53 protein-coding genes and 1 pseudogene (2 of these 54 only partly in view) are annotated in these 56,545 nt (G+C 68.7%); 24 read left to right on the plus strand and 30 right to left on the minus strand.

Annotation, left to right across the window (positions count from 1 at the left end; translation table 11 throughout):
* The 6 genes from ACGFU7_RS19030 to ACGFU7_RS19055 form a co-directional block, all read right to left on the minus strand.
* Window positions 1-819 carry the beginning of a SpoIIE family protein phosphatase gene (locus ACGFU7_RS19030; RefSeq protein ID WP_393697282.1) on the minus strand. It extends 1,731 nt beyond the left edge of the window, so the window shows 819 of its 2,550 coding nt (coding positions 1-819); its start codon is at window positions 817-819; its stop codon lies beyond the left edge, outside the window.
* 193 nt (window positions 820-1,012) lie between these two features.
* Window positions 1,013-1,441: an ATP-binding protein gene (locus ACGFU7_RS19035; RefSeq protein WP_393697181.1), complete on the minus strand. Its 429-nt coding sequence runs from the start codon at window positions 1,439-1,441 to the stop codon at window positions 1,013-1,015.
* A gap of 280 nt (window positions 1,442-1,721) precedes the next feature.
* Window positions 1,722-2,126, minus strand: coding sequence for a (deoxy)nucleoside triphosphate pyrophosphohydrolase (locus tag ACGFU7_RS19040; protein ID WP_393697182.1), 405 nt, complete (start codon window positions 2,124-2,126; stop codon window positions 1,722-1,724).
* Between the two features lie 42 nt (window positions 2,127-2,168).
* Window positions 2,169-2,369: an SPOR domain-containing protein gene (locus ACGFU7_RS19045; RefSeq protein WP_393697183.1), complete on the minus strand. Its 201-nt coding sequence runs from the start codon at window positions 2,367-2,369 to the stop codon at window positions 2,169-2,171.
* A gap of 195 nt (window positions 2,370-2,564) precedes the next feature.
* Window positions 2,565-4,346, minus strand: coding sequence for a purine-cytosine permease family protein (locus tag ACGFU7_RS19050; RefSeq protein WP_393697184.1), 1,782 nt, complete (start codon window positions 4,344-4,346; stop codon window positions 2,565-2,567).
* Between the two features lie 159 nt (window positions 4,347-4,505).
* Window positions 4,506-5,258, minus strand: a complete 753-nt coding sequence (locus ACGFU7_RS19055) for a GntR family transcriptional regulator (RefSeq protein ID WP_393697185.1) — start codon at window positions 5,256-5,258, stop codon at window positions 4,506-4,508.
* A gap of 259 nt (window positions 5,259-5,517) precedes the next feature.
* On the opposite strand from ACGFU7_RS19055, the gene ACGFU7_RS19060 reads away from it, so the two are divergent.
* A complete protein-coding gene (locus tag ACGFU7_RS19060) occupies window positions 5,518-6,894 on the plus strand; it encodes a glycoside hydrolase family 18 protein (protein WP_393697186.1) in 1,377 nt (458 codons plus the stop codon).
* Between the two features lie 66 nt (window positions 6,895-6,960).
* Here ACGFU7_RS19060 and ACGFU7_RS19065 read toward each other — a convergent pair whose 3' ends face one another.
* Window positions 6,961-8,544 carry a S8 family serine peptidase gene (locus ACGFU7_RS19065; protein ID WP_393697187.1) on the minus strand — a complete coding sequence of 528 codons (1,584 nt, stop codon included), beginning with the start codon at window positions 8,542-8,544 and terminating at the stop codon, window positions 6,961-6,963.
* A 228-nt stretch (window positions 8,545-8,772) separates the two neighbouring features.
* On the opposite strand from ACGFU7_RS19065, the gene ACGFU7_RS19070 reads away from it, so the two are divergent.
* Window positions 8,773-9,870, plus strand: coding sequence for a threonine synthase (locus tag ACGFU7_RS19070; RefSeq protein WP_393697188.1), 1,098 nt, complete (start codon window positions 8,773-8,775; stop codon window positions 9,868-9,870).
* Window positions 9,871-9,948: 78 nt separating this feature from the next.
* A complete protein-coding gene (locus ACGFU7_RS19075) occupies window positions 9,949-12,579 on the plus strand; it encodes a discoidin domain-containing protein (protein ID WP_393697189.1) in 2,631 nt (876 codons plus the stop codon).
* On the opposite strand, the gene ACGFU7_RS19080 is transcribed toward ACGFU7_RS19075, so the two are convergent.
* Window positions 12,518-13,450 (minus strand): DMT family transporter, encoded by a 933-nt coding sequence (locus tag ACGFU7_RS19080; protein ID WP_393697190.1) that lies wholly within the window; start codon window positions 13,448-13,450, stop codon window positions 12,518-12,520. The genes ACGFU7_RS19075 and ACGFU7_RS19080 overlap by 62 nt on opposite strands.
* A gap of 38 nt (window positions 13,451-13,488) precedes the next feature.
* On the opposite strand from ACGFU7_RS19080, the gene ACGFU7_RS19085 reads away from it, so the two are divergent.
* Window positions 13,489-14,061, plus strand: coding sequence for a MarR family winged helix-turn-helix transcriptional regulator (locus ACGFU7_RS19085; RefSeq protein ID WP_393697191.1), 573 nt, complete (start codon window positions 13,489-13,491; stop codon window positions 14,059-14,061).
* On the opposite strand, the gene ACGFU7_RS19090 is transcribed toward ACGFU7_RS19085, so the two are convergent.
* The 4 genes from ACGFU7_RS19090 to ACGFU7_RS19105 form a co-directional block, all read right to left on the minus strand.
* Entirely contained in the window at window positions 14,046-14,546 is a 501-nt protein-coding gene (locus ACGFU7_RS19090) for a levansucrase (protein WP_393697192.1), read from the minus strand. The genes ACGFU7_RS19085 and ACGFU7_RS19090 overlap by 16 nt on opposite strands.
* A 112-nt stretch (window positions 14,547-14,658) precedes the next feature.
* Window positions 14,659-15,903 carry an IPT/TIG domain-containing protein gene (locus ACGFU7_RS19095; RefSeq protein ID WP_393697193.1) on the minus strand — a complete coding sequence of 415 codons (1,245 nt, stop codon included), beginning with the start codon at window positions 15,901-15,903 and terminating at the stop codon, window positions 14,659-14,661.
* Between the two features lie 307 nt (window positions 15,904-16,210).
* The gene (locus tag ACGFU7_RS19100) at window positions 16,211-16,957 is read right to left on the minus strand and encodes an IPT/TIG domain-containing protein (protein ID WP_393697194.1); all 747 of its coding nucleotides are present in this window, start codon (window positions 16,955-16,957) and stop codon (window positions 16,211-16,213) included.
* A 209-nt stretch (window positions 16,958-17,166) separates the two neighbouring features.
* Complete coding sequence (locus ACGFU7_RS19105) at window positions 17,167-17,304, minus strand: hypothetical protein (protein WP_393697195.1); 138 nt, start codon at window positions 17,302-17,304, stop codon at window positions 17,167-17,169.
* 785 nt (window positions 17,305-18,089) lie between these two features.
* Here ACGFU7_RS19105 and ACGFU7_RS19110 point away from each other — a divergent pair.
* Window positions 18,090-18,638, plus strand: coding sequence for a carbonic anhydrase (locus ACGFU7_RS19110; RefSeq protein WP_393697196.1), 549 nt, complete (start codon window positions 18,090-18,092; stop codon window positions 18,636-18,638).
* Between the two features lie 203 nt (window positions 18,639-18,841).
* On the opposite strand, the gene ACGFU7_RS19115 is transcribed toward ACGFU7_RS19110, so the two are convergent.
* A complete protein-coding gene (locus ACGFU7_RS19115) occupies window positions 18,842-19,483 on the minus strand; it encodes a ribonuclease H (RefSeq protein WP_393697197.1) in 642 nt (213 codons plus the stop codon).
* Between the two features lie 481 nt (window positions 19,484-19,964).
* Here ACGFU7_RS19115 and ACGFU7_RS19120 point away from each other — a divergent pair, with 481 nt between their 5' ends.
* The 3 genes from ACGFU7_RS19120 to ACGFU7_RS19130 all read left to right on the plus strand — a co-directional run bounded on the left by ACGFU7_RS19120 (window position 19,965) and on the right by ACGFU7_RS19130 (window position 23,244).
* Window positions 19,965-20,915, plus strand: coding sequence for a hypothetical protein (locus ACGFU7_RS19120; protein WP_393697198.1), 951 nt, complete (start codon window positions 19,965-19,967; stop codon window positions 20,913-20,915).
* 160 nt (window positions 20,916-21,075) lie between these two features.
* Window positions 21,076-22,611: an amino acid permease gene (locus ACGFU7_RS19125; RefSeq protein ID WP_393697199.1), complete on the plus strand. Its 1,536-nt coding sequence runs from the start codon at window positions 21,076-21,078 to the stop codon at window positions 22,609-22,611.
* Window positions 22,612-23,040: 429 nt separating this feature from the next.
* On the plus strand, window positions 23,041-23,244 hold the full coding sequence (locus tag ACGFU7_RS19130) for a hypothetical protein (RefSeq protein WP_393697288.1): 204 nt from the start codon (window positions 23,041-23,043) through the stop codon (window positions 23,242-23,244).
* A 41-nt stretch (window positions 23,245-23,285) separates the two neighbouring features.
* On the opposite strand, the gene ACGFU7_RS19135 is transcribed toward ACGFU7_RS19130, so the two are convergent.
* Together ACGFU7_RS19135 and ACGFU7_RS19140 are read right to left on the minus strand one after the other, a co-directional pair.
* Window positions 23,286-24,095, minus strand: a complete 810-nt coding sequence (locus ACGFU7_RS19135) for a DUF4253 domain-containing protein (RefSeq protein ID WP_393697200.1) — start codon at window positions 24,093-24,095, stop codon at window positions 23,286-23,288.
* Window positions 24,096-24,160: 65 nt separating this feature from the next.
* Window positions 24,161-24,358 (minus strand): hypothetical protein, encoded by a 198-nt coding sequence (locus ACGFU7_RS19140; protein WP_393697201.1) that lies wholly within the window; start codon window positions 24,356-24,358, stop codon window positions 24,161-24,163.
* Between the two features lie 118 nt (window positions 24,359-24,476).
* Between ACGFU7_RS19140 and ACGFU7_RS19145 the strand changes: the two genes are divergently transcribed.
* Both ACGFU7_RS19145 and ACGFU7_RS19150 read left to right on the plus strand, forming a co-directional pair.
* Window positions 24,477-24,956: a helix-turn-helix domain-containing protein gene (locus ACGFU7_RS19145; protein ID WP_393697283.1), complete on the plus strand. Its 480-nt coding sequence runs from the start codon at window positions 24,477-24,479 to the stop codon at window positions 24,954-24,956.
* A pseudogene (locus tag ACGFU7_RS19150) lies at window positions 24,932-25,339 on the plus strand (Tn3 family transposase); the annotation flags it as partial. The gene ACGFU7_RS19145 and the pseudogene ACGFU7_RS19150, both read left to right, overlap by 25 nt.
* A gap of 204 nt (window positions 25,340-25,543) precedes the next feature.
* On the opposite strand, the gene ACGFU7_RS19155 reads toward ACGFU7_RS19150, so the two are convergent.
* Window positions 25,544-26,122 carry a TetR/AcrR family transcriptional regulator gene (locus ACGFU7_RS19155; protein WP_393697202.1) on the minus strand — a complete coding sequence of 193 codons (579 nt, stop codon included), beginning with the start codon at window positions 26,120-26,122 and terminating at the stop codon, window positions 25,544-25,546.
* Between the two features lie 91 nt (window positions 26,123-26,213).
* On the opposite strand from ACGFU7_RS19155, the gene ACGFU7_RS19160 reads away from it, so the two are divergent.
* A complete protein-coding gene (locus tag ACGFU7_RS19160) occupies window positions 26,214-26,660 on the plus strand; it encodes an anthrone oxygenase family protein (RefSeq protein WP_393697203.1) in 447 nt (148 codons plus the stop codon).
* Window positions 26,661-26,831: 171 nt separating this feature from the next.
* Window positions 26,832-27,182: an antibiotic biosynthesis monooxygenase family protein gene (locus tag ACGFU7_RS19165; RefSeq protein ID WP_393697204.1), complete on the plus strand. Its 351-nt coding sequence runs from the start codon at window positions 26,832-26,834 to the stop codon at window positions 27,180-27,182.
* 1,178 nt (window positions 27,183-28,360) lie between these two features.
* On the opposite strand, the gene ACGFU7_RS19170 is transcribed toward ACGFU7_RS19165, so the two are convergent.
* Together ACGFU7_RS19170 and ACGFU7_RS19175 are read right to left on the minus strand one after the other, a co-directional pair.
* Window positions 28,361-28,615 (minus strand): Txe/YoeB family addiction module toxin, encoded by a 255-nt coding sequence (locus ACGFU7_RS19170; protein ID WP_393697205.1) that lies wholly within the window; start codon window positions 28,613-28,615, stop codon window positions 28,361-28,363.
* Complete coding sequence (locus ACGFU7_RS19175) at window positions 28,612-28,890, minus strand: type II toxin-antitoxin system prevent-host-death family antitoxin (RefSeq protein ID WP_365436867.1); 279 nt, start codon at window positions 28,888-28,890, stop codon at window positions 28,612-28,614. The genes ACGFU7_RS19170 and ACGFU7_RS19175 overlap by 4 nt, the downstream gene beginning before the upstream one ends.
* Window positions 28,891-29,296: 406 nt before the next feature.
* Here ACGFU7_RS19175 and ACGFU7_RS19180 point away from each other — a divergent pair, with 406 nt between their 5' ends.
* Complete coding sequence (locus ACGFU7_RS19180) at window positions 29,297-29,677, plus strand: CPCC family cysteine-rich protein (protein ID WP_207319597.1); 381 nt, start codon at window positions 29,297-29,299, stop codon at window positions 29,675-29,677.
* A gap of 199 nt (window positions 29,678-29,876) precedes the next feature.
* Here the strand turns inward: ACGFU7_RS19180 and ACGFU7_RS19185 are convergent, their stop codons facing one another.
* Complete coding sequence (locus ACGFU7_RS19185) at window positions 29,877-30,776, minus strand: LysR substrate-binding domain-containing protein (protein ID WP_266800506.1); 900 nt, start codon at window positions 30,774-30,776, stop codon at window positions 29,877-29,879.
* A 152-nt stretch (window positions 30,777-30,928) separates the two neighbouring features.
* Here ACGFU7_RS19185 and ACGFU7_RS19190 point away from each other — a divergent pair, with 152 nt between their 5' ends.
* Window positions 30,929-31,435: a hypothetical protein gene (locus tag ACGFU7_RS19190; protein ID WP_393697206.1), complete on the plus strand. Its 507-nt coding sequence runs from the start codon at window positions 30,929-30,931 to the stop codon at window positions 31,433-31,435.
* Window positions 31,428-33,095: a multicopper oxidase family protein gene (locus ACGFU7_RS19195; protein WP_266800510.1), complete on the plus strand. Its 1,668-nt coding sequence runs from the start codon at window positions 31,428-31,430 to the stop codon at window positions 33,093-33,095. The genes ACGFU7_RS19190 and ACGFU7_RS19195 overlap by 8 nt, the downstream gene beginning before the upstream one ends.
* Before the next feature lie 442 nt (window positions 33,096-33,537).
* On the opposite strand, the gene ACGFU7_RS19200 is transcribed toward ACGFU7_RS19195, so the two are convergent.
* The 3 genes from ACGFU7_RS19200 to ACGFU7_RS19210 all read right to left on the minus strand — a co-directional run bounded on the left by ACGFU7_RS19200 (window position 33,538) and on the right by ACGFU7_RS19210 (window position 36,039).
* Window positions 33,538-33,822: a hypothetical protein gene (locus tag ACGFU7_RS19200; protein ID WP_393697207.1), complete on the minus strand. Its 285-nt coding sequence runs from the start codon at window positions 33,820-33,822 to the stop codon at window positions 33,538-33,540.
* 323 nt (window positions 33,823-34,145) lie between these two features.
* Window positions 34,146-34,682 (minus strand): NUDIX domain-containing protein, encoded by a 537-nt coding sequence (locus ACGFU7_RS19205; RefSeq protein WP_393697208.1) that lies wholly within the window; start codon window positions 34,680-34,682, stop codon window positions 34,146-34,148.
* A gap of 1 nt (window position 34,683) precedes the next feature.
* Window positions 34,684-36,039 (minus strand): tetratricopeptide repeat protein, encoded by a 1,356-nt coding sequence (locus ACGFU7_RS19210; RefSeq protein WP_393697209.1) that lies wholly within the window; start codon window positions 36,037-36,039, stop codon window positions 34,684-34,686.
* Window positions 36,040-36,233: 194 nt separating this feature from the next.
* Here ACGFU7_RS19210 and ACGFU7_RS19215 point away from each other — a divergent pair, with 194 nt between their 5' ends.
* The 5 genes from ACGFU7_RS19215 to ACGFU7_RS19235 all read left to right on the plus strand — a co-directional run bounded on the left by ACGFU7_RS19215 (window position 36,234) and on the right by ACGFU7_RS19235 (window position 40,791).
* On the plus strand, window positions 36,234-36,983 hold the full coding sequence (locus tag ACGFU7_RS19215) for a hypothetical protein (protein WP_393697210.1): 750 nt from the start codon (window positions 36,234-36,236) through the stop codon (window positions 36,981-36,983).
* Window positions 36,984-37,064: 81 nt separating this feature from the next.
* Window positions 37,065-37,976, plus strand: coding sequence for an aminoglycoside phosphotransferase family protein (locus tag ACGFU7_RS19220; protein ID WP_393697211.1), 912 nt, complete (start codon window positions 37,065-37,067; stop codon window positions 37,974-37,976).
* Entirely contained in the window at window positions 37,977-38,669 is a 693-nt protein-coding gene (locus tag ACGFU7_RS19225) for a class I SAM-dependent methyltransferase (RefSeq protein ID WP_393697212.1), read from the plus strand.
* A gap of 15 nt (window positions 38,670-38,684) precedes the next feature.
* Window positions 38,685-39,230, plus strand: a complete 546-nt coding sequence (locus ACGFU7_RS19230; RefSeq protein ID WP_393697213.1) for an HAD domain-containing protein — start codon at window positions 38,685-38,687, stop codon at window positions 39,228-39,230.
* 130 nt (window positions 39,231-39,360) lie between these two features.
* Window positions 39,361-40,791: a hypothetical protein gene (locus ACGFU7_RS19235; RefSeq protein WP_393697214.1), complete on the plus strand. Its 1,431-nt coding sequence runs from the start codon at window positions 39,361-39,363 to the stop codon at window positions 40,789-40,791.
* A gap of 30 nt (window positions 40,792-40,821) precedes the next feature.
* Here the strand turns inward: ACGFU7_RS19235 and ACGFU7_RS19240 are convergent, their stop codons facing one another.
* From ACGFU7_RS19240 to ACGFU7_RS19255, 4 genes are all read right to left on the minus strand, one after another.
* The gene (locus tag ACGFU7_RS19240; RefSeq protein WP_393697215.1) at window positions 40,822-42,519 is read right to left on the minus strand and encodes a relaxase/mobilization nuclease domain-containing protein; all 1,698 of its coding nucleotides are present in this window, start codon (window positions 42,517-42,519) and stop codon (window positions 40,822-40,824) included.
* Window positions 42,509-43,078: a hypothetical protein gene (locus ACGFU7_RS19245; RefSeq protein WP_393697284.1), complete on the minus strand. Its 570-nt coding sequence runs from the start codon at window positions 43,076-43,078 to the stop codon at window positions 42,509-42,511. Before ACGFU7_RS19245 ends, ACGFU7_RS19240 begins: the two co-directional genes overlap by 11 nt.
* A gap of 313 nt (window positions 43,079-43,391) precedes the next feature.
* The gene (locus ACGFU7_RS19250) at window positions 43,392-44,849 is read right to left on the minus strand and encodes a DUF3631 domain-containing protein (RefSeq protein WP_393697216.1); all 1,458 of its coding nucleotides are present in this window, start codon (window positions 44,847-44,849) and stop codon (window positions 43,392-43,394) included.
* A gap of 148 nt (window positions 44,850-44,997) precedes the next feature.
* Window positions 44,998-45,192: a helix-turn-helix domain-containing protein gene (locus tag ACGFU7_RS19255; RefSeq protein ID WP_329147669.1), complete on the minus strand. Its 195-nt coding sequence runs from the start codon at window positions 45,190-45,192 to the stop codon at window positions 44,998-45,000.
* A gap of 120 nt (window positions 45,193-45,312) precedes the next feature.
* Between ACGFU7_RS19255 and ACGFU7_RS19260 the strand changes: the two genes are divergently transcribed.
* Together ACGFU7_RS19260 and ACGFU7_RS19265 are read left to right on the plus strand one after the other, a co-directional pair.
* The gene (locus ACGFU7_RS19260; protein WP_393697217.1) at window positions 45,313-45,813 is read left to right on the plus strand and encodes a helix-turn-helix transcriptional regulator; all 501 of its coding nucleotides are present in this window, start codon (window positions 45,313-45,315) and stop codon (window positions 45,811-45,813) included.
* A gap of 24 nt (window positions 45,814-45,837) precedes the next feature.
* Window positions 45,838-46,956 carry a tyrosine-type recombinase/integrase gene (locus ACGFU7_RS19265; RefSeq protein WP_393697218.1) on the plus strand — a complete coding sequence of 373 codons (1,119 nt, stop codon included), beginning with the start codon at window positions 45,838-45,840 and terminating at the stop codon, window positions 46,954-46,956.
* Between the two features lie 108 nt (window positions 46,957-47,064).
* Here ACGFU7_RS19265 and ACGFU7_RS19270 read toward each other — a convergent pair whose 3' ends face one another.
* Window positions 47,065-48,342, minus strand: coding sequence for a tyrosine-type recombinase/integrase (locus ACGFU7_RS19270; protein ID WP_393697219.1), 1,278 nt, complete (start codon window positions 48,340-48,342; stop codon window positions 47,065-47,067).
* 902 nt (window positions 48,343-49,244) lie between these two features.
* Between ACGFU7_RS19270 and ACGFU7_RS19275 the strand changes: the two genes are divergently transcribed.
* The gene (locus tag ACGFU7_RS19275; protein WP_393697220.1) at window positions 49,245-50,231 is read left to right on the plus strand and encodes an AAA family ATPase; all 987 of its coding nucleotides are present in this window, start codon (window positions 49,245-49,247) and stop codon (window positions 50,229-50,231) included.
* Window positions 50,224-52,866, plus strand: coding sequence for a S8 family peptidase (locus ACGFU7_RS19280; protein WP_393697221.1), 2,643 nt, complete (start codon window positions 50,224-50,226; stop codon window positions 52,864-52,866). The genes ACGFU7_RS19275 and ACGFU7_RS19280 overlap by 8 nt, the downstream gene beginning before the upstream one ends.
* A gap of 766 nt (window positions 52,867-53,632) precedes the next feature.
* On the opposite strand, the gene ACGFU7_RS19285 is transcribed toward ACGFU7_RS19280, so the two are convergent.
* From ACGFU7_RS19285 to ACGFU7_RS19295, 3 genes are all read right to left on the minus strand, one after another.
* Window positions 53,633-53,944 carry a hypothetical protein gene (locus tag ACGFU7_RS19285; RefSeq protein ID WP_364941182.1) on the minus strand — a complete coding sequence of 104 codons (312 nt, stop codon included), beginning with the start codon at window positions 53,942-53,944 and terminating at the stop codon, window positions 53,633-53,635.
* Window positions 53,945-54,143: 199 nt separating this feature from the next.
* A complete protein-coding gene (locus ACGFU7_RS19290) occupies window positions 54,144-55,550 on the minus strand; it encodes a salicylate synthase (protein WP_393697222.1) in 1,407 nt (468 codons plus the stop codon).
* A 64-nt stretch (window positions 55,551-55,614) separates the two neighbouring features.
* Window positions 55,615-56,545 carry the 3' portion of an ABC transporter ATP-binding protein gene (locus ACGFU7_RS19295; RefSeq protein ID WP_393697223.1) on the minus strand. It continues 827 nt past the right edge of the window, so the window shows 931 of its 1,758 coding nt (coding positions 828-1,758); its start codon lies beyond the right edge, outside the window; its stop codon occupies window positions 55,615-55,617.

Here is a 56,545-nt window from a genome sequence, read left to right on the forward strand (position 1 = left end):
GTCGAGGGAGTTGCCGATACGGGCACTGGCCTCGTTGAGCAGGGCGAGATTGCGGCGGGCGCTGGCGGCCTCGCGGGCGGCGATGTGCCGTCGGGTCACATCGGTGGCCAGTCCGGCGATGCCGATGGGGCGGCCCGATCCGCTGTGCACGCGGTAGAGGTTCATGGACCAGTGGCGGCTGTCGCTGTCGCCGGGCGCGGTGCCGACGAGCTGGAGATCGGTGACGGATGCGCCGGTCTCCAGAACGCGCTCCAGCGTGGCGGTGAGCCGGTCGGCCTCGGGGCGGGACAGGTAGTCGTCGACCGTACGGCCGCGGTGGTCGGCGGCCTGACCGCCGAAGACGGTGGCGAAGCGCTGGTTGGCCCGTATCACCGTGAGGTCCGTACCGAACAGCACGAACCCGAAGGGCGATTGGCCGAATATGGCCTGTGACGCAGCAAGGTCCGTCTCGATGCGGCGCAGCGCGCGGACGTCCACGACGATGCAGAGCGCGGCCCGTTCCCCGGCCTCCGTCTCGCTCGGCATCACATAGATCTCGGCGACCCCGTGCACGGGGTCCTCTCCCGGCATCCGGAAAGGGACGAGGCCCGTCCACTCCTTGCCGTCGAGGATCTCACCGACCCGGCGGCGGCCGTCCGTGCGCAGTTCGGCAGGCATGAATGCCTCGACCGGATCCATGCCCACCGCTTTGTCTGCGGGAACGCCGAAGAGGCCGGCGGCCCGCCGGCTCCACTGCTCGATCAGGCCGTCGGGGCCGATCGAGAAGGAGGCGACCCTGATGTAGTCATAGATCGAGCCAGGCGGGCTGCTCTGCCACACAATGCTGCCCGCTGTCCCAGGTATTTCGCTCACGCGACCGTCCCCTCCAGCTCACACACCGGACCGGTCCTGCCCGCAGTATTCAGCACTACGGCCCCTACCGACACGGCGTTCACGATCACAGCACGGTCTCAGTCCCTTTCAGCCAGGTTCTGCCCGACCTCTGGTGATCGCTGTGCGTCCCACCCCACTCCTAACCAGGCAGGGCCAGCTCGAACCACACGGTCTTGCCGGTCTTTCCGCGCCTGGTCCCCCAGCGGCGAGCAGAACAGGCCACCAGCTGCAGTCCTCTGCCGCCCTCGTCGTCGGGTCCCGCCATACGTTCGGTGGGCGGATCCGGAAGCGGATCGGAGACTTCCACGAGTAGTCCGGGGCGGGCGGCGGGGGCGTGACCGTTGGGATGGGGGCGCAGCAGCCGTACGCCGATGGGGCCCGATGTGTACTGCATGGAGTTGGTCACCAGCTCGCTGACCAGCAGAACTGTCATATCCCCGACGGCAGCGTCGAGCCCCCAGCCGCGCAACGCCTCATGGACGGCATGCCGCGCGGAACGCACGGCGCCCGGCACAGCCGGAAAGGTCCACTCGGCGCATTCGCCTTCGGTGTCGATCACGCCGATCACTTCCCAAGACCAGCAACGGGGAACGTCCTGTTTACGGGGTTTAATGAGCACATACCCGATATTTGGGGCGAACTATCGCCGGGGTCGACACGTGGGGCGTACGGGTGTACGGCCGCGCGCACAAACAGATGCACACAGAGGCGAGGGGCGCACGGGGCAGTCGGCGCGCGCCGCCGGAATCCACACCGAATCCACACCGGAACCCATGCCGAGCCCGTGCCGAACCCGTGCCGAATCCACACGGGATCCACGCAGGCAGCGCTCGCCGCAGCGTTCCGCGTCAGCGGTGCGCTCCGTCCGGCAGACGGCGCATCGCCTCCGCGACCGCGGGCAGGTCCTGGTCCAGCCAGTCGACCGCATCGCTCTCGCCCGGCCCGAGCCAGCGCAGTTCGTCATGGTCCTGGAGCGGTGCGGGCACCCCGGACACCAGACGGGCCGTCCACACCCGGAGCACGTACCCGGGCTTCAGCGGCCACTCGCCGGGGATGCGCTCCAGCGGTTCCGTCTCCACGCCGAGCTCCTCGCGGAGTTCCCGTACGAGCGCCTGCTCGCCGCTCTCCCCCGGCTCCAGCTTTCCGCCGGGCAGCTCCCACCGGCCGGCCAGCTCGGGCGGGGCGCTGCGGCGCGCGGCCAGCAGACGGCCCCGGTCGTAGACGGCTCCGGCCACCACCACACGATCGTTCATGAGCCGGAGCGTAACGCCCCCGCCCCGCTCCTTGCGGACGCTCTACGGCCGCGCACTCTGCCCGATGCGCTCCACCCAATAGAGCTGCTTGTGGCCATGGGCGTCGAGCTTGTCGGCAATCTTCTGGGCCTCGCCCTGTGTGGCATACCTGCCGACACGGTAGCGATTGCCGTTGTCGTCCTGCCGTATCACCAGCCAAAGGAGCTCGGCACCGCTGTCGCTCATCGCGCCCCTCCCCAGCATTGCGCCCCTCCCTCGAACGGCATGTACGTCTCTAAGGATCCCCAGGAAACCGCAGTACGCATATGCCGGAGCCTACGCCCGACCTTCACGCAACGGATACGTAATTACACAAAGAGACACCGATCCGGCCATCCAAAGGGGGCGCACCCAATTGGATGCGCCCCCCGCAGCAGTTACGCCCCCGCTCCCCGGCCCCTAACGCGCCTCCGTCGTCGCCGCCGTACGCACCGTCGGCATCGGCATCGGGACGGGTCCGGCCGACGGCTGCTTGCGGCAGACGTCCCCGCACTCCGCGTCCAGTGAGCAGCACAGCGAACAGATGGGCCCTGCCTGCACGGGGCAGTCGGCGATGTCCGGCAGCTCATATGCGGTTTCGCAGACCGCACAGGTGTGGGTGGCGGTGATGTCCGCGATCTCGACGCCGGGCCCGTTCACCGGGTTGGGCCGGGCCAGGTAGTACTTCCCCTTCGTCGCCCAGGCGATCAACGGGCAGAGAGTCAACGACAGTCCGGCCGCGATGAAGGTCGAGAAGGCTTCCGCATAGAGTCCGAAGAGCCCGAAGAAGGCCAGGATGGAGACGGTCGACGCGATCACCATCGCGCCGAATCCGGCCGGGTTCACCGCGTACAAGTAGGCCCGTTTGAACTCGATGTACCGGGGGCTCAGCCCGATCCGCTTATTGATGACCAGGTCGGCGGCGACGGCCGCGATCCAGGCGATGCCCACGTTCGAGTAGAAGCCCAGCAGCTTGTTGAGGGCCGCGAACATGTTCATCTCCATCAGCGTGAGCGCGATGGCGAGGTTGAGGAAGATGTACCAGACCCGGCCCGGGTGTTTGTGGGTGATCCGGGAGAAGAAGTTCGACCAGGACAGCGAACCGCTGTAGGCATTGGTCACATTGATCTTGATCTGCGACACGATCACGAAGACTGCCGCCGCGGGCAGGGCGAACGAGCCGAGCCATGGCCTCAGCGCCTCGATCTGCGGTGCGATCGGCTCCAGCGCGTGCGTCTTGCCGACCGCCTCCAGCGCGACGAAGGCGAGCAGCGCGCCGCCGAGCTGCTTCGCCGCCCCGATGATGACCCAGCCGGGCCCGGCGGCAAGCACCGCGAGGTTCCAGCGCCGCTTGTTGGCCTCCGTCTTCGCCGGCATGAAGCGCAGATAGTCGGCCTGCTCACCGATCTGGGCGATGAGCGAGAGCGCGACGCCGGTACCCAGCCCGAAGCCGATCCAGGAGAACCCCGAACCCGCGCCCTCCGTACCGCCGAAGGAGCCGAACGCGCCCCAGGCGTCCGGCGCCTCGAAGGCGAGCACGACGAACGGCAGCACCAGGCCGATGATCCAGATCGGCTGGGTCCACGCCTGCACCTTGGCGAGCGCCCCCATGCCCCGGAAGACGATCGGGATGACGATGAGCGTCGTCAGCAGATAACCGGCCTCGACCGGGAGCCCGACGGCCTGATGCATGGCCTGCGCCATGATCGAGCCTTCGAGGGCGAAGAAGATGAAGGTGAAGGACGCGTAGATCAGCGAGGTCAGCGTCGAGCCGAAGTACCCGAAGCCCGCGCCGCGGGTGACCAGGTCCATGTCCAGGCCGTACTTCGCGCAGGCCCGGGCGATCGGTATGCCGGTGAGGAAGATGATCGTCGCGGCGGCGAGGATCGAGGCGAGTCCGCTGGTGAAGCCGTAGGTGAAGACGATCGAGGCGCCGATCGCGAAGTCGGCGAGATAGGCGATTCCGCCGAGCGCGGTGCCCGCGACCATGGACGGCGACCAGCGCCGGAAGGAGTGCGGCGCGTAGCGGAGGGAGTAGTCCTCGCGGCTCTCGTCGGCGGCGAGCTTCGCATAACTGCGCCCGGGGGCGGGGGCTTCGGGCCCGGGAGCCGGGGCATCGGGCCCGGCCGGAACCTCCGCGGCCGGCGCCGCCGGAATCCCGGCCGGCGCCTCGGCCGTCTTCGGAGTGGCTGTGTCCGTCATCGGTGACTTCCCGTTCGTCGTCCGGTGTGCGGGTACGAACCGGAAGGTACGAGCGGGACATGACAAGTCATTACAGTCGGTGATTGCCCGTCGGTTACGGGAGCCGACAGGGCGTTAACTTGTCGTCACCGACGCCGGACAGCGCCCTCCGGGTATCGGTCACCTGACCGGAAGGTGGTAGGCGATCCGGAAACGATCGGCGGGCACCACCACGTCCGCCGTCTCGACCGGGCGACCCGATGCGTAATACGTACGCTCGATCACCATCACCACATGGCCCGGTACACCGCCGAGCGCCAGGAGCTCCTCCGCCAACCCCGGGCGCGCGCCGACCTGCTCGGCCACGTTGTCCACGACGACATCGATCGCGGCCATCCGCTCGACCACCCCGCAGCCGCCCAACGGGCCCTCCTCCGGCAGCATCACCGGCGTACGCCCCGTCACGGCGAGGGGTTCCCAGGAGGTGGAGAGCATCATCGGCTCCCCGGCCTCCCGGAAGGTGTATCTCGTACGCATCACCCGGTCACCCGGCTCGATGTCCAGGCGCTCGGCGATCTCGCCACTGGCGCCCTCCTGCTCACTGCGGGACTCCCAGGTCCCGCGCACTCCGTCCGCCGTCTGCTCCTGGCGGAACGGGCTGGCCCCGGCCCCGGTCCGGTAGCCGGAGCGGGCGATCCGGCGCGGGACCGGTCGCTCACGCACATACGTACCGGAACCGGAGCGCCCCTCGACCAGGCCCTCGGCCATCAGCACCTTGCGTGCCTCCAGCGCGACGGTGTCCGAGACTCCGTACTCCTCGCGGATACGGGCCTGCGAGGGCAGGCGCGTATGCGGCGGCAGCGAACCGTTGACGATCTTCTCTCTCAGATCGCTCGCAACGCGCAGATAGGCGGGCTGCTCACCGAAAGCCACAGGCCACTCCCAACAGGTTGACAGACTGCAACAGCGTGGCAACCGTCGGTTGTGAACCGCAAGCACAGGCCAGAGTTTCACTCGAAGTGTTGATTCATCGTGACCTCGCGCATATCCCGCGGTCGACTACCGAAGAGGCCCCGGCCCTTCTCATCCGGGTTCTCCCCAACCCCTTGACCCCTTTTGGTCCAGACCAATAGCTTCCTCTCCACAGAGCACGACTCATGTACCTCTCAGCACACGCACAGGAACGGGCCTCATGCGTCGAAGAACCCTGTCCTCCCTGGCCATTGCCGCCTGCGCGGTCACGCCGGCGGCCGGCATCGCCCCCGTCGCCTCCGCTTCCGCAGCCACATCCGCAGCCCCCTCCGGCCACGACGACGCCCCCGCCTACAAGCGCGTCGGCTACTTCACCCAATGGGGCGTGTACGGACGCGACTTCCAGGTCAAGGACCTGGACACGAGCGGCGCCGCGGCCAAGCTCACCCACATCAACTACGCGTTCGGCAACGTCAGTGCCGACGGCAAGTGCTTCACCGGCAATGTGCCCGGCGAGGCAGACGCCTGGGCCGACTACGTCCGCCCGCTGGACGCGGCGGGATCGGTGGACGGTGCCGCCGACACCGACGACCAGGCCCTGGCGGGCAACTTCAACCAGCTGCGCGAGCTCAAGGCCAAGCACCCCGGCCTCAAGGTCATGATCTCCCTGGGCGGCTGGAGCTGGTCCACCCACTTCTCGGACGCGGCCCGCACCGCCGCTTCCCGCAAGGCGTTCGTCTCCTCCTGCATCGACCTGTACATCAAGGGCAACCTGCCGGCGGACGGAACGCGCGGCGGTCAGGGCGCCGCGGCCGGTCTCTTCGACGGTGTGGACATCGACTGGGAGTGGCCCGGCTCCGCCGGCGACACGGACACGGTCTACCGCCCCGAGGACAAGCGGAACTTCACCGCGCTGGTGCACGAGTTCCGCACCCAGCTCGACGCCTATGCGAAGAGCGGCACGAAGGCGCAGAAGGGGAAGGGCCACGGCGCGAAGACGAAGCACTACGAGCTCTCCGCGTTCGTCCCCACCGCCCCCGCCAAGATCGATGCGGGCTTCGATGTGCGCCGCATCATGCGGGACTTCGACTTCGTGAACCTTCAGGGTTACGACTTCCATGTCTCCGGCGAGACCACCACGGCCCAGCAGTCCGCGCTGTACGCGAAGGGCGACTTCAGCGTCGACCAGACCGTCCGTGAATGGATCGGGCGCGGCGCCCCCGCCCGCAAGCTGGTGATGGGCATGCCGTTCTACGGTCAGGGCTGGACCGGCGTCACGGGCGGCGGCGACGGCCTCGGCCGGCCGGCCACGGCACCCGCGCCCGCCACCTGGGCCGCCGGCTACGAGGACTACAAGGCCCTCAAGAAGCTGGCCGACTCGGGTACGTACAAGATCCACCGGAACGTCAGGGACGGCAGTGCCTGGCTGTTCGACGGCACCACCCTGTGGACGTACGACGACCCGCAGGTACTGCGCACCAAGACCTCGTACATCCGCAGGCACGGCCTGGGCGGCGCGATGTTCTGGTCCCTGGACGGCGACACGGACGACGGCGAGCTGATGACCGCGGTCGACCGGGGCCTCGACCGGCGCTAGCGCAAGACGTGTGGGACGGCCGCGGATGCGGCCGCCCCACACATTCGATTCCTTACGGAGCCGTCATCAGAACTGCAGGGCCCAGGAGTTGATCTTCCCGGTGTCGGCCGTCGCGTTGTCGCCGACCCGCAGCTTCCAGGTGCCGTTGGCCACCTCCGACGAAACGTTCACCGAGTAGGTGGTGACCACGTTGTCGCTGCTGCCGCCCGTCCCGTACGCCTTCAGGTTGTAGACCGAACCGTCGGGCGCGACCAGGTCGATCTTCAGGTCGCCGATGTAGGTGTGCGTGATGTCGACGGGCACACTCAGCGCCGCCGGCGCATTGCCGGTGACACCGGTGACAGTGATCGGCGACTCGACGGTGGAGTTGTCGCTGATGGCGTAGCTCGTCGCGTTCTCGAACTTCTTGCCCGGCGGCGTGGTGGTGCCGCTGCCGACATTCAGCAGCCGGTTCGGGGAGCCCGTACCCGGGCTCGTCACCACTCCGGTGCTGGCTGCGGCGACCAGTCCGGCGGAGACCTGTGCCGGGCTGTCGCTCGGGTGGTCGGCCAGGTAGAGGGCCGCGGCGCCGACCACGTGCGGGGTCGCCATCGACGTACCGGAGATCGTGTTGGTGGCGCTGTCACCGGTGTTCCAGGCCGAGGTGATCGACGAGCCCGGGGCGAAGATGTCCACCACGCTGCCGTAGTTGGAGAAGCTGGAGCGGGCGTCCGTGTTGGTCGTGGAGCCGACCGTGATGGCCTCGGTGACCCGTGCCGGGGACTTCGTGGAGGCGTCGGTGGACTCGTTGCCGGCGGCGACCCCGTAGGTGACGCCGGACGCGATGGAGTTGCGTACGGCCGCGTCGAGCACGGAGTCCGCCCCGCCGCCCAGGCTCATGTTGGCGACGGCCGGCTTCACGGCGTTCGCCGTCACCCAGTCGATGCCCGCGACGACCTGCTCGGTCGTGCCGGAGCCGCTGTCGTCGAGGACCCGGACGGCGACGATCTTCGCCTTCTTGGCGACGCCGTATGCCGAACCGGCGACGGTGGCCGCCACATGGGTGCCGTGGCCGTAGCCGTCCTGCGCGGTGTTGTCGTTGTCGATGGCGTCGTAGCCGTACGAGGCCCGGCCGCCGAAGTCGCTGTGGGTGATCCGGACACCGGTGTCGATGATGTACGCGGTGACACCCTCGCCCGCCTTGTCGGGGTAGGTGTAACTCTGGTTCAGCGGCAGGGTCTTCTGGTCGATCCGGTCCAGTCCCCACGAGGGCGGCGAGGGCTGGGTGCCAGAGACCGTGAAGGTCCGGTTCTGCACGACGGACTCGACGGCCGGGTCCGCGGCGAACTTCTTCGCCTGTGCGGCGGAGAGTTCGACCGCGTAGCCGTTGAGGGCGGCGTGGTAGGTCTTCTTGATCTCGGCGCCGTACTCCTTGGCGAGCGCCTTGCCCTGCGCGGAGCCGGCGTCGGCCGACGCCTCGTCGAGCGTGACGATGTAGCTGCCGCTGATGGTGCCCGGGGCACCCGCGTTCTCGATCCGGCCTTCCGCTGCCGTCCCGGCCGCCGTGGCGGGGAACGCCGCCATGGTGGAGAGCGCGAGGGCGGCACCGGCTATGACGCTCGCCGCGGCGAGTCTTCGACGCGCATGGGGGGTGTGACGCATCACTGACATGTGAGGGGTCCTCCTCGATTGCGGTGCGCTGGTGGGGGGTTCCACGGGGGACGCGGTGCGGCAGGATTGAATAGCATGAGCATGACAAACAATCACTACGGATTCCGCGCTGCCCACGGCCCGGCCGACAGCGAAAGATTGACCGATCCATGGCAATCCCACAAGGGTGCGTTGACGTGTGCCATACCAACGCCACTCAGCCGCCACAGGCCTGACATGCTGACGGGCATGGCCACGTATCTCTGCCCGCAGGACGGCACCCGTGCCGAAACCACCGCCCTCACCTGGTGCTGCCCGGTCTGCCACGGCCCCTGGGATCTCGACTTCGAGGTCGCCGGGCCGATCTCGATCGACTCCCTGCCCGGACGCGTCAATTCACTGTGGCGTTACGAAGAGGCGCTGCCCCTGGCCGCACCCACGACCACCCTCGGCGAGGGCCGTACCCCGCTCGTCCCGCTCACCGGCACGGTCACGGCCAAGCTCGACTTCCTGATGCCGACGCTCTCCTTCAAGGACCGCGGCGCCGTGATGCTCGCCGAACTGGCCCGCCGCCTCTCACCCGAGCGCGTCATCGCGGACAGCAGCGGCAACGCGGGCACGGCCGTCGCCGCGTACTGCGCCCGTGCCTCGCTCCCCTGCACGGTGTACGTCCCCGAGGGCACGTCCCCGAAGAAGACCGAACAGATCCGGGCCCACGGCGCCCGCCTGGAGATCGTCCCCGGCGACCGCGAAGCCACCGCGCTGGCCGCCCGTACCGCCGCCGACACCCCCGGCACCTTCTACGCCTCGCATGTCTTCAACCCGTACTTCCTGCACGGCACGAAGACCTACGTGTACGAGATGTGGGAGGACCTCGGCGGCCGTCTCCCGGACGCCATCGCCGTACCGGTCGGCAACGGCACCCTCCTCCTCGGCGCGGCCCTGGCCACCGCCGAGCTCCACGCCCAGGGGCTGATCGACGAACGCCCGGCGCTGATCGCCGTACAGGCCGAGGCCGTGTCACCGCTGGCCGCCGCCTTCCGAGCGGAGGCGGACGGGCTGCTCGACGCCCCGGCCGGCGCGGCCGCCCCCACGCTCGCCGAGGGCATCGCCATCCCCCGCCCGCCGCGCGCCCGGGCCATCCTGGCCGCGGTACGGGAATCGGGCGGCACCTTCCTCACGGTGACCGAGGATCAGATCCGCGACGCGCAGCTGGATCTGGCCGCCCGCGGGTTCTACGTGGAGACGACGGGCGTCGCCTGCTGGGCGGCGGTCGGCGGCTGGACGGACCGGAGCGTCGTCGTACCGCTGTGCGGCGCAGGCCTCAAAACGGGCCTCGCGGCCTGACGGGGGGCCACCAGCCGTTCACCCGCGCGCCGCGCGCCGTGCACCGCCGCTCGGCGCGCGCGTCCATACCTTCATACAGTGAGCCTCTCGCGCGTCTGTCTCCTCACGTCCCTGACGTCCCTCACGTCCCTGGTCGCGGGCGCCCTGATCGCGCCGCTGCCGCCCCTCTCCTACGCGGCCGCTCCCCTCCCGCCCGTGTCCACGGCCTGCGGCCGGGACACCGACCCCGCCTGGGCGCCGACCTCCACCCGGTTCGGCGAGGCCGACGGATACGCCCCCTATGCCGGCAACGGATATCTGGCCCACCGGGTGCCCGCCACGGGCGCCGGATATGCCGCGTCGGGCGAGAAGACCGGCTGGCCGCTGTTCACTCCGCGCTACGACGGCGCCTTCGTCTCCGGCCTGTTCGGGCGCGACAAGGACCTCGCCGCAGGCCGTGAGGTAGCCGCCGCACTGCCGAGCTGGACGACCCTCGACGTACGCGTCGGCAACGAGACCTACGGCTCCGCCACGCCTGCGGGCCGGATCTCGCACTACCGCCAGACGGTGTTCCTGCGCTGCGGCCTGGTGCGTACGTCGCTGCGCTGGACGACGGCCGACGGGCGCGCGACGGACCTGACGTACGAGGTGCTCGCCGACCGGTCCGATGTGCACACCGGCGCCGTACGGCTGCGCATGACACCGCACTGGAGCGGCACGGCGACCGTCACCGGCCGCCTCGACCCGCGGGGCGCGCGCCGGCTCACGCTCAACGGCGACGGAACGTTCCGCACGCAGGGCACCGGAACAGCGGGCGCGATCGCCCAGACGATGCGCACCGGCGGATCGGAGCCGGGACAGAGCACGCCCCCGCTGCGCAGCACGCACCGGGTACGCGCCGGGCGCACCTACACCTTCGAGAAGTACGTCGGAGTGGACACCGCGCTCACCTCGTCCGCCCCGCGCACCGCCGCCCGCGAGGCGTCCCGGCGCGCGGCCCGGCGCGGCTGGTCCGGTGTCCTCGCCGCGAACGCGGCCGCCTGGCGGCGGGCCTGGGCGGCCGACATCTCCGTACCGGACAGTCCCCAGCTGCAGAAGTGGCTGCGGTCGGCGCAGTACGGACTCCTCGCCTCCACCCGGACCGGGTCCCGCGACAGCATCGCACCGGCCGGTCTGACCAGCGACAACTACGCGGGCATGGTGTTCTGGGACGCCGAGATCTGGATGTACCCGGGGCTGCTCGTCACCCACCCCGAGCTGGCCCGTTCGGTCGTCGAGTACCGCTACCGCACGCGCGGAGCCGCGCGTACGAACGCCAGGATGCTGGGGTTCCGGGGCCTGTTCTACCCGTGGACGAGCGCGAGCAAGGGCAACCTCTGGACCGAGTGCCAGAGCTGGGACCCCCCGCACTGCGTCACCCAGAACCACCTCCAGGGCGATGTCTCGCTCGCCGTCTGGCAGTACTACCTGGCGACCGGGGACCGCGACTGGCTGGCCGGTCACGGCTGGCCGCTGCTCCAGGGAATCGCCGACTTCTGGGCCTCTCGGGCCACCGCCAACGACGACGGCAGCTACTCGGTGAAGGAGGTCGCCGGCCCCGACGAGTACAGCAACGGCGTCACCGACGGGGTCTTCACCAACGCGGTGGCGGCCACCGCCCTGCGCAACGCCACCCGCGCGGCGCAGCTGCTCGGGCATCCTGCACCGGCCGAGTGGACGAGGGTCGCGGACGGTCTGCGTATCCCGTACGACCCGAAGCGGAAGCTCTTCCTTCAGTACGCGGGCTACAACGGCTCGACCATCAAGCAGGCCGACACGGTGCTGCTGATCTACCCACTTGAGTGGCCGATGGAGCCGGGCGCCCGGGCGTCCACGCTCGACTACTACGCCGCGCGCACCGATCCGGACGGCCCGGCGATGACGGACTCGGTCCATGCGATCGACGCGGCCGCGATCGGGGCACCCGGCTGCGCGACGTATACCTATCTCCAGCGCGCCGTGCGCCCGTTCATGCGCGGCCCGTACGCCCTCTTCAGCGAGGCACGGGGCGCGAAGTCGGGCGCCCAGGACCCGCTGTCGGGTTTTCCCGCCGAGGACTTCCTCACCGGGAAGGGCGGATTCCTCCAGGTCTTCACGCACGGTCTGACGGGCCTTCGGCTACGGGAGGACGGGGTGCGCCTCGATCCGTTGCTGCCGCCGCAGCTGGGCAAGGGCGTCACGCTGACGGGCCTGCGCTACCGGGGCCGTACGTACGACATCGCGATCGGCCCCCTGACGACGACGGTCCGGTTGACCTCCGGCGCCCCCTTCACCGTCCACACCCCCACCGGCCCCCGCCTCCTCACCGGCACGCTCACCCTCGCCACCCGCCGCCCCGACCTCGCGTCGACGACGGACGCGGCCCGCTGCCGCCCGGCGACGGCGACCTCCGAGACCCCCGGCCTGTACGCGGCCGCCGCGGTGGACGGCAGCCCGGCCACGTCCTGGTCCCCGGACGGCGCGACGGGCACGCTGACGGTGGACTTGGGGCGCGCGGCCCCGGTGACCTCGATCGAGCCGGAGTGGACGGACGCACGCCTGTCCTCCTACCGCCTGGAGACATCGGTGAACGGCACGGACTGGCAGCCGTACGGGGCGGGGGCGGTGGCCCGCCAGGTGCGGCTGACGGTCACTTCGGACGACGCGGAGAAGCCGGTGGGCGTACGGGAGTTGAGGGTCGCGCAGCCTTGATCGCCGACGCAACGCGCACCCGCCCGCGGACCACCGGCCGCCCAAGGAGAATCCCCGCCAGCACCAGGGCCAGCCCGCAAAGTTGCCTGAGGGTGAGCGACTCACCGGCGATGAGGGTGCCGAGCAGTACGCCTGTCACCGGGTTGAGCAGTCCGACCAGGCCGACCGTGGCGGCGGGCAGATGGCGCAGCCCTCCGAACCAGGCGGCGAAGGCGAGCGCGGTCGCGACGACGGTGACGTAGCCGAATCCGAGGGCGGCCGGTACGTCGAGTGCGGGCGGCGCGCCCTCCACGAGGGCGGCGAGGGGCAGCAGCAGAAGCCCTCCTGCGATCAGTTGCCAGGCGGTCGAGGCGAGCACATCGACCTCGGCGCCCCACCGCTTGGCCAGGACATAGCCGAGGGACGACATGAGCATCGCGGCGACGGAGGCGAGCACTCCGCGCACGTCGATCGACGCCGTCCCGGTGAGCAGCATGAGACACACCCCGCCGAGACCGACGACGGCCCCGGCCAGTGGCAGCAGGCGTGGGCGCTCGGCGAGCAGCGCCCAGGCGATCAGCATCATCACCAGCGGTGAGGCCGCCATGACCGTCGAGGCGGTGCTGGTCGGGAGCAGCTGAGCGGCTACGTAGATCAGGGCGAAGAACCCGCCCATGTTCAGGGCGCCGAGGACCAGGGACTTCCACCACCAGGGGCCGTGCGGCCGTTCCCGGCGCACGGCCAGGAGCAGCAGCCCGGCCGGAAGGGCCCTGATCGCAGCCCCGTACAGGGGGTGATCGGCGGGCAGGTAGGCGTGGGTGACGAAGTAGTTCGTACCCCAGGCAACAGGCGCGATCGCCGTGATCAGGATCCATCGCAAAGTAGCTTCCACGGAAGTTATTATGCCTTCCAGGAAGCTATAGTGAACCCATGCAGGCAGACACCGCCCCGTCCACTCCCCCGCCCCTCGACCACATCGCCCGCATCCAGGCCGAGTGGACCCGGGAGCGGCCGGACGTCGACGTGAGCCCCCAGGCGGTGATCGGCCGGCTCCACCGCCTGGCCGGAATGCTCACGGAACAGCTCTGTGTGGTCTACCGGCGATTCGGCCTGAGCGAGGGCGAGTTCGATGTGCTGGCGGCGCTGCGCCGCGCGGGAGAGCCGTACGAACGGGCCCCCGGGGACCTGGCGGTGCACACCATGGTCACCACGGGGGCGATGACCAAGCGGATCGACCGCCTGGAACGGGACGGCCTGGTCACCCGCCGTCGCTCGGCCGGCGACGGCCGGGGCCGGGTGGTCGCACTCACCCACGCGGGACGGGAACTGATCGACCAGGCCTTCACCGAGCACATGCGCAATGAACGCCGCCTCCTGGACGCCCTGTCACCGGAGGAGGCGGCACAGTTGGAGGTTCTCCTGACCTCGTGGCTCGGCCGCGTGGAGCCGCCGCAGGAGACGTCGGAGAAGCCCCGGAACCCGGCTGCTCAGCCCAGCGGCTGAAAGTACCGGGCACCCTTCTCGATCAGGTGCGAGGCGTAGGCCCGCCCCAGGGCCGGCTTCCCCCGGTACATGCCCACGTAGCCCTGCACACTGTCGACGACGACCGGCCGCGCGAAGCAGGCGAACTGATTGCGCTGCTTCTCCTGCGCCCACGCCATCGCGGCCGGATCGATCCGATCGCTGACCAGAACGGGAAAGGACGCGACGCCGGTCTGCATCCCGACGGGCAGACCGCCCTTGTTCTTCTTGGCATACGCGAGCACCTGCGTGGTGAACGCGTCGATGACCTGCACGGTGACCTCTGGCACGGCGGCGGCCACGGTGAACAGATGCAGATTGGTGGCCGCCCACCGCATCCGGAAGTCGGCCCGCCGCCCGACGAGCACAGGAACCCCGGCCCAGTCCTCCCAGCGCGGGGCGCAGCCGTCGGCCGCCAGTCGGCTCTCGACCGCGGCCAGGTAGTTACGTATCGACTCTTCACTCATGGCCGCGATTGTCCACGGGCCGGGCTCCCTCGGAAACCCACCGAACCGGTTCGCCGAGCCCACCGACCTGCCCGACGAACCGATTCCCCGTCCACACACCGGCCGGCCTCTCTCAGATGCCGGGTGAGCCGATTCGGGTGTAGGAAACGCCGAGACTGGTGCCACCGGGGGTGACGACCCTGACGGTGACTGCGCCCGCCACGCCGGGCGGTGCCGTGGTTGTCAGCTGGGTGTCGGAGACCACGGTGAAGCCGGCGGGTACGCTCCCGAACAGTACTGCGGTGGCATACGTCAGTCCGACGCCGGTGAGAGTCAGCGTGTTTCCGCCTGCCGACGGCCCCTGGTTGGGTACCAGGCCAACGACGACCGGGGCACCCAGATAGAGGTAGGCCACGCCGTTGCTCGTGCCACCGGGCGTGGTGACGGTGACCGGGACGGTGCCGGCGGCACCGGCCGGCACCATCGCTCTGATCTCTGTGGCCGAGACAATGGTGTAGTTGGTCGCCGCCGTCACACCGAAGCGAACCGCCGTGGCCTGGAGGAAATTCGCACCGGTCAGTATCACGGTCATGCCACCGCCCACCGGCCCGGACCCGGCGGTGACGCCGCTGATTACCGGTGCGACGAGGTAGTAGTAGGAGACGGCCTGGGCGCTGGTACCACCGGGCGTGGTGACCGTGACAGCAACCGGACCCGGGCCTCCGGTGGGGACAACCGCAGTCAGTTGAGTCGCCGAGACGAAGGTGAACGAACTCGTCGCGTTCGCCCCGAAGTGAACGGAGGTCGTTCCGGTGAAGCCGGTCCCGGACAAGGTGATGCTGTTCCCACCCGCGACTGGCCCCTGGGCCGGAGCCAGACTGCCCAGAACCGGAGCGGCGACATAGGTATAGGGGATCCCGGCGCTGGTGCCGCCCGGAGTGGTGATCGTGACATTGACGGTGCCGGCGGGCGCGGCGGGGGCGACCGCGGTGGCCTGCGTCGCGGAGACGGTGATGAACGCGGCGGCCACGGTTCCGAAACGAACCGAGGTGGCGCCGGTGAAGCCGGTGCCGGTCAATGTGACCGTGTTCCCGCCCTCGACCGACCCCTGGTTGGGGACGACGGAACTGATCGCGGGCGTCGCGATCACGTAAGTGAAGCCAATGCCGTTGCTGGTTCCGTCGGGCGTGGTCACCGTGATCTGTACGGTGCCCGCACCGGCCGGGGCGACCGTGGTGATCCCGGTCGCGGACACCACGGTGAACGAAGCGGAGGGAGTACCGCCGAAGGTGACCGCGGTCGCGCCGGTGAATCCGCTGCCGGTCAGCGTGACGACCGTTCCGGCGGCCCCCGAGAAAGGGCTGCTCGTGTTGATCACGGGGGCCGCCGCGGCCGTCAACGGTGGTGTGGCGTGGGGCATTGGGCTGTCGGATCTCTCCAAAGCCGTTCTCCTGTCGGGGTGATGCGATCGGGGCGTTGTGGACGGGATACAAAGGTCGGAAGGTGGTGCTCGGGCGCCGCCCGGACCTCCTGGCCGGGCGGCGGTGAGCGAGTGAATGCCGAGTGGATTGCCCGCCCGGCCGGGCGCGGAATGCGCCGGCCCGGGACGGACAACATGCGACCGGAGGCGGTACCGGCGCCGGGCGATGCTCCGCGTCGGCGGTCGGTGCCGCAGCCGTGGCGGATCAGATGCCGGGGCCCGCCACATAGGTGAAGGCGCCGACATCCGTGGCCGTGCCTGCAGGGTTGGAGAGGCCGACGTCGACCGCACCGACGGTGCCGGGCGGGGTGACGGCGGACACCGTCGTCGCGTTGATGACCGAGAACGGTGCCGGCACGGCGTCGAACGTGACCTGGCTCGTCGAGGTCAGGTTGGTGCCGGTGATGGTCACCGCGGTTCCGCCGGACGTCGGTCCGGAAGCCGGAGTGATCACGGTGATGGTCGGGTCGTCGATGTACGTGTACGACAGACCGTTGTTGGTGCCTCCGGCGGTCGTCACACTGACGCCCACCGGCCCGGCTGCCGCACCCGCGGGCACGACGACGCTGATCTGGCTGTCCGACAGCACCGTCGGCGTCGCGGTATTGGCGCCGAAGGCCACCCCCGTAGCGGTGGACAGGCCGTTACCGCTGATGACGACGGTGTTGCCGCCCGCGGTGGCGCCCGAGCTCACGCTCAGACCGGACTTGAACGGGGCCCCGACATAGAAGAACGGGATCGGGTTGCTGGTTCCGCCCGAGGTGACCACCGACACGCCGACCGTGCCGGAGCCGGACGGCGAGACAGCGGTGACCTGGGTGGGCGAGACGTTGGTGACGGCGGTGGCCGGCTTGGTACCGAAGAGCACGGCTGTGGTGCCCGCGAGGTTGGTACCCGTGACGGTGACGGCGGTACCGCCACCGGTGGAACCCTGGTTCGGACTGATTGGCATGGTCGTCCTCCGTGTTTTTGGACTGAACTCCCGAGAACGGGAGTTGACTCCGACCCAGGTCCAGGTCAAGACCCATGGCCATGACGTGGACCACCGGGCCACTGTCGGCCCGGCCGTCCTCGTTCACCTCCCCCTCGGCCGACCCCGCGGGTACACCGATGAGCGCACCGGGGAAGCGTCCGAAAGTTGCCTGATGGGGGAAGGCACCGTCAGCGGCCGTCGCCGCGCAGGGTGCTTGAAGCCGTGACGAGCCGTGTCGCGGGCCGCTGGCCGCGGACGCCGCGGCCGACGGCCACGCTCATGGCCTCGATGACGAGGTACTCGGTGTGCGCGAATGGCTCGCGCACCGCTCTTTTGCAGAGGCCGGGGGCTGTCGCACCAACCCCTGCCGCTACCTGGCAGGGGCGACTGATCGGATCCAAGTCCTCTACAGGGGCGCCCATCGCGGCCATCCGGAGCAAACGATGCCGAGGTCCGTCACGCATGGACGGTCGGCGAACAGAACGGTTCCGCGCTCCCCCGGAGAGGGATGGGCGGCCCACCGGTTCGGTTACCCCAGTGACCCATACAAATGAAATATGACACAAGCATCTTGACGGCCAGTCACCTGAACGGACGAGCGCACAGAGGCGGGTCGATCGGTACGCCGGGGGGAGTCGAATCCGCCGCCTTCTCCCACCACGCGCCCCCGGGAACCAGCACGCACCCGACCGGTTCCCGACAACGAGCACACCCGCCGCGATGCCGGAAAACCCGGCGCGGAAGCAGGGAAGGGGCCGCCTCGCGCATCAGGCGCTCGTGCCGCCGCCCGAGCCGGTTCTGTGGGCCGTCGGTGGCAAAGCAGCCCACGCCCGCTTGCGCCTGTCGTCGGGCTCCCACACCGCGCTGAACAATCACCCGGGTCAGGACGTACGGACGCGTCTCAGCAGACTGAGGGGAACGACCGATGGACAGAGCGGGACACCCGGATCGCAGAACTCTCCTCGCCGGCGGAATCGCGGTCGCCTCGGTCGCGCTTGCGGGGTGCTCATCGACCAGCGCCGCCCCGTTGGCGACCAGCGCTTCGCCGGAAGCGCGGCCGGCCACTCCCGCCGCGGCATTCACGAGACTGATGGACGGCAACAGGCGCTGGGTGAGCGGAGACCTCCGGCATCCCGACCGGGATCCGAACCGGCGCCAGTTCGTAGCCCAGAAGCAGGAGCCTTTCGGGGCGATCCTCTCGTGCATCGACTCCCGGGTGCCGCCCGAACTCCTCTTCGATACCGGGCTGGGTGACCTCTACGTGATGCGCACGGGCGGGGAGGCGGTCGGCCCGGTGGTCACAGGTTCCGTGGAGTACGGGCCCATGACGAGCGGCACTCCGCTCATCGTGGTCCTCGGGCATCAGCGTTGCGGTGCCGTCGAGGCGGCGTACAAGTCCATCCGTGACGGCAAACCGCTGCCCGGCAACCTGGAGGCGATCGCCAAGGCTCTGCGGCCGGCGTACGAGCAGGCAGTCCGGGAAGGCGGTGCCGACCCGGTCGAGACCATGGCCCGCGCCCAGGTCACGCTGACCGCGGCCGACCTGCGCTCCAACCAGGACCTGGCCCCACTCGTGGGAAAGGGCGCCCTTGCCGTGGTCGGCGCCTACTACTCGCTCGACACCGGCAAGGTGGAAGTCCTGGCCGGCGCGCCTTCCTGACCGTTCGGACGCGACGGACGGGCGTTGTCAGGCTGGTGGGGACGAGCGGGGCCGCACTCATCGCTCCAGCGAATACACGTCGCCGACCCGGCGCGCTTTCCGGCGTCCGCCGCTCGATATCGAGTTGCTCCAGCACCTCTGCTCGAAGGTATTGGCACAGCGGAGCCATGGAAGTCACCAGCCGGCGGACGGTAGTGATCCGTTCAGATTGCCGGCCGAGGAAGTCGCGCAGCAGTCTTCGCCTTCAGGGTGCGCCCGGAGCCGCCGCCCGCTGGCCGGCGGCTCTTGACCGCGGCTTTCGAGGACGCCGAGGGCCATGCGGCGCCGGACCCCGAGGGCGCGGTGGAAGGCGAGGGTTCGGGTGAGCCGTGGTCGGTGCCGGCCGGGGCCTGGAGCTGGGCGGCCTGGCCGGCGGCGCGGTCGGCGAGGTCGTTGAGCGCGTCGCCGTCGACCCGGTGGGCGGGGACGTAGCGGAACTCGACCGAGCGGCCCTGGAGGAGTCCGTCGATACGGACGACAAGATCCTGGTTGGCCACCGGCTTGCCCGCGGCTGTCTTCCAGCCCTTGCGCTTCCAGCCGGGCAGCCAGGTGGTGACCGCCTTCATCGCGTACTGGGAGTCCATCCGGATCTCCACCGGGACGGCGGGGTCCAGCTGGGTCAACAGGCGTTTCAGTACGGCGAGTTCGGCGACATTGTTGGTCGCCCTGCCCAGCTGGCCCGCCTCCCGACGGACCGGTGTCTCCTCGCCGTCGGCGATGGCCCAGGCCCATCCGGCAGGACCCGGGTTTCCCTTCGATGCCCCGTCGCACGCGGCGATCACCCGTTCAGCCATGCGTCCGATCACCGCAGCCGTGGCGCTCGGCCCGTGCGGCCGCCGTGGGCCACGACGGGGCCCGGGGTCCGGGGCGCGGGCCGATCACGGCCGAGCACCGACGGGCCGCCCCGGGCGGGCGGCTGCCGATTCTTTGCGAAGGGAATCGCTTTCTCCTACAACATTCAACGGTTTCCCGGCCGGAACGCGTTCGCATTCCGGACAATTTTCCGCATCCCCACTCCTGGCATATTCACAAGGGGCGGCACCTGACAACTCCAGGACAGCAAGCGCTTGGCCACTCAATTCTGCGACCGGACCCGGAAGGCAACCGGACACCCCCTGACACCCCGTTCGATCACCAGTAGTGTGTGGCCCTCTACCGCGAGTCCCCACAGGGGCGTTCGGCAGAATTGAACATGACGTGAATTAACTGTGGTAGAAATGGCGCTTCGCCCTGGCCTGTTGACTTCGAGTCAACTGCCAATCGGGAATTCGGGAACGAGGAGAACATATGGCTGCTGAGTCGTTCGCCGGCCACTACGTGTGGCATCCGGCAGCCGACGACCGCCAGCTGGCCGGAGCCTGCGTGGACGTGCGGGCCGGACGTTACCTCGGCGCGGCTCGGGTGCTGCTCGATTCCCGCGACGACTTCGGCGTACGCGCCCACCGCTCCCTGGTCCTCGCCTCCGAGGCCGCCGACTCCGACCTGGCCGAACGCTGGCTGGACGAGGAGCCGGGCCCCGATTCCGCCCTGCTGTGGGCGAGGGTGGCGATGCTGCGCGCCCTGCGCTCGGCCGAGCAGAAGGACAGCCGGGCCGGCCAGCTCACCCGTATCGCCTTCACGGCCTGCGAGCGGGCCGCCGCCCTGTACCCCGCCGACCCGACGCCGTGGGTGGCACAGCTGGCCCTCGCCCGCCTCGCCGGAATGCGCGACCCGGCGCCCGAGGGGCTGATGACAGGACCGCCCGGGCCCTGGCGGCTGTTCGTGAAAATCCTGCACCTGGACCTCTGGCACCGGGAGGCACACCACCGGCTGCTGTCCTACTTCCACTCCCACAACGGCGGCTCCGCGAGCGCCCGTTGGGACGTGGCGACCTTCCTCAGTCACCGCGCGCCCGCGAACTCCGCGCTGCGCCTGCTGCCGCTGGTGACACTGGTCGAGGACTACGACGACAGCGTGCTCCTCGCCGACAGCGTCTGGACGCAGCCACAGTGGCGCAGGACGTCGCTGAGCATCTACCACACCTGGTTTCCCGAGGTCGGCGGCTACCGCTTCACACCGGTGCTCGACCTCGCCTACCTCGCGCACGCCCTGCACATGGCGCGCTGCGAGTTCGAGGCCCGGGCCGTCCTCGTAGCCATGGGGCCCTACGCCTCCCGGATGCCCTGGCACACCTTCGGCGACCCCGCGGTGCAGCTGAGCCGGACCCGGCAGTTGTGCGGACTGCCCGTCCCCGACTAGTCCCGGGCCATCCCCCTTCGGTGTTCCCCGGCGCCCCTTCGGCCTCCTACAAGTCCCTTGTCCCCCTGACCCTCAGTGCCCTGCCCCCTCCCAAGTCCCCCGTCCCCCAATCCCCTGCTGAATCCCCGCCCCATCCCCCCAATCCAGAAAGGTTGCGGCTGTGTCCGAGCGCACCACCCGCCGCAAGTCGGTCGAGCCCCCCACTCCGTTCGCTCTCGACGACGACGCGACACTACACGCCATGGGATATCCACGGAAACTCACCCGCCGTTTCCGTGCATTCGACAACTTCGCAATCTCCTTCACCATCATCAACATCATCTCCGGTATTTTCTCGTCCTTCGGAATGGGAATGAATGCCGGCGGTCCACGAATTCTCGTATTCGGCTGGATCGGCGTTTCCATCATGGTGCTCTTCGTCGGCGCCGCAATGGCTGAAATCGCATCCGCCTATCCGACGAGCGGCGCCCTCTACTTCTCCGCGGGTAAACTCGCAAAGAAACACAAGGGCGCCTGGTCCTGGTACACGGGCTGGCTGAACTTCGTCGGTCAGATCGGCGGAACCGCCGCCACCGGTTACGCCGCGGCAACGTTCATCCAGGCCTACATAGCCATGCAGTGGGGTTCGTACGAGGCGACCCTGGAGAAGACGGTCCTGATCACCGCGGCCATCCTGGTCGTCCAGGCGCTGGCGAACACGTACACCGTGCAGCTGGTGGCCCTGCTGAACCGGATCTCCGTGTGGTGGCTGCTCATCGGTCTGGTGATCATCGTGACCTCACTGGCCTTCGTGCCGGACCACCACCAGTCGGCGGGCTTCGTCACGCACTACGTCAACAACACCGGCTTCGACAATGCCATTTACGCAGGAATGCTCGGCCTGCTCGTCACCAGCTGGACATTCACCGGTTTCGACGGCAGTTTCCACATGTCAGAGGAGACGGTCGAAGCAACTGTCAACGCGCCCAAGGGAATTGTGCGCGCGATCGGCTACTCCGCGATCACCGGCCTGGTCCTGATGCTGGCCCTCGTCTACGCGATCAGCGACTACTCGGCCCAGGCCAGCGCGTCCGCCCCGCCGGTACAGGTACTCATCGACGCGCTCGGTGCCGGTACCGCGAAACTGCTGCTGCTCATCGTGATCGGCGCCATGCTCTTCTGCGGCCTCGCCAATATGACCAGCAACACCCGGCAGATCTTCGCCTTCTCACGGGACGGCGCGATGCCCGGCTCCCACCTGTGGCACTCGGTGTCGGCGCGCACCCGCACCCCCGTCAAGGCGGTGTGGCTGGCGGCGGCCTGCTCGATGGTCCTGGTGATTCCGGGCTGGTGGTCGAACGTGGCCTTCACCGCCGTGGTCAGCGTGAACGTGGTCGGCCTCTTCCTCGCCTACGCGGTGCCGATCTTCCTGCGGCTGCGCCTCGGCGACGAGTTCCAGCCCGGGCCCTGGAGCCTGGGCCGGTTCGGCAAGCCGGTCGCGGCGATCGCAGTGGCCTGGATCGTCTTCAGCAGCGTGCTGTTCATGCTCCCGCAGGTCTCGCCGATCACCGCGACCTCCTTCAACTACGCGCCGATCGCCCTCGCCGTCATCCTCACCATCGCTACGGTGTGGTGGTTCTCCACCGCCCGCAGGCGCTTCCAGGGCCCGGTGAGCTACGGCCGTCCGGACGAGGTCGCCGCCATGGACCTGATCTGACGAACCAGTACCGCCGACCCACTACCGAGGGACCGGGCTGAGGGACCGGAACCGAGGACCCGGGTCCGCGTTGCCCCATGGGCGGCCCGGCCCGAGGAGGAGCAGCCCCGACGGGCTGTCAGCACCACCCGCCGCCAGGCCTGGCGGCACGGGGCCGGTGCCGTCCACAGGGGCGGCACCGGCCTCTGTGCCGCCCGCCGCCACTGCCCCGGCAGGCGGTAGTCCGCACGCACGGAAGGTACGTACACGACTCATGCAATCCGACCTCGCGCTCGGCCGGGCCTCGTTTGCCGCGCCCGGTCCGCCGGTCACTTGGGCAGGTCCCGAGCAGCTGGGCCGGTAGGCCATATACCGCTGAGACGGATGCAGGAAGATCCTCCATGCGGCGAACGGCTTGTCGAGGATCTCGGATTCGGTCAGCTTCTGCGCGTGGCGGCCATCCTCGAAGCGAAGGTGGGCGCAGCGGTCGACGCGAGCGGGATGCAGGAGCAAGCCGTAAGGCACTGGCGTACGGACTTCCTCGGGCCCGTTGTCGCGTCACTGCGCACCGAGGGAGCGGAAGCAATCGCGCGGGGCGATTCGTGGAGCAAGGCGGCTGGACCGTTCCTCGCGTGCGCCTCCCCCGCCATCTGACCGGAGATCAGGTGATCGTCTCCTGCGCTTCGCCGCTGAGGTCAATCCCACCAGAAGTCCCAGCAGTTCATGCCGACGATGTGTTCGGCGTAGGTGGCCAGGGTGTAGGGACGGGAGCCCCGCAAGATGTTGTCCGGGCAGAAGGCGAAGTGCTCGGCGGCGACCAACAGGGCATCCTCGGTAGTGATCGGGGGTGCCACGACGCTGAGGTGGAGGGTGCTGAAACCAACGGCTACGACGCGCGCACCGAAGCGGCGCTCCCAGTCACGTACGACAGCGGAGAACTTGGCCGTGTCGTTGTCGTAGTTGGCAGGACCGTTCCGGCCGACGGCGGTGAGTGCGTCTGCACCCCAGGCAGCGGCGACGAGCCCGAGACGCGACCGGGGATGCTGACCGACGTAGACCCGCGCGTACTCTGCGGCCATCTCATCAGCACCTGTCACGGGCTCGTGGCTGCGCGCTGGACTTGGCCAGGCCTGGCCGAACGGCGCGGTGACTGCGAGACGCTTCTCGGGCGTGAGGAGGTCATCGTCGTCGGTACTCGTGTACACCTTCCACCACTGCGCCAGGAGAGTCATCGGGTCGTGCGCGTCGGGTGAGGACATCCGCTCAGGTGACAGCTCGCCGGACGCCCAGGGCCGGAATTCGCCGTCGTTCAGGTCATCGGCGTCGAGAAGGAGAGGCCACAGGCCCGAGGCGCTGTGCTCGGCGCACAGGTGGGCCCACAACTCGACGGAGGCCGGGGTATCACTCAGCCACAGCGGTTGCATGTCGTCGTTACCCTCATCGGAGGTAATCATCCGGCCCTTCGGGAGCGGGACAACGGGGGAGGCGAGGAGTTCAGGGTTCACAGGCGGATGCCGGTTCGAGGGTCTGACAGGTGCTGGCACACCCGTTGGTGATCGTTCACTCCCGTTCAGGTGAGGTACTGGGTGAGCACGCCGGCGACGGCAGTGGCGAGGGTGATCACAGCGACGAAGGCAGCGGCAGCACGCATCAAAGCGGCCGGGTAGGTGGCGCCATCGAGGCGGGCCAGTGTGCCCGTGGCGGCGGCCCGGAGTGCGAACACAACGGTCACGGCGACGGTCAGTAGGACGACGGCGACACGGGTCACGATGGTCTCCCTGCACACGGTGGGATGTTGATGTGACCGAAGTTCGCCGAAGCGATGTTCGCCGTGGTTTGGCCGGACGATGATGAACATCGGCGAACACATGCGACTGGGCGGCCTGATGCCGAGCGAGGAACCCGATGGAGGGGAAGGCCCGCTGACCAAGCTGCGTGACAAGCTCAGCGGTGGGCTGGCTCGCAGAAGGCTGACCAAGACCCAGCTCGCTACCCAGTCAGGGCTGGGTCGTACGACCATCCAGGAAGCGTTCCGGGTGGATGGGGCTGTCCCGTCGGCCGAAACGGTCGTGGCGCTGGCCCGAGTGCTCGGGGTGTCAGAAAAGCGGAGTTGCTGGATCTGCGGCGTAGGGCTGCCGCCCACCCGATCGGTTCGGCGCCCAGGCACGGCGAAGGACCTGGCAGGCCGATCGGACAGTGGGATCCGCACGACCTGGAGGTTCATCCACCCGGACCCGCCGCAGCGGCCAGCTCGGTGCTTCAAGGACCTGGGCGACCAGCGGTTCTGGCGGGCGGAGATGCCCGGAGTGGAGACCGGCGAGTACGGGCCGCTGGAGGAGTCGACGACACCTACCGCCGACAGATGAACCGGCAGCTCACCGTCCAGGAGTCCCGTCACAAGCTCGCCCGCGACATCTGCCACGGCAAGCGCGGACAGATCATGCAGGCATACAGGACGGGGCAGGAGGACCAACTCGGGGCGCTCGGCCTGGTCCTCAATGCCGCCGTGCTCTGGACAACCCGCTACCTCGACGCCGCCGTCGACCACCTGCGGGCCCTGCCGCCCGAGGAGCGGGAGCATGACGTCCTGGACGAGGACGTGGCCCGGATCTCCCCGCTGAAGCACGCCAACCTCAACTGCCTGGGCCGCTACAGCTTCGCCGCCCGCCCGCCACGCGAGGGCCTGCGCCCACTGCGTGACCCGGCGACCGTCCACCTCGACGAGGACGACGAGGGCACCGGCGAATGACGCGGCGTTAGGGCGCGTATCGGGTCGTGCTCAATGAACATCGCAGCTTCCGGGGCGGGTGTCCGTCTGGGGTACGGGGCCCGGCGATCTGCGGCTGCGCCGTGTGGGCGCGAGTGACCGGAAGCGATGCCGCAGGCAGGCAGCGGAGGGGCCCGAGGGCCCCGGCTGCGTGCCCGCCGGGATGGTACGTCAGACCATGGTGTGTCAGACCATGGCGAGCCGGTCCACCAGCAGCTCCACCCTCTGCTCGGTGTCCTCCGGCGGCAGCCGTCCGGCCCGGGTCAGGGTCGCAAGGCCGTGCAGGGACGCCCAGAACACCTCGGTGAACAGCCCCGGGTCGACGCCGTCCCCGGCGACCTCGCCGAGGCTCTCCAGCAGCGCGGCGAAAGCGTCCTTGAGAGGTTCCGGGGTGTCCTCCTGCGCGAACGCCAGGCCGCCGTCGAGCTGGAACATGGCGTCGTAGACCGCCGGGTTGCGTGCGGCGAAGTCGAGGTAGGCGCGCGTGAGGGCGGCGACCCGCTCGCTCGGGCTGTTCGCGCTGGAGGCCGCGGCCCGCACCGCCGCGGCCATCTCCGCGGCGCCCTCCAGGGCAACGGCGCCGATGATCTCGCGTTTGCCGCGGAAGTGGCTGTAGAGGACGGGCTGGCTGTATTCGATGCGCTCGGCGAGCCGGCGGGTGGTGACCGCGTCCCAGCCCTGCTGCTCGGCGAGTTCGCGGGCCGTCGCCACGATGAGGCGCTCGCGGACCGCCCGTTCGCGCTGCTTGCGTTCCTGTACCGACATAACTCGATCCTAGCATCGCTAGACATCTGAGCGGCAGTAGTACTAGCGTAGCCTCATCACCTAGCGTCGCTAGATACCAGGAGGGGTCGTCATGCTCAACGCACTTCAGGTCATCACCACCGTGGTCGTCGGCCTGATGGTGGGGGTGGAGTTCTCCGTCGCCTTCGTCATCAACCCGATCCTCAACGCCCTCCCCGAGGACAGCGGCCAACTCGGCCGCTCCCACGGGGGCCGGATGCTCGGCGCCGTGATGCCGGTCTGGTACATCACCTCGCTCGTCCTCGCCGCCATCTGGGCCATCGCCCGATGGCACCACCACGGCACCGGCCTCGTCGTCACCGCCGCCGCGCTGCTGATCCTCAGCGTGATCATGTCGCTCCTGCTGCTCGTCCCGATCAACAACCGGGGCAAGACGTGGACCCCTGACAACCGGCCCGCCGACTGGAAGGAGCAGATGAACCGCTGGGACCGCTTCCACTACGTCCGCGTCGCCGTCATCATCGCCGCCTTCACTCTGCTGGTCGCCGCCCTCGTCTGAGCCCGCGGGCTCACCCGTTCGGTCGTCAGCCGCAACCGCTCGACCGTGCGCCCGAAGTGCGGCACCGCCACATCCAGGACCCGGACACCAACACCCGCGAACTCAGCTGGTATCCGCAGGACGCGGGCCCCAGCGACACCCACTGACCGATAGCGAGAGGACGTACCGAAAATGGCCAAGCTGCAGAGTCTTGACCCGCACACGCCGATGTTCGCGCAGTTCAAGGAGAAGACCGGGCCCATCGTCCTGGCCAACACCTTCGTCGTCCCGAAGGAGAGGACTGAATCGTTCCTGGCCCTCTTTCGCAGGCAGGCAGAGTTCATGAAGGCTCAGCCGGGATTCGTCTCCCTGCAGATGCACAAGGGAACCGCGGACAGTCAGCTTCTGATGAACGTCGCGGTCTGGGAATCGACCGAGGCTCTCGCCACGGCGTTCGGCAGCCCGGAGTTCCAGCGCATGGCGGCCGAGTTCCCCGACGACATCGTCTCGTACCCGCACATCTTCGAGCAGATCGACGTATGACACGGCAGCTGCAGCCAGGGGAGGGCAGCCGGAGAAGCCCTGCCCTCCCCTGGGGCGGTCACGCATCCATGCACCATGCCGGGTGGGTCTGCCCCATCCTGCACGGCGGCCCTTCCACACGGGTACCGGGTTTCCTATGCCCGACTCCAGGTACACCCCGGCCTCTCACAGCACCCCGGAAACCTCAGCTCACAGGACGTACAGACCCACCCAGCAAGTCAACACCAAGTCGGCGCAGGGGCAGGAAAGAGGCTGATCCAGCCGGAGAAAACAGGAAGAGGCCAGACCCGAAGACCTGGCCCCTGACCGGGGGTTTCTAACCCTGACCAGCCACTTCGGCGATCAAGGAATCAGGCGCTACACGTTGAAGCGGACCTGTTCGAGGCCGCAGATCAGGCACACGCTCCGCTGGCCGTTACGGCGCGCCAATACCTTGAGACCGGAGAACACGGCCCCCTTGACGAGCCCAATGACGCGGTCAGCGAGGACGGGCCCTACCCGCATCCCCCCACGGCTGTCAGGCCCTAGCGGGAGGTACCGGATTTCTGATTACGCCTGGCACAGAGCGGTAACCCTCACCCGACGTGCCCCGGCGGACGCGCGCGTTCTGTACAGCTTGGTGGGGGCCACTTCGTACCACCTGGGAGAGCAAAAGGCGCCCTCACCCGCGTTCCTCGCCTTGGCATTCACCACCGCGTTGCGCTCCCTGGGACTGGAGTCCCAGTTGGTCCCTACGCTGTTGATGGTCACCGGAGCCGACGACGAACCGCTCGACCTGCCGGACTGGCTGCTCCCCCGCTGGTCATGCAGGACTCGGAGGTCTGGGGTTATGCGACCGTCTGATGCGAGGCGGCCGGACGGCTTGTGGACCCCGCCCTGTTGCTCGGTCAGAGTCGGTTCGCTCCTGACGCCGTGGAACGAAAAGCGTTCGGAAGTATCCCTGTGTTTCCGTCACCGGGGCTGGACGCTCTCGTGACCATCGAGCCATCCATGCACAGAGAGGGTCACTGGCTGGCATACAGGTTCCGCCCTGAGTGGAGGGACCAGCTCCATGCCTGTCTCACGCATCTGGACAGCACGGCGATCACAGAATTCGCCCGCGCACTCGCCGCCACCTCTGCTTCTCTGATCACCAGCGTCGATCCCCATGCCGAGTAGCAGTTGGGACAGTGCAGCACTCAGTAGTGGTAGCGAGCTGCCAGAATCACGATCTCCTTGTCCGTGACCAAGTAGACGAGACGATGCTCGTCGTCGATCCGCCTCGACCACGCTCCGGGCAAGTGGTACTTGAGTGGTTCGGGCTTGCCGATCCCCGCGAAGGGGTCGCGTTTGACGTCCTCGATGAGCTTGTTGATCCGAGTGAGTATCTTGCGGTCGTTCTTGAGCCAGGACGTGTAGTCCTCCCAGCCCTGGTCCTCGAAGACAAGCCTCACGCAGCACCCGCTGCAGGGTCCGCGTCCGGATCGATCAGCTCACGTTCCGACACGTTGATGTTGCCCAGGGCGTTCTCGTACGCCTTGAGGAGCCGACGTGCGTTCGCCGGCGAACGGAGCAGGTACGAGCCTTCGCGCAGCGCCGCGTAGTCCTCGGCCGAGACGAGCACGGCGTTGCCGTGCTTGGAGACGATCTCGATAGCCTCGTGATCGTCGTTGACCTTCTTGATCAACGGAAAGAGCCCCTTGCGGGCTTCGCTCGCGGTTATCGACATGACCTGACCCTTTCCATCATGTGGTACGTAGTAACGTACCACTTTCGACACCCTTCGGCGGCGCCAAGTAGCTGATGGGGAGTCACATTTCCCAGCACCATCCCAGCACGGGAAACACCAAGGGGCCGACTCCCGGAAGAGCCGACCCCATCTGACCTGCATGTTTGCCAGGCCGCCAACGTGGTGTTATTTCATCCGCTCACACGTTGAAGCGGAACGTCTGCGGGCTGAACCTGACCTGCGGCGGAGCCTCCTACAGGGCTCTAACCTGGGCTTTCCTGGTTGGCATGCGTTGGCTCCCGACGACCGTTTACGGGTGTCCTGCGGACTAGCTGCGGACTGGCCGGGTGGACCGAGGCAGAGAAATCCATGGCGCACCAGCCGAACCTGCAACGAGACTGCGCAGGTGAGCGACTTCTACCCCTGTCCCTGCTGCGGACACCGCGTACTGGACGCGATGCCCGGCTCGTACGAGATCTGCCCCGTCTGCTTCTGGGAGGACGACGGGGTCCAGTTCCGCTGGCCGACCATGGACGGCGGAGCGAACAAGGTCTCCCTGATCGAAGCCCAGCGGAACTACCAGGACTTCGGAGCCTGCGACGAACACGGCCGGCGGTACGTCCGCCCGCCGGCCGAGGACGAGCCGCTCGACGCCGCCTGGCGTCCCATCGACCTGACGCGCGACTCCTTCGAGGACTGGGCAACCGAGGACCGCGCCCCGTGGCCCGCCGACCGCTCGGTGCTCTGCTGGTGGCTCCCCACGTTCTGGCGCCGGAACCACCCATGACCACCCACATCGAGAGACTCATCCAGCAGCTCGACGACTCGACCGGCCCGTCGGACGACACCCGCGCAGAACTGATCGGCATCGGCTCCGGCGCCATCCCCGCAGCCCTGCGCGGCCTATGCGGGGCGCGGGCCGGATGGCGTTCTGCAAGGTCTCCCGGCAGCGGTGCCGGCGCCGCCCGTGGACGACAGGCCGGCGATCACCCGAGTTCCTCCTGCGGTTCGTGGGTGTTCCAGTTCCAGCTGGTGATGGTGGTGCGCATCAGGCGGGCGGCGGTTGAGAGGTGGCTGTCGACGCCCCAGTACAGGGTGAGCGTGCGGCGGCAGTCGGGGCTGTCGACGGTGATCCAGACGAGAGGGGTGCGGGTGGCAGTACGCCGCGCGATGGCGGGGACAAGACCGACGCCAAGTCCCGCGCCGATCAGGTCAGCGATGGCGCTGGGCTCGTCGACTTCGCAGACGATCTTCGGTCTGAGGTCCCTGGCGGCGAAGAGCCGGTCGAGGAGTCGTCGTTGCCAGTGCCCCTTGCGGGCGGTGACGAGGGGCTGTTCGGCGAGTTCATCGATACTCACCGAGGTACGGCCGGCCAGCGGATGACCGAGTGGCGCGGCCACCCCCACCGCCTCATCGAGTAGCTGGATCGCCTCCAAACCATCGGCGTTGATCGGCTGTGAGGCGAGGCACAGGTCCACGTCCTGAGCCCGCAGGCGGCGGGCCATGTCCTCGGCCGGCGTCCACTTGAGTTCGACTTCGATGATGGGATGAGCTCGCTTGTAGGCCGCCAGCGGCCCGGTGAGCGTGAGGAATGTTTCCGACGCCAGTCTCACGGCGCCCACTCCCTCGCTGGTGGCCTCGGCGACGGCTCGCCTTCCCGCATCGAGCTCACCGAGGGAGCGTTCGACGTAACCGCGGAAGAGTTTGCCCGTGTCGTTCAGCCGGAGTCGGCCGGCCCGATCGAACAGTGGGGTGCCGAGTTCGCTCTCCAACCGGGCGATGGTGCGGCTCAGCGACGGTTGGGCGATGTGCAGCTCGTCGGCTGCGCGGCTGAGGTGTTCCAGCCGCGCCACCACCAGGAACTGCCTGAGTGCGTTCAGATCCATGGCCCTCCTCGTTCGCGTCCTGGACCGCGGCGGCACCGAGGTCATGCCTCCAGCGAGATAGCTGCATAGCGATATTGATCTTAGACAGAATGACTCTTTGGTCATAGCGTCGTGGGCGATCCCGAATCGAGAAGAGAGTGAGGAGTACGCCCATGGCCACCGCAGTCGACAAGTCCCACCCGACCATGCCGGTCTCCTCCGGCAGCGCGCATCGGAGAAGGCTCAGCGGGTGGGTGCTGCGGGCCGTCGTCAGCGTGCATCTGGTTGCGATCTTCGGCCAGCCGGTGTTCGCCGGCTTGTTCCTGAGCGGTGACTACGACGGCCTGCGCTGGCACGAGTTCGGCGCCAACGTCACCACCTCCGTCAGCTACGTGCAGCTGATCGCGGCGATCGTGGTCTGGGTTCGGCTGCGTCAGATCTGGCCGTTCCTTGCCACGTCGGCCCTGGTGGCTGCCGAGACGGTGCAGTACTTCGCCGGGATGGAAGGCGCGCTGTGGCTGCATCTGCCACTGGGGGTGGCCACCGTCGTCGCGCTTGCCGTGGTGTTCATCACCGTATGGCGCCGGCCACTGCGGCCACGACCGCGCTCCCCGCACGAACGGGTGCAGACCATGACGGAGTCGAAGCAGGAGGGGCATGAGGGGGATGACGATGAGTGAGCAGGATGACGGCCGGTCCGGTCATGCCCGTGGGGTGACCAGGCGCCAGACGCTGGGCATCGGCGGGGCGCTCGGGCTGACGGCGGCCACCGGGCTGGCGACCGCGGCCGCGCTGGCCCGCCGCCCGTCGTTCACCGGTGACGAACTGCGCAGTGCCGTGCCGCTGCCGCCCGCGTTCCAGGTGCCGTTGCCCATTCCCGCCGTGCTGGCGCCGGTCAGCACGGCGGGCAGCGCCAACCGTTACGAGATCACCCAGCGCGAGGCGACCGTGGAGATACTGCCCGGTGTCAGGACGCCGATGTGGACGTACGGGGGCACCTTCCCGGGACCGACGATCGAGTCGCGCCGCGGTCGGCCTATCACCGTGAGGCATCGAAACGAGTTGCCGGTGCCGACGGTGGTGCACCTGCACGGTGGACGGACCCCGGCAAGCGCCGACGGATACCCGACCGATCTCGTCCTGCCCGAGGGATGGCCGGACGCCACCCGTACCGGCCAGGGCGGGCACAGCATGGGCACGCGCGACATGAGTGGGCGCGGCATGGGCGCGCACGGCAGGGACGCCATGCACGATCCGCGGGCGGTGGTGACCGGGCCGACGCGGGGCTATACGTTCCCGCTGAACCAGCGGGCGACGCTGCTCTGGTACCACGACCACCGGATGGACTTCACCGCCCCCGCGATCTGGCGTGGCCTCGCAGGACTGCACATCGTGCGCGACGATACCGAGGACGCGCTCGGCCTGCCCGCGGGGCGACACGAACTGCCTCTCATGATCGCCGACCGTGCGTTCGCCGCCGACGGCAGCCTCGACTACCCCTCCCTCGACCCAACCCTGCGCAACCGGCCGGGTGTTCGCGAGCCCTATCTCGCTGGAGTGCTCGGTGACGTGATCCTGGTCAACGGCGCCCCGTGGCCCGTGCACGAGGTCGACGCGGCCCGGTACCGGCTGCGCATCCTGAACGCCTCGAACGCCCGGCACTACGAACTCGAAGTGCTCACCGACGACGGACGCCGGATCGATCTCGTCCAGATCGGCGCCGACCAGGGTCTGCTCGCGGCACCGGTCACCCACCGGCTCCTGCCGATGGCACCGGCCGAACGCTACGACGTGATCATCGACTTCGCCGGCGTCCCGGTCGGTGCCCGCGTCAGAGTCGTCAACCGGCTGGGCTCCGGGCGTACCCGCGACGTGATGGCCTTCCGGGTCGCACGCAAGGTCACCGACAGGAGCCGCATCCCGCGCGTGCTCTCCAGGGATCTGCCGACCTGGCGGCGGTCGGACGCCACCAGGGTGCGCGAGATCTCCTTCCGCGCCGGGCGGATGCATGGAGGCCATGGATGGCTGATCGACGGGAAGCCGTTCGACCCCGCCCGTTCCGATGTGACCGTCCGATTCGGCGATGTCGAAGTGTGGCGGCTGATCGCCGACGTCCACCACCCCGTCCACCTGCATCTGGTCGGCTTCCATGTACTCGCACGCGGCGGCGGTCGGCCATTGCGCCACGACGCGGGCCTCAAGGACACCATCTCGTTGCGGCCGGGCGAATCGGCAGAGATCATCACCCGTTTCGACGGCTACCGCGGCCGCTACCTCTTCCACTGCCACAACGCCGAACACGAGGACATGGGAATGATGGCCAACCTCGAAATCGTCTGACACCTCCACAGAAGGCCCCGCTCCCGGGACAACATCCAGCACCAAAGCACCGTCCGGCCTTCGATGGAGACGCAAAAGGGGCCCGTCTCGGATTGACGGACCCCTCTTGACCTGCGGCTTTACAGGACGCGCAATTTAGTTGAAGCTTCAATTAAACGTTGAAGCAGAATGTCTGCGGACTGATCCTGACCTGCGGCGGAGCCTCGTCCAGGGCCCCGACCTGGGACTTTCCCGTTGGGATACGTTGGCTCCCGACGGCCGTTTACGAGTGTCCTGCGGACTGGCAGTGCGCCAGTCCACAGCCAGCCCTCCCTCTACTCCACAATGTCGGTGCTTGCCGCGGCCACCTCGATATGGGGGGTTCCGAAGGGCCGCGGCCACTCTGACCAGCTACTCAGCACCTCCCGCACACCGAGGGAACCTCAGTTACGCCGGGGCGTGGTCACCGTTTGGCGGCCAGAAAGCCGATCACGAGGATGACGAGGATGATCCATCCGCCCCCACTCGACGACTCTTCGGGTACTGGTTCCCGACGGAGTTCGAACTTCTCGATCAGGTCGCCCGCGTTGGGCTTCATGCCACTGTGTGCTCGTTCGCGGTGCTCGGCGCGACGTTCTTCTGCGGCTTCTGCAGTCTCGTCATCCATGTGTGAATCACACATGTTGCATGTGCACTTGTAGCCCCAGATGATCACTTCGTTGGGGCTCTGCCCCCGCTCATCGTTCACACGTGGAGGGTAGCGAGCCCGGAACAGTATGCGACGATTAATGCACCGAGAGTGATGACTGGCACATTGAGGCGCCTTGCCGCATCTGTGCAGCGGTGAGCATCCCGCGCCTCCCGGAACCTGGCAGCACCTCAGCGACCAGGCGACTGTCGACCCGGGCGTACGTCTTCCCTCCAGCCCGTCGCTCGCCAGCCGCGACGGCGCCGGTGAGCGCATCGGCGATCCTGCGGGTGCAAGGTCGAGCCTGACGGACAACCGGATCGGTCCTGGTCTTGGAGCCTGTCGTACGGGCGAGGGGACGTATCGAACTGGCCCTGTCGTGCTTAATCTTTTGACCAGCCGGCCAGGGAGACCTCGGTACCACCATTCAAGTACAGACGGAGAGCGCTGGCCGTGGTGTCGACGAAGGCTTCGGGGATGGCATTGGCGTCGACCCAACGGACCTGGGAGTGCTTGCGGGGTTCGCGGTTTTCGGGTTCGCCGGTCCATTCGTGGGTGGCGAAGACGACTGTGAGGAAGCCGTTGGGGGACTCAACGCCCCAGGCGCCGTGGATGATGTGGGCGACCTTGAGGGCCTCCGGCTTCACCGTGAGGCCAGTCTCCTCGTAGAGCTCACGGACCGCAGTCTCGGTAATGGGCTCGCCCGGCTCGCTCTTGCCAACGGGGAGGTCCCACATCCCCTGGGCGAACTTGGCGTTCTCGCTGCGTTGGAGGAGCACGACGCGGTTGGTGGCCTTGTCGTGGACGATGACGGCCGCGACCAGCAACGTCATCGAGTCGAGCGCCGGCTTGAGAGCTGGGGGGCGGTTGTCGGTCTGCTGGGCCACGGGGTTCCCTTCGTCGGGCAGGTTGTTGGGCATGTTAGGTGAGGGCCTCGCGGGCTCGGCGGGCGAGATCTGCGGCTCCGGGGACGCGGCGGCGCTGGTAGATCGCGAGCGTCGAGCGGATCGAGGTGATCGCCTTGCGGGTGCGGTCGGAGGTCATGCCCTCCATGAGGACGAGAGCCTGGGTCCAGGCGGCAACGGCTTCGTCGGCACGGGCTTGGGCGGCGAGGTTGTCGCCGAGGTCGGCGTGGGTGAGGGCGTGGACTCGCTTGTATTTCTCCGGGTCCCAGCGAGTGAGCGCGTCGCGGTGCTGTTGTTCCGTACCGATGTGGTCGGCGAGGTCGGTCAGCGTGCGTGCGGTGTGGCTTGCCACGGTGCCGGCGGCGGGGCCGCTGACGCGGGAGAAGCTGGGCTGGGGCCCGTCTTCGCGCAGGAGTGCGTCTTCGGCGGCGAGGAGAGCGCGAGCGGCCAATGGGTTCTCGCCCACGGCTGCGTAGGCGCGGGCGTGCGTGATGTGGAGGAGTGCTTCGGTCTGGCCGTCTACGTGGCCGAGGCCGCGGGCGAGCGCGCCTTTGACGAGGTCCACGCAATGGTGGGGTTGCTTGAGGCTGAGGGATTGATGGGCGAGGGCACGCATCATCCATGCGGCGTGGCCGTGGGGGTCCGCTTCGCAGGCGAGTTGATAGCCGACCTGGTAGTAGCGCTGGGCGGCGCCTTCGTGGCCGAGGTCGTGGTGTTTCCACCCTGCGAGGTAGGCGAGTTCGGCGACGGCGCCGAAGGCGGCCCGGCGTAAGGCTTCGCTGGGGAAGCGTCCGCGCAGCATGGGGGCTGCCGTGTCGGCGAGGTACGCGGTGACGGTGGTCAGGCCGTGCCCGCCGCCGAGCCGTTCGTCGGCGGCGCTGAAGGCTGCCGTGATCTGTCGTACGACGTCGATGTCGTCGCTGCCGACGAGGGAACGGGCGGTGCGGGCACGAAGCATCCGCGAGGTGGCTTCGTGGTCGTGCAGCAACGGCATAGCCACGCCGGCCGTGGTGAACGCGGCGATGGCGAGGAAGCGGCGGCGCTCGACGTCCGCGCGACCGAGGTCGGTGACCGCGGTGACGGGGTCGGTGTCCGGTGGCGGCTCCGTGTCGGGTGGGTGGAGGCCGACCTCGGTTCGGGTGACGACGCGTCCCAGCCGCCGGGAGAGGGCTTCGACGAGGTACTGGCCTGCCTGGCCGGACGGTGTGCGGGCACCGCCCACCCAGTGGGAGATGGCCGACTTGTTGGTCTGGAGCAGTTCGCCGTTCTCGGCGGCGATGCGGCGTACGTCCTTGGCGAGTGCGTCGTACGTGCACCCGGCGGCGTTGATCGTGTCGCGCAGGCGGGAGTTGGCGCTGGTTGGTGTCGGCACGATCGCCTCCGCTCCGGATCCGTAAACCGCGTATACCGCTTGACCTCGGTCACACCGTACCCACTCTGCGTAGCGGGCGGTTCACTTATCGACAGCCGCCCCACTTTCGGGCCGGGCGGCCCCCAAGTTCCGTACGCCCTACCGGGCTCGGGCATTCCTGTGCCCCGGCCCGGACGATCAGAGACGGAGACACGGTGACCACCATCGACACCGCGACCATCATGGTCGAGCTGCCCGACGCCTTCGACCCGCGCTGGAACCGCCTGCCTGGCATCCACGTGGACGGCCGGCGCATCACCATCGACCCGGCCGAGTACTTCTTCCGCTTCGAGTCCAGCACCTGGCTCGTCTCCGACTGGGAGCTGGTGAAGGCCCAGCTCCTCGACGTGGACGAGACCACCGAGAACGCGGTCGAGCAGCTCGCGCTCGACTTCACCAAGCACCACGGCGAGTCCACCTCCGACGCCGCCCGCGTGCTGGCGACGGCGTACGGGGTGTACTCGTACCTCTTCCGCAAGGAGCACCTGGCCGGCCTCGGCCTCCCGCAGGTCACCGCCGACCACCTGCGCATGCTGCGCGAGGCGGCCACGCTGATGGCGCTCAACAAGGTCGAGCTGGACGGGCACATCTCCAACGTCGGCCCGTGCTGGTTCTTCCCCGCCGCCACCTCCGTCGTCTTCGACCTGGACGACGAGACAGGCGGAATGCTCGACGAGGTCTACCACGGCGGCTGGTTCAACGAGCACCGCCGGATCGAGTCCATCAAGGCCCACGCCGCGCTCGGCGGACGGCTCGTGCACGGCTGCCAGTCCGTGCCGGACCAATCCGGCGGCGTCGTCGCGCCCTACGGTGCCTCGATGGCCAACTTCCGTGACGACCTAGCCGAGTTCAAGGCGGGCTGGATCGAGCAGGTCTACGCCCACCGCGTGACCGCAGCCGAGTAACCCGCCACCCCCGTACGGCTCCGGGGCGGGCCAAGCTCGCGCGCGCCCGCCCCGGAGCCCACCAGCCCCCTGGAGACCCCCATGGACCAGAGCCCGTCCGCCACCCTGCTTAACGACCTGTGCACCCTCGTCGGCAAGCCCCTTCCCGAACGTACCGAGATTCGCATCTGGGGCATGTCCGGCGTCGAACGCGTCACCTTCCCCGACGGCACCACGGCCGTTTTCAAGTACGCCAAGGAGCCCTTCGACCGCGAGGCCCAGGCCCTGCGGGTGGCATACCAGCGCGGGCTCCCGGTCCCCGCGCTCCACGCCACCGCCATGCAGGACAAGTGGCTCGGGATGCTCATGGACGACCTCGGCACCCCCGTACGGGACGCCGACGACCTCGACGGTGTCGCCGCCGCCGTCATGCTCCACGCCGCCCGCCCGGCGGGCGGTCTGCCCCTCCTCGACGGGGCGGGCCTCGCAGCCCTGCCCGGCCGAGCCCTCGATCACCTCCAACGGCTGCGGAAGACCGACCGATGGACGGACTGTGACGACATCGAGACCGCGCTGGGGAAGATCTCCGCCGCGGCCGAGGCCCGTGTCCAGGGTGCGACGCTCGACCCGTTCGGCTGGGTCCACTCCGAGTTCCACCCCACGAGCATCCACATCGGGGAGAACGGCTGGCACCTCCTCGACTTCGCACGCGCCTTCACCGGCCCCGGCCTGATCGACCTCGCCTCGTACCACGGCACCACCGACGTACCGAGCCCCTTCCGAATGCGGGTGCTCCTGGAGCAATACGTCACCGCAGGCGGTCATGAGGACGCCCTCGCCGCCCGGGGCGGCCTGACCGCCGAGGCATGGGCACTGGGCTGGCACCGCATGTGGGCCGTGGAGTGGTTCATGGAGCAGGCCATCCGCTGGATCGACGACCCGGCCAAAGACCCCGCGTACATCCCCGTCGTCCGCCGTCACCTGAACGACGTGGTCCAACTCCTGGAGGTCTAGGTGCTCGCCCAGGTCTCCCCCTGGTACGCCCACGCAGCCCAGCGCACAGCCGCTGCCCCGGCGAACGCCCTCACCGCGCCTGCCCGGATGGAATGGAGCACCCACGCGGGCATCGGTCCCGGCGCCGAGATCCTGGGCCGGGACCTGTGCGGCAAACGCGTCCTGGAGCTGGGCTGCGGCCCCGGCCACAACGTTGCCCACCTCGCGAAACACCACCAGGCCCGCACCACCGGCGTGGACCTGATCGGCCTCCAGGTACGCCGCGCCCGCTCCCACTACGGCCACATCGACGGCGCCACCTTCGCCGCCGGCCACGCACTGCACCACCTGCAGGCCACCGGCCAGACCTTCGACGCGATCTACTCCGTCTTCGGCGCCGTCGGCCTCGTCGCCCCCGAGCTCCTCCTAGCCGCCATTTTCCGACGCCTGGAACCGCGCGGTGTCCTGGCCTTCTCCGTCCCTCACCCGGCACGGGCCGGAAGACATCCATCCACGGACGACCGTCCGCGCGAGGACTACGTCACCATGCCCGACCGCACCCGACTGCCCCTCGCACGATGGGAGTTCGACGCCCGCCGCTGGGACGCCCACCTCTCCCGGACCGGCCTGCGCATCACCTCTGCACAGGAGTTGCGGCACCCGCGCCGCGACCCGTGGCCCACCACCCTCCTGATCACCGCCCGCAAACGCTGACCGACGGAGGCACCGATGCCCTTGCCCTACCTGCTCCTGGACATCGACGGCGTCCTCATCCCGTTCCCGGCCGCCGACGGCAGCACCCCGCCCACCCACGTCCGCCACACCGTCCTGCCCACCGGCCGACACCCCGACGACCCTGTCCCCATCTGGCTCGACCCGAGCCAGGGCAGCATTCTCACCGACCTCCTGACCAGCGGGCTCGTCACCCCGGTGTGGTGCACGAGCTGGCGCAAGGACGCCACCACGATCATCGGCCCCCTCCTGGGACTGCCCGACTTCCCTTACCTCGACCTGCCTCGCCCGCAGATCACCACCAGTCACCCCGACGGCTACCTCTGGAAACGAGACCACGTCGACGTCTGGCTGGCAGACACCCCTGCCGTCTGGATCGACGACGACTTCACCAGCCTCGACCATGAATGGGCAGCAGAGCGCACCGCCAAGGGGACGCCGACCCTCCTCGTTCAGCCAAACCCACACCTCGGGCTGCAGCCCGAGCACCTGACCGAGCTCGCGACATGGGCCTCGCAGCTACCCACAGCCCGCGCCGTCTGAAGACTGATGCCCTGGCTGTCGCGAGCAATGAGGGCATCAGAGTGTTGCTCGAGCGTCTGCCGTGTGCCGTCTGCCGTCTATGGCAGGGATCGGCACCGCTGATGTCGGAGTCGGCTGGAACACTGCGGCCGTGATCAACGAAGCAAACCCGGACCTTCCTGATACTCCCGCCGGCTCCCTGGCACCCGCAGCACAGGCTGAACTCGCGGGCACCGCCTGGGAGGAGCTGCCGCACTTCTGCACGGGTCGGCACGGCGTGCCCGACACACCGGACATCCTCGGCGCGGTGCTCGCCGCCGACCCGGCCCGCCGGGTGCGGGCGGTCGGGGATCTGTACCGGCTGCTCCTCAATCAGGCGCGGGTGTTTCCGGCAACCGCACCGGCGGCCTTGATCGTCGCTCGTCTTCTGGACGATCCGCGCACCCTCGCCGAAGACCGGTGGGAGCACAGGGCCGGCCGCCGACCGCTCCGCGCCGAACTGCTGAACTGGCTGGCTTCGTTCGCCGACATCACCCGCCTGGGCATCGAGGACGGCGCCGGCACGGCGCAGGATCTGGCCGCCGCCCGTGCGGCACGGCCGGTGCTCCACGACCGCATCGCGGATTTCTGCGACGCCGATGATCCACTGGTGAGGGAGGCCGCGCTCGCGGCCATCGCCCTGCTCCTGGCCGACCCCGCCCTCGCCTCGTCCGTCCCTCGGCACGCACCCGCCGTTCGTGCGGTCCTTGCCGTGAGCGCAGACTCGTACTACCGATGGATCGCCCGGGAGCGCCTGGCGGCCTGGGGCGAGAACGTCACCGGTCTCGTCGCCGCAGAGAAGGAACACCGCGCGGCCCTGGACCGGGCACACGCACTGGCGGACGACCCGTTCGGGGAGGGTCAGGAGCAGGCGATTCGCTGGCTGGAAGAGCAACCCGAGGACACTGCGGCTCCGGAACGGCTCGGCCGCCGGCGTGAGGACCGGACCGCGCCCCTACAGGCGGCTGCTCCGCACGAGCCGGCACCCGAGCAGCCCGTGGCCACTTCGGGGAGCAAGACGGGGTACCGCGGCCCGTGGCGAATCGCCAGGGAGGAGGAGCGCGCCGAGTGGACGTTCACTCCGTACGTAGGAGTCGGCCCCCTGCACTTCGGGATGACCTTGGAGGAGATCACCAGTGCCCTCGGCGAAAGACCGGCCGTCTCGTCCCACTCCCATCACGGCGAAGACCAACAGCTCAACTACGCTGATTTCGCCGAGAGCGGGATCAGGGCCCTCTTCCATGAAGGCCGCCTGGGGTGTGTCGCCGTGGATGCCCTCGTCGGCCCCCAGGTGAGACTGGACGCAGCCCCGCTGACCGGCTGCGCGCCCTCCCACGTGGAGGACTGGCTCGTCCACCGCACGACACTGCGGCCCGGCAGCCTGACGTACAGCCCCGCCGCCGATCCGGTCTTCGCCGACCTCGGCCTGGCGATCCGGCCCCAGCGGGCCGGCGACGTCGTCCTGACCCGACCGCTCTTCCTACTCCATGACTGGCTCGACCTGTGGCACTCGCTGCCGAGCGAAGAGTGGAACTACTCCTAGAAGGCGTGGCGAGAGCATCTGCCCAGGCCGTCAGCGGTGTCGCCTGCGCTCTTCATGCCTCATGGCCACTGGTGTGGCCGGAAGGTGTGGCGCAGTGGACATGGGCGATGGGCTGCTGACGGTGTTTCGCCTGCGTGCTGCCTGAACGCGTTTGTTCGGCTGAGCGGAGATACGCCAGTTCAGGACCTCGGCGGGGTGCTCGGCACTGTCGAGTTCCCGCTGGGTGCCCGCCTCAGCCAGGAGACGTCGGGGATTGTGGCCGGCGGTCTCGGCTTGGGCGAGGGTTGTGGTCAGGGCGGTCCAAATGGGGTCGGCGAGGATCCGGTCGGCGTGGTCGGGGAGGGCCGCTCGAAGGTCCTGCTCGAAGCGGCGGGCGGTCTCAGCCCGTGGTGCGCGGCGGGTCAGGTCTGCCAGGACGGGGGTGGCGGCCTGCTGGTAGCCGGCCTGGAGGTGGCGGAAGGCTTCGTCGGCTGCTGCGGCTTGCTGTTGGTGGCCTCGCTGCTCGTGCCACTTGGCGGCTGCGCGCGCCAGGTGCACGGTGGCGAAGAGCAGGGCGATGGCGAGTCCGCCGGGTTCGTTGGAGGCGTAGGCGAGTTCCTTGGCGGCCTGGCACAGGGCGTGGGCTGCTTGGTGGTCGGCGCGGGTGGCGGATCGGCGGGCGCGGTTGAACGCCGAGGCGGCGGCGCGTAGCTCGGTGCGGTGCGGGCCGGGTGTGGCGCTGGCGATGTTGTAGAGGGCGTCGCCGAAGGCGGCGAGCTGGCCTTGGGCGGCGGCATCGTCATCGGAGTCGAGGACAGAGTGCGCCGTCTGTATCGCGGTGATGGTGTGCTCCCACGGCTCGGCAGGGTCTGCCGCGAACCGGGGGCGGTCGACCCTCTCCTGGTCGGGGAGACGTTCGCGGAGGCGGTTGATGGAGAGGTCGGGGGCGAGCTTCGAGCCGCCGTACCAGACGGGTTCGCCGACGCTGTTGGTGTCGCCGGATGCGGCGAGGCTGTAGCCGATCACGTCGCCGCTTTCGGGGCCGAGGCGTGTCTTGACCTTGATGCCGAGGGACTGCAGCACGGTGAAGTAGTCGGCCTCGGTGTGTACGGCGGCGGCGACCGCGTACGCCCGCTCGCGCAGCCACTGTCGTGCTGTCACGGTCTGGCCTTGGCGCTCGGCCTTGGCGCGCTCGGCGCCGGTGGGGGTTCGGGGGGCCGTGAGGTCGCCGGACTTCAGGCGGCGCAGGCCGAACTCGGTCTCGATCCTGCGGCACTCGGCCTGGGCCCGTCGGCCGTCCTGGTGGGTGCGGGGTCGGCGTCCGTCGGCGCGGACGGTGGTGGCCATGATGTGGATGTGGTCGTCGGCGTGGCGTACCGCGATCCATCGGCATGCCCTCTCGTCGCCGTCGGGGGCGATGCCCGTGGCGTGCACGACGCGGCGGGCGACCTCGGCCCACTCGGTGTCTGTGAGGTAGCGGTCGCCGGGGGCGGTGCGGACCGGGCAGTGCCAGACGTGCTGCGGTGGCTTCTTGCCGCCCAGCTCGCGGGTGCGGAGGTCGACGTGGTGGTCGAGTCGCCTGGCCAGCTGGGAGTAGGTGGCTACCGAGTCGCGCCCGGGGTCCGGGGCGCCGTTCATGTCCCAGGCGGCGACGATGTGGGGGTTGGTGTGCTCGTCACGGCGGCCGGGACCGAAGAGGTAAGCGACCAGCCCGCGGCTGTCGGAACCGGTGGAGACGTCAGGAACCATGAGCCGTGCCGTTCGCCAGGAGCTGGTCGATGAGGTGGAAGCTGTTCTGTGCTGCTTGCTCGACGCGGTCCAGAACCGCCTCGGCGCGCTCGGGCACGGTTCCTCGGTTGATGGCCGCGGTGATCTGGTTGAGGTTGCCGCCGATGCGGTTCAGCGCGACCGTGTGCGCCTCGACGGCCTCGATCAGCGGGCGGAGAGGGTCGTCCTCTGGGCTGCCGACCAGCCCGGCCTTACCCTGCGCGACGGCCAGGGCGGCATCCCCGACGAATCCGGCGAACCTCTGACCGCGCTGGTGAGCGGCGGCGCTGATCACCTGGACCGCGGTGCGCGTGAAGCGGATGGTCTTCTCCTGGTCGCGCTTCTCCACGGTGCGCTTGCGGTTCATCTGCGCGGGCAGGACGGGAGCGTCGAGATCCCGCCAGGAGGGCTGCTCGACAAGCGGTGGGACATCGGCCGGCGTACTGCGAGGAGCGGAGTCGGCTGCGGGTCGGCAAGAGCTCTCAGCCACCCCCTCCTCCGGCTTGGGCGCCCCCTGGCGCTCGGCCTTGTCCTCCGCCACCCCTGGGGCGGGGGCAAGCGCGGACGAAGCCTCGTTAGAGGCTCGTTCGCTCCAGCTTGCTGCTGGTCGTCGGGTGAGCCTGAACAGCTTCCTGCGGCGGCGGGAGGTGGTGTCGTCGGCGTTCGATTCGGGCATGGTGGTGCTCCGTCAGTCGTGAGGGGTGGTGTCGTCGCATCCGTCGCATCCGTCGCGTGGCTGGTCAGCACAGGTACGGAGAGGGCCGCAGTTACGGAGTGATCCGTAACGCCGAGGAGATCCGTCCCCGCGCTGACCTGCGCGGGGACGGATGCGACGGATTGATGCGGACCTGGTGTCAGCGAGCGGACCTCGCGCCTGCGGGCCCTCCCGGCGGGCCGGTGGGAAGCGACCCGGACGGAGGGGAGGGCGGCTGGCCCTGGGCTGGCCGCGCGAGAGTGGCCCTTCCAGCTGCGGAAACCGGTTCTCCGGGGGCAGGGCAGTATCGGGCCCAGGCGTCCACGAACTGGTTACGGGCGTACGCCTTGGCCTGCCTGCCGTTCTCGAACCGGTAGTTGGCCGGGCTGATACCGAAGTCGCGCAGCAGGTTGGCCAGGTGGTAGGCGTTCATCCCCTTCGTGCCGTACTCCGCCCACGGAGCCTCGGCATCCTGGATCAGCACGGCGAGCAGGTCCTGGCTGCGCAGTGCCTCCTTGCCGCTCTCCTGGTCGAAGACGCGGCGGATGTCACGCAGCAGCCGCGTCTTCAGCGTCGTCTGCTCGTCCTGGACCACCTCGTTGCGCGTCATCGCCAGACAGGCGGCACGTGCCCGCGCGGGCCAGTGCCCGCCAGCGAGGTCGGCGACGATGACCAGCGGCTCCCATGTGTCGGCGGCGCGGTCTTCGACGGGCATCTTCGGCACCGCACCCGCGACGGTGCCGCGCTGCGGGACCAGCCAGTCGGCCAGCCGGTCGCGCAGCGCGTGCAGTTCCGGCACGGAGTACCGCGAACGGAACGGGGTGATCCGCTCGCCCGGCTTGCGCTTCTGCATGCGGATGACGATCGCCCGGTCCATGATCGTGTCCGGCAGGTCACCGATACCGGCCAGCGCCGCCATCGCGAAGGTGGGGAACGCGGTCGGCTTGTGCTCCGGCCCGGAGATCCGCCAGGCGGGCCGGTTGCGCTGGTGCCCGGCGTTCAGCAGGCCGCGCAGGTCCTCCTTGTCGCCAGCCTTGGGGCCGAAGATGGTGTCGGCCTCGTCCACCAGCAGCGTCGGCGGGTTCTTGCCGATGACGCGGAAGACGACCGCCGGGGAGGTGTTCACCGTCATCATCGGCTGGTGGACGGTCTCGTAGAGAACGTCCAGGAGACGGGACTTGCCGCACCCCTTGGTCGGCCCGACCACCGCCAGCCGTGGCGCGTGCTGGAGGCCAGGTTGGATGTGGGAGGCCGCGACCCAGAGCGTGACAGCGGTTAGGGCCTCGTCGCTCGGCAGCACCACGTACCGCCCGATCGCCGTACGGAGGTCGTCCAGCAGCGCGCTGCCTTCGCCTGCTGCCCCGCTGGCGTCTTGGGTTTCTGATCCGCCTGGAGCAGGATCGACTGCGCTGTCCGACGCGGTTGTCGGGGCGCTGACCTGAGCAGGTCGCGAACCGGGTGTGCTCCGATTCGGAGCATCGGAGGTCGCGCCTCCCGTGCCGGCGCGTGGTTCCGTCCGCTCCTCGCGGTTCCGAGGCAGACCCTGGCCCGGGACCGCGATCGGTGGCCAGGCAACACCGGATGCGTTCGAGGTGGCGGGGGACGTAGGGTCCTTCATAGACGTTCCTCTCGGGTGGGGGGCGAGACGGGCAAGGTCTCGCCCCCCACCGGTTCGTTCGTTCAGGGATGGGCGACGTGCAGAGGAATCTCCGGCCCTCGGCGTAGGCGCGCCGAGGGCCTTTGCTGTGTCCGGATGGGCCGAGGGCTCATGAGGCCAGGCCCCAGTCCCCTCCGCCGTCGATCAGCGCGCGCTCGTAGCGCAGCAGTTCGGCCTCGGGGTAGAGCACCCGCTTGCCGACCTTGATGCCGCGCGGTCCCTTCTGGAGATGGCGCCAGTAACGGACGGTGCTCTCGGCGGTGCGGTAGCGCTCGGCGACCTCGGCGGTGGTCAGGTATCGCATGCGCTCCCATTCGGCTAGGTGGCGATTCGATCTGCATAAGCAGTACCTCATGATCGGCGGTTAGCCAAACCGGGAAGCCTATGTTTCAATTCGGATAGCGATAATCGCGATGGAGGTTCGATGGCAGGCGAGAAGGCCGAGGGCGGCGAGGTGCCACTGCTCTACAGCGAAGGCAACGTGGCGGGCCGCGTGGCCCTGGAGCGCGAGGTCAGAGGGTGGAGTACGACCGAGCTGGCCGAGCGCGTGACCAGAGCCGGCGTGAAGATGAACCAGACGGCCGTGTGGCGCATCGAGAACGGCTCGCCCCGCCGCCGGATCAACCTCGATGAGGCGCTCGCCTTCTCCCGCGTCTTCGAGCTTCCCCTCGAAGAGCTCATGTCACCGCCCCTGAAAGGGCTCGACATCAACAGCCGACGGCTCGTCCAGGAAGCCGTCGAGGCGTTCTACGAAACGCGCGACGCCCGCGACCGCCTGCACCGCGCCGTGGTGGCCGTGGCCGACCACATCAAGGCCCACCCCGACAGCTCGCGTGCGATCAACGAGCAGTGCCTCCGCCTCATGGGTGACGAGCGGGACGCTCGCACCCTCACCAGCGACATCGAGGACGGCGGTCACTACTGACAACCGACATACAGGAGAAGCCACTTGGCGAACATCCAGAAGCGCCCCAACGGCAAATGGCGTGCCCGCTACCGCGACCTCGACGGCAAGGAGCATGCCCGCCACTTCGACCGGAAGCTCGACGCACAGCGCTGGCTCGACGAAGTCACGACCAGCGTGGTCACCGGTCAGTACGTCGACCCGCGCTCGGCGAAGAAGCCCTTCAAGGAGTACGCGGAGGAATGGCGAGCCAGCCAGCCGCACCGGCCGTCGACGGCCAAGGCCGTAGCCCAGCACCTGCGTTGCTACGCCTACCCCGTCTGGGAGAAGCGGGCACTCGGCGCGATCAAGCCCGGTGACGTGCAGAGCTGGATCACCAGCCTGACGGCCACCCACAAGCTCGCCGCGAGCACCTCCCGCACCGTCTTCAACACGGTCAACGCCGTCTTCCGGGCAGCGGTCCGCGACCGCATGATTCCGCACAACCCCTGCACCGACGCGAAGCTGCCCTCAGTTCCGAGGAAAAAGGTCATACCCCTGGCCGTCGAGCAGGTGCGGAGGCTGGCCGAGGAGATACCCGGCCGCTACAGGGGCCTGGTCCTGCTGGGCGCTTGCACAGGGCTCCGCCCTGGCGAGCTCTTCGGCCTCCAGCTTCGGCACGTGGACCTGCTGCACGCCACCGTCTCGGTCGAGCAGCAGATCCAGCAGACCGCCAAGCACGGCGTGTACGTCTGCCCACCCAAGACCGCTCGATCGCACCGCACGGTCCCGCTCCCCCGTATAGCGGTGGATGCGATGAAGGCCCACCTGCGGGACTTCCCCGCCGATGGGCCCGAGAGCTGGATCTTCACGGCGCCACAAGGCGGGCCCGTGGTCTACACGCACTTCATGGACGGGTCCTGGCGGCCCGCCTGTGCGAAGGCCGGCATACCGAAGGGCACCGGACCCCACGCCCTCCGGCACCACTACGCCAGCCTGCTGATCAAGCACGGCGAGTCTGTGAAGACGGTCTCCGAGCGCCTCGGCCACACCAACGCGGCCATGACGCTGAACATCTACACCCACCTGTGGCCCGACTCCGAAGAGCGGACCCGGGCCGCCGTCGACAAGGCGTACGCGGACCAGTCCGCCGAGGCCCAGTCGCAGGTCGACAAGGCGGCGTAACCCCTCCCCCGCGTGCCGGACTCGTCCAGCACGCTGCGGACTCCGTGCGGACCGCAAAGGCCGCCCAACCCGCTCCGCCGCAGGTCAGACGGCCTTTCGCCGGACGTATTAGACGTTGAAGCGGAATGTTTGGTGCAGAGCTCCCACCTGCGGAAGCATGGTTTCTGGGGTGCCCATCCCAGCACCATCCCAGCACGGGAGTTCTATCCCAGCACCGTGCAGCCCAGTCGCCTCACCGGCCGCCCCTCGACCCGTCACCTGGGTGCTGAGGCCGGACCCGGTCGGCGCCTCACTCGGGTCCGCCTCAATGAGGGGTGCCGGCCGCATCGCGTTCTGCAGGACCGTACGACAGCGGCCCCAGGCGCTCGGCAGCAGATGCCCGTAGATGTCGATCGTGGTCTTGACCGACCGGTGGCCCAGCCAGCGTGAGACCTCGTGGATCGGGACACCGTGGGCCAAGGCGGTCGAGGCGAAGAAGTGCCGCAGGCTGCCAGGGGTGTATGTCGCCTTGCCGTCCGCGCCGACCAGGCCCGCCGACTGGCACGCCTTTTTGAAGTGGTAGCCGTAGTTGGACGCGGTGGGCATCGTGCTCTTGCCGTGGGAACGCGGGGAGAAGAAGGCTTCAAGCCTGCGCCGCTTGCCCCTCTGCCCGATGAAGATCACGGGCACCGGCTTCCACGTCGACAGGTGAGCGTCCATTTCCTGATCAACAAAGCGGGCGGTCGGAACGTCGCGATATTCGCCTTCCGTCCGATTTTTGAGCGGTACGAAGATCATGCGGCAGTCCGCACGGTGGGCCATGGCACTGACCTGCCAACGGATCCTGACGAATCCGGACCGTCGACCTTCGGTGGAGAAGGCGAGGGCCTCGCTTGGACGCTGGCCAGTGCCCGCCTGCAAATAGACCGCGAGCCGGTATTGCGGCGATATATGCGCCGCAATGAGGTCGACCTCCGTCGGCGTCGGGATTTCATCTTCATCCGCTGCTGCCGGCCTCGCTCGGGATATCCGGACCCCTCGTGCGGGGTTGTCCGGGATCTGTTTGTCGACTACGGCCGCCTCCAGCATGGCGGCCACCACAAGCATGCGATCGTTGACCGTGGAAGCCGCCAGGCCCGCACCCGATCCGTGCAGGCTCTTGGCGAACTGTTCAAAGTCGCGCCGTGCCAGACCGGCCAGAGTCCTATGTCCCAGGCGCGGCACGAGGTGGTTGCGAAAGAAGCCCTCGTAGTTGCGGCGAGTCGTGTCGCCGATGGCTCGTCGCTCGACCCAGTCCTGTGCCCAGACCTGCAGGCGCACAGCTCCCCGAGCGGGATCCAGGAAGGTGCCCGACTTCTTGTCGTTCTCGACGTGGACGACAAAGGCGTCCGCACCGTCCAGGCCCACCCTCCGAGAGAACGACTTCTCCCGTTGCCGGCCCCGCCTGCCGCCCGGCTCCCGATATCGCACTGTCCACCTGTGGCCGCACCTTGGACGTTCGCAGGGATAGCTCGGGTCCCGGACATCCCGCTTGCCCTTTTGGAAAACGCTGGCCACCCACGCTCCCTTTGCTCGTGCCGAGAGCGAGGCAGGCCCCTGGATCGCTCTCCCTGCGGCGCACCAATCCCTGGCCATCCGCGTCAGCGATCCGTCCAGCCCGGCGTGTGCTCCGCCTAGGGACCTCACCGCTGCGACCACCGTCCGCCGAGCGCAGTCCCCCTGATTCACCCAGCACCCGAAACCGTGCTCTCTCTCCTCCAGACAAGCAAGGAAAAATTGACCAAACCACCCCTCGCGGTGAACGTGCAGTCCCGCTCGTGCGCGCCCCGGGCCAAAGGGAAGATCGGCGCGCCCTTCACCCAGCCCTGGAGGGATCAACCGCCTCCCACCCCACCTGACGGGCGGCGGCGGGTGGCAAAGCGCCCCAGCCGGCCGGACCGGGATCTTCGTAGCGAGCGCTCACTTCTCGCCGGCAGATCCTCGATCCGGAAGCAGACCGAGGGACTGAAGGGACGCGGGTCCCGAGAAGGGCGTCGAGCGCATAGGTGTCCTGCGCTCGGCCCTCGATCGGCATGCATGATTCGGACATCACCGGCAGACGGCCCTGCCGCAGCCTGGATGAGAGATGGGTCCCAGGCCAGCAGGCTGCGCGAGGTTCTCTCGCCGCGATCCACTCTTTCGGACATCTCGGCCAGCGGCGGATCCGGGCAGCAGCCTGGAGCCCAGGGCCGTACGATGCAGGCGCAGGGGCCCGCTGATTTGGGTATACCTCTTCTAACAGGCAGTCCACATCGGAGGGTGACAGGCGTATGGCGGCGAACGCCGATCACCTGAAAGCTCTCGTGCGGGCGCACTCCGAAGCCAACGACGACCTCTTTTACAGCGTCGCTCTGCAAGTTGCGGCGAAGTCCGCCCGCCAGGGGCAGGGAAAGTTCGCCGTAGAGCTGCGCGAGCTGGTCGAGGCCGCCCAACACCGGCAGGGGAGGCCGGACACCCCGCGTGCCGCTACCCCGGTGGTGCAGCCCCGCGGTGAGCTGACCAGTCTCCTGACTGCAGGCTATCCGGACACCCAGCTCGACGACATGACCCTGGACGCCGGACTGCGCGCCTCGCTGGATCGCGTGCTGCACGAACAGCGACAGCGTGCACGGCTGGAGCGTTTCGGCTTTACCCCGGTGCACCGCATTCTGCTGTCCGGGCCTCCAGGGACGGGCAAGAGCATGACGGCAGCGGCCCTGGCCGGAGAGCTGAAACTGCCCCTGTTCACCATTCGCCTGGACGGTCTGATCAGCCGGTTCATGGGCGAGACCGCCGCCAAACTGCGTCTGGTCTTCGACGCCGTGGCTCAGACCCGAGCGGTCTACCTGTTCGATGAATTCGACGCTCTGGGAGCCGAACGGGCGGCAGGCAACGACGTCGGCGAAGCCCGCAGGATCCTCAACTCATTTCTGCTGTTCCTTGATGAGGCGCCCTCTGAGAGTCTCGTGGTGGCCGGAACCAACCACCACCAGCTTCTGGACCAGGCTCTGTTCCGTCGCTTCGACATGATCGCCACCTATGGCCCTCCCACCGGGGAGGAAGCTGTACAGGTGCTGCAGCGACGTCTAGCCGGAATGGACACAAGCACACTACGGTGGGGCCTCGTGACAGAACGTGCATCGGGCCTGAGTCACGCCGAGCTGGTCAAAGCGGCGGAAGCAGCGGCCAAACGAGCCATCCTGGCTGACGGGGACGTGGTGGACGAGCAGCTGCTGCTGGAAGCCCTGAGCGAGCGGCACGCCTCCCACCATGCCTGAGCCCGGCACTCCCGCACGGCTCAGTCCGCACCTGATCGTGCCCTGGGAGGCCGCCACCCTCACGCCGCGCTCCGAGGCTGCCGGCGGGAGCGGTCCGGACCTGGTTCAGCACACGGACCGGCAGGGGCACGCCGATGCTTTGGTGGACGGGCTGGAGAAGGCCCGCCGTGAGGCGACCCAGCTCATGCAGCAGGTTCCCGAGGACCGTCAGCCTGACGGTTTCGCGGTGCGTATCGAGGCGGCTCGCGACCATCCTCTGAGCTTGGAGCGCTTGGACGCATCGGGCCTGACACTCATGAGCAGCCACCCGCAGACCGAGAACAGTCAGCAGGACGCGCTGGTCTGGATCCCCTTCGACAAAGTCGCCTCGTTCACCCAGCGGATCGCCGACTTCACGGATGACACCACCGGCGGCAACCCCAAGCAGGCCGTTCTGGTGGCCAATATGGAACAGGTCCAGCGGGCTCTGCTGGAGCACCTCTGGCAGGAGCGGCAGGATCTGCCGCCGCTGGATGAGGAGCGGTGGTGGGAGTTGTGGTTCGATCCGCGGATCTCGCCGACGGCGGTTGCCACCTTGCGTTCCCTGGCCGAAGAGCGTCGCTGGCAGGTCAGTGAACGGGCGATCCATGTCGGGGAACGCCTGGTGGCGCACGTCTCGACGACCGGTAACGAGCTGGCGTTCCTGTTGGCTACGAACGCCTGCCCTGCTGAGATCCGCAGTCCTACCTTTGCCGAGGGCCTTTACGCCGTCGACCGCGAGTTCCGCGTGGACCTCGTCAAGGATCTCGCCGCGCGCATTGAGCCGGCCGCACCGGAGTCCCCGGCGGTATGCATCCTGGACACAGGGATAGCCCAGGAGCACGCCCTGCTGAAGCCCGCGTTGCACGAGCGCGCCTACAGCGTGCTCCCTGGCAGCACACCGGCCGACCGGATCGGGCACGGCACGCAGATGGCCGGGCTCGCCCTCTTCGGAGACTTCGCCGCAGCCCTTGAATCACAAGGTCCCGTCGTCCTCGGTCACGGCCTTGAGTCCGTGAAGATCCTCAACGACGCTCACACACCCGACGCATCCCCGCGCACCTGTGCGGAAACGACCGCGAACGCGGTCGCGACCGCTGAGATCGGCAACGGCGGCCCCGCACCGTCCGGACGGGTCTTCTCGATGGCCGTCACCCGGCAGTCCGGGGAAGGGGAGAACGGCGTAGACGGCACCGCGACCCTGTGGTCAGCCACCCTGGACGCCCTGGCAGCAGGCACGGACGTCACCGTCCGGGACGACCGGATCGAGCTGGTCGGAGCTCCCGATCCTGAAGCGTCACGCCTGATCATCGTCAGCGCCGGCAACATCCGCGGTGCTGTCCCCCACCAGATGCGCCGCGACGACGGCACGCTGGATCCTCTGCTTCTGTCCGACCTGTCGCGCATCGAGGAACCCGCCCAGGCACACAACGTACTCACCGTCGGGGCATGCACGCACATGGACGCCGTCCCCGATTCCGCCCTGTTCCGGGGATACCGTCCGCTGGCGGCGCCTGGCGCCCTGTCCCCCTTCAGCCGGACCTCGGTGGCGCTGACCAACGCAGTCATCACCAAGCCCGACATCGTTCTGGAGGGCGGCAACATGCTCGTCGCCCCTGACGACAGCATCCTGGACGCACACGATCTGGTGAGCGTGGCGACCACCCACCACGACCCTGCGCGTCAGCTGACCTGGACGAACGCCACGAGCGCTGCCACGGCCCAGGCGGCTGCCCTCGCCGCCACGGCGATGAGCGCCTACCCCGGGCTGCGGCCGGAGACGGTTCGTGCCCTTCTCGTCCACGAAGCCCAGTGGACCCCTGCCATGGTCGAGCAGGGCCTGTTCAAGAAGACCGGCTCCCCCAAACTCGCCAAGGGCGACGTGATGCGACAGGTGATCCGCCGGTACGGGTGGGGCATGCCCACCGCCGAACGTATCCGCAGCAGCGCCTCGAACGCCGTCACCATGATCATCCAGAACACCCTGGTGCCCTACAAGGTCAAGGGCGGACAGGTCCGCCTGGCCGAACTCAAGCTGCACGAGCTGCCGTGGCCCCTGGAACAACTGCGCGACCTGGCCGAGACCACCGTCGACCTGCGCGTAACGCTCGCCTACATGATCGAGCCCAATCCCGGCCGGCGCGGCATGCTCGGCCGCTACAGCTACGCCTCACACGGCCTTCGCTTCGCCATCAAAGGCCCCACCGAATCCAGCGACTCCTTCCAGAGGCGACTGGCCGAACAAGCCGAACACGAAAGCGACGGCCTCGGCAACCCCAGGGCGTTCGAGTCCAACAACAGGTGGCTGGTGGGCCCCCGAGCCCGCAACCTCGGCTCCCTGCACGCCGACATCTGGCGCGGATCGGCGGCCGAACTCGCCGACTGCGGCACGCTCGCCGTCTACCCCGTCGGAGGCTGGTGGAAGGCGAACAGGCGCAACAACCGCATCGGCCTGCCCGTCAGCTACGCCCTCTTGATCTCCCTGCGCACACCAGAGGTCTCCACCGACCTGTACACGCCCATCGCCACCCGGCTCGGCGTGTCGATCGGAATAGCCCCACACGCCCAGACCGAAATCGTGGACGGTATCCCAATTCAGATGGAATTCGGCTGGTAGATACGCCTTACAGGCCCGGGCCCCGTCAGTGGGCACGGAGCGGTCTGCATGAAACCGGCCACCGGCTGCATCCGCTTCGTGTGGGCCCAGGGACCGTATGCTCCCTGGGCCCATACGAAGGGGCACTCTTGTCGGCGGTTGGCCGGGTCACGCTTCCCTGAGCTTGTTCACGATCCATTCGCCGATTTCGCGGGTCATGGTCGTGTGGCCCGTCGCACAACGTCGGTCGGTGCTCTGCGGTGACGCCCCAACCGCCCCGTTCGACCGCCTTCCACCGCTCGTCGGTGAACGGCGCCCTGCACTCGCAGCAGACGAGACGGCCGGGGTAACGCCGCGAGCTCTTTGGCGGTCTCGTGGGAGAGGAGGTCCCCGATGAGCTGGAGCAGCTCTCTCAGCCGCTTGCCGCTGGCGTCGATCACAACCGCGTGGTGGTATTCGTCGCCGATGTCCAGTCCGGCCCAGATCGGGCACGTTCCCCTCCGCCAGCTCCTCGTCGTAACCGGCCCCGCAGACGACCTCGCCGACGTCGCCTTACGAAGCGATCGAGTCGCGATTCCCATATTGGTGGTCGCGTCGTCGCGGGGCTTTGGTCAGCCAAGTTGACCTAAGCCATAGCAACTGCAACAGGCAACGAGCCATACCCAGAGCTCCTGGGTTCCGCACTCACGCCTGCGCAGGCTTTCTGTGCGGGAATACGAAAGAGCGCAGAATGCATCCACGAGAATAGGGGTGCATTCTGAGTTCTCGGATGGCGCACGCGAAACAGTCAGTGGTCGTCCCAGTGGCCCTCGTGAGCCGCGTGCCGGTGGCCGTCGTGCACGTAGTCCATGTGGTCACCATGCGGAACCGCCACATGCCCGCAGCCCTCGCCGTGCGCGTGGGCATGTTCGGGATGCTCCCAATGCTCGCCAGCCTCGCACTCGTCCGCGTGGCCGTCGTGCTCACGGTGCAGATGCCCGTCGTGTACGTAGTCGACATGATCGCCGTGAGGGACTGCGACGTGCCCGCAGCCCGCAGCGTGCGCATGGTCATGACCGGGGTGCGGCTGATGTTGCAGGGACGTCGCCACTTCACTCATCTCCATGAATTCAGACCACCGCCCATTTTGTGGCGGCAGCTTTCAGCGTCCTCCTGTTTTGTACTCTCCCGGCCGAGGCCGTCACAGAGAACACGCATCGGCAAGCAGGCTAATTACCCAGCGTGCTATCGATAACGATTATCGGTGCCATATCTGGGAATGCATTTCACCGGCTTCGGTGCACTATCGAATCTGGCTTCTACTTAATGGCGAACCTCAGGTGCGGGGCGACGCTGCGGAGCTTTTCGCAGGTCTCCTCGATCTCGCGTTCGGGGCTGGACTGAGCGGTGACTCCCGCGCCCGCGCGTAGCCACGTCTCGTCGCCCGCGCCGATGAGGGTGCGCAGGACGAGGGCGGCGTCGAGGGTGCCACCGGTGCTCCCCCGAAAGACCGCGCCGCCGTACAAGCCGCGTGGCCCCTCCTCGTGGCGGGCCAGGGTCTGGAGGGCGGAGCGTTTGGAGACTCCTGTGGCGGTGATCGCCGGGAAGAGCGAGGCGAAGGCGTCCCACGGTCCGGCATCGGGCCGCAGCCGGCCTGTCACACGTGAGGCGAGGTGCTGCACCGAACCGCGCGGCCGGACCGCCATGAACTCCTCGACGGTGACAGACCCTGGCCGGCACACCGCCGCCATCTCGTCCCAGGCGAGGCGTACGGATACGGCGTGCTCGTGCACCTCTTTGGGATCGGTGAGCAGTTCCGTGCGCAGGCGCTCGTTCTCCGTCGGATCCGTCCCATGTGCGCGGGTGCCTGCGAGGGGCTGGGTGCTGACGCGGCCGTCCTCGCCGACCTCCAGGACGGTCTCCGGGCTGAACCCGGCCGCCCGGTAGCCCCCGAGTTCCAGCAGGTAGGAGCGGGCCGGGGTGTTGGCCCGGCGGCCCGTGAGATAGGTCGCGGGGAAGTCCACGGATGGCGCGGCGGGCAGCGGAACCTTCCGGGAGACAACGGCCTTCTCCAGGAGCCCGGCGCGGATGTCCTCGACCGTTCGGGACACCACCCTGCCATAGGCGTCCGTGTCGGCCGCGATGATCCGCTCGGACACCTCCGGGGTCGTCCCGCCCGGAGCGAGATGTCGCGTAGTCGGCTCCGCCAGCAGGTCGGAGACCTTGCGGAGCCACGCCTCGTCCACCGCGCGGATCACGGTCCGGTCCCCGGTGAGGGTCACCTCGACCGACGGGATCAGCGCGTGCAGCAGAGGCCCGTCACCGGTGGCCTCGGGGTCCGCGTGGAGGAGGTGGGCGAGTTCGAAGGCGGCCCAGCCGCAGAAGTGACGTTCGCTGTCGTGCGCGCCGTGCGCTGCCGAGAGGGCGCTCAGTGCGTCGGCGAACATCGTCAGCGGCCTGTCGTCGGTGGGAGACGTCCAGGTGCGCCCCGCCGCTCGCGCCGTGATGCCGGCCGCGTGCGCGGTGAGGCTCTCGGCGGAGCCCGCAGCGAAGTGCCAGACGCCGGCTGCTGCCTCGTAGACCATGTACTGGTCGGCGAGGGCGGCTTGGGCGAGGCGGGTGGCCGTGGCCGCGGGGTCGTCGCAGGGCTCCAGGGTGCTTGAGCGCGCCAGTCGCGGGACGGCACCCGCCCACGCGTCCCAGGTCTTCCTCAGGCCGGTGCTCATCGTGTCATGTCCTCTCTCTGGCGCTGCGGCTGTGTCCGGTGGATCGCTGGTGCGTGGTGGGGAGTCATGGCCGTGCCGCCTCCAGTCGCCAGCCGTGGGCCCGGGTCCGGCGCTGCCAGAAGGACGCGTAGGTGCCGCCCGCCGTGACGAGGTCGTCGTGCGTGCCTCGTTCGGTGATCTCACCGTCCTCCAGGACCAGGATCTGGTCCGCGTGGACGACGGTGCTCAGCCGGTGCGCGATGACCAGCAGAGTTTTGCGGTCGGCCAGGGCGCGCACGGCATCGGCGAACAACGCCTCGTTCTCCTGGTCGAGCGCGGCCGTGGCCTCGTCGAGGATGAGGATGGGAGCGTCCTTCAGCAGTGCGCGGGCGATGGACACGCGCTGGCGCTGCCCTCCCGACAGCCTCGCCCCGCCCTCCCCCACCTTGGTGTCCCAGCCGTCGGGAAGCTCCGTGATCACCCGGTCGAGCCCGGACAGGGCGGCGGCAGTCGCCAGTTCGTCCGGGGCGGCGTCCGGGGACGCGATCCTGACGTTCTCCTCGATGGTTCCGTCGAAGAGGTAGACGTCCTGGAAGACGAGGGAGACGTGGGCGGCCAGGTCGTCGGCGGCGATCTCGCGGACATCGACTCCGCCGATGCGGACCGTGCCGTCCGTGGTGTCACGGAAGCGGGCGATCAGCGCGGCGACCGTGGTCTTGCCGGCGCCGGAGGGCCCGACCAGTGCGGTCATGCTGCGCTCGGGCAGGCGGAACGTCACGTCGTTGAGGACCGGGCGTGCGGAAGCTGCGTCGGCCGTCCCGTCGGTGTAGCGGAAGCCGACCCCGGAGAACTCCACGCTCGCGTCACGGGGTGTCTGCGGCTCGACGGGCTGGGGGAACGGCGGTTCGTCGAGGACGGCGCCGAGCCGTTCGAGGGTGTTGCGGGCGATGCGCATGCCCGCGCCGGCCTCGGCTGCGGACGACACGCTGTCGATGAGCCGCACCAGCAGGACCAGG

Origin of the sequence: Streptomyces sp. NPDC048473 (assembly GCF_043200155.1) — a bacterium.
Taxonomy (GTDB): domain Bacteria; phylum Actinomycetota; class Actinomycetes; order Streptomycetales; family Streptomycetaceae; genus Streptomyces.

Excerpts from the sequence above, each read along its gene's own strand:
- ACGFU7_RS19050 (WP_393697184.1), bottom strand. The coding sequence starts at position 4,346 with ATGACGGACACAGCCACTCCGAAGACGGCCGAGGCGCCGGCCGGGATT.
- ACGFU7_RS19090 (WP_393697192.1), bottom strand. The coding sequence starts at position 14,546 with ATGAGTGAAGAGTCGATACGTAACTACCTGGCCGCGGTCGAGAGCCGA.
- ACGFU7_RS19100 (WP_393697194.1), bottom strand. The coding sequence starts at position 16,957 with ATGCCAATCAGTCCGAACCAGGGTTCCACCGGTGGCGGTACCGCCGTC.
- ACGFU7_RS19175 (WP_365436867.1), bottom strand. The coding sequence starts at position 28,890 with ATGTCGATAACCGCGAGCGAAGCCCGCAAGGGGCTCTTTCCGTTGATC.
- ACGFU7_RS19205 (WP_393697208.1), bottom strand. The coding sequence starts at position 34,682 with ATGCCCAACAACCTGCCCGACGAAGGGAACCCCGTGGCCCAGCAGACC.
- ACGFU7_RS19220 (WP_393697211.1), top strand. The coding sequence starts at position 37,065 with ATGGACCAGAGCCCGTCCGCCACCCTGCTTAACGACCTGTGCACCCTC.
- ACGFU7_RS19060 (WP_393697186.1), top strand. The coding sequence starts at position 5,518 with ATGCGTCGAAGAACCCTGTCCTCCCTGGCCATTGCCGCCTGCGCGGTC.
- ACGFU7_RS19145 (WP_393697283.1), top strand. The coding sequence starts at position 24,477 with ATGCCGAGCGAGGAACCCGATGGAGGGGAAGGCCCGCTGACCAAGCTG.
- ACGFU7_RS19255 (WP_329147669.1), bottom strand. The coding sequence starts at position 45,192 with ATGCGATACCTGACCACCGCCGAGGTCGCCGAGCGCTACCGCACCGCC.
- ACGFU7_RS19160 (WP_393697203.1), top strand. The coding sequence starts at position 26,214 with ATGCTCAACGCACTTCAGGTCATCACCACCGTGGTCGTCGGCCTGATG.
- ACGFU7_RS19165 (WP_393697204.1), top strand. The coding sequence starts at position 26,832 with ATGGCCAAGCTGCAGAGTCTTGACCCGCACACGCCGATGTTCGCGCAG.
- ACGFU7_RS19045 (WP_393697183.1), bottom strand. The coding sequence starts at position 2,369 with ATGCTGGGGAGGGGCGCGATGAGCGACAGCGGTGCCGAGCTCCTTTGG.
- ACGFU7_RS19285 (WP_364941182.1), bottom strand. The coding sequence starts at position 53,944 with ATGAGTGAAGTGGCGACGTCCCTGCAACATCAGCCGCACCCCGGTCAT.
- ACGFU7_RS19260 (WP_393697217.1), top strand. The coding sequence starts at position 45,313 with ATGGCAGGCGAGAAGGCCGAGGGCGGCGAGGTGCCACTGCTCTACAGC.
- ACGFU7_RS19230 (WP_393697213.1), top strand. The coding sequence starts at position 38,685 with ATGCCCTTGCCCTACCTGCTCCTGGACATCGACGGCGTCCTCATCCCG.
- ACGFU7_RS19185 (WP_266800506.1), bottom strand. The coding sequence starts at position 30,776 with ATGGATCTGAACGCACTCAGGCAGTTCCTGGTGGTGGCGCGGCTGGAA.
- ACGFU7_RS19070 (WP_393697188.1), top strand. The coding sequence starts at position 8,773 with ATGGCCACGTATCTCTGCCCGCAGGACGGCACCCGTGCCGAAACCACC.
- ACGFU7_RS19240 (WP_393697215.1), bottom strand. The coding sequence starts at position 42,519 with ATGGTTCCTGACGTCTCCACCGGTTCCGACAGCCGCGGGCTGGTCGCT.
- ACGFU7_RS19290 (WP_393697222.1), bottom strand. The coding sequence starts at position 55,550 with ATGAGCACCGGCCTGAGGAAGACCTGGGACGCGTGGGCGGGTGCCGTC.
- ACGFU7_RS19085 (WP_393697191.1), top strand. The coding sequence starts at position 13,489 with ATGCAGGCAGACACCGCCCCGTCCACTCCCCCGCCCCTCGACCACATC.
- ACGFU7_RS19275 (WP_393697220.1), top strand. The coding sequence starts at position 49,245 with ATGGCGGCGAACGCCGATCACCTGAAAGCTCTCGTGCGGGCGCACTCC.
- ACGFU7_RS19120 (WP_393697198.1), top strand. The coding sequence starts at position 19,965 with ATGGCTGCTGAGTCGTTCGCCGGCCACTACGTGTGGCATCCGGCAGCC.
- ACGFU7_RS19040 (WP_393697182.1), bottom strand. The coding sequence starts at position 2,126 with ATGAACGATCGTGTGGTGGTGGCCGGAGCCGTCTACGACCGGGGCCGT.
- ACGFU7_RS19155 (WP_393697202.1), bottom strand. The coding sequence starts at position 26,122 with ATGTCGGTACAGGAACGCAAGCAGCGCGAACGGGCGGTCCGCGAGCGC.
- ACGFU7_RS19195 (WP_266800510.1), top strand. The coding sequence starts at position 31,428 with ATGAGTGAGCAGGATGACGGCCGGTCCGGTCATGCCCGTGGGGTGACC.
- ACGFU7_RS19065 (WP_393697187.1), bottom strand. The coding sequence starts at position 8,544 with ATGTCAGTGATGCGTCACACCCCCCATGCGCGTCGAAGACTCGCCGCG.
- ACGFU7_RS19250 (WP_393697216.1), bottom strand. The coding sequence starts at position 44,849 with ATGAAGGACCCTACGTCCCCCGCCACCTCGAACGCATCCGGTGTTGCC.
- ACGFU7_RS19280 (WP_393697221.1), top strand. The coding sequence starts at position 50,224 with ATGCCTGAGCCCGGCACTCCCGCACGGCTCAGTCCGCACCTGATCGTG.
- ACGFU7_RS19190 (WP_393697206.1), top strand. The coding sequence starts at position 30,929 with ATGGCCACCGCAGTCGACAAGTCCCACCCGACCATGCCGGTCTCCTCC.